50 protein-coding genes and 1 tRNA gene (2 of these 51 running past the window's edge) are annotated in these 57,671 nt (G+C 36.2%); 27 read left to right on the forward strand and 24 right to left on the reverse strand.

Going from position 1 to position 57,671, the window contains the following annotated elements; translation table 11 throughout:
- The 10 genes from G7050_RS13550 to G7050_RS13595 form a co-directional block, all read left to right on the forward strand.
- On the forward strand, nucleotides 1–381 hold the end of the coding sequence (locus G7050_RS13550; protein WP_166116329.1) for a potassium/proton antiporter. Its footprint begins 1,119 nt before the window's first position; only the last 381 of its 1,500 coding nucleotides appear in the window; the start codon falls outside the window, past its left edge; the stop codon is at nucleotides 379–381.
- A gap of 152 nt (nucleotides 382–533) precedes the next feature.
- Complete coding sequence (locus G7050_RS13555; protein WP_166116331.1) at nucleotides 534–1,529, forward strand: M28 family peptidase; 996 nt, start codon at nucleotides 534–536, stop codon at nucleotides 1,527–1,529.
- 47 nt (nucleotides 1,530–1,576) lie between these two features.
- On the forward strand, nucleotides 1,577–2,008 hold the full coding sequence (locus G7050_RS13560; protein ID WP_166116333.1) for a SufE family protein: 432 nt from the start codon (nucleotides 1,577–1,579) through the stop codon (nucleotides 2,006–2,008).
- Nucleotides 2,009–2,014: 6 nt separating this feature from the next.
- On the forward strand, nucleotides 2,015–2,410 hold the full coding sequence (locus G7050_RS13565; protein ID WP_166116335.1) for a rhodanese-like domain-containing protein: 396 nt from the start codon (nucleotides 2,015–2,017) through the stop codon (nucleotides 2,408–2,410).
- A 175-nt stretch (nucleotides 2,411–2,585) separates the two neighbouring features.
- Complete coding sequence (locus G7050_RS13570) at nucleotides 2,586–5,126, forward strand: S9 family peptidase (protein WP_166116337.1); 2,541 nt, start codon at nucleotides 2,586–2,588, stop codon at nucleotides 5,124–5,126.
- A 79-nt stretch (nucleotides 5,127–5,205) separates the two neighbouring features.
- Nucleotides 5,206–6,516 (forward strand): pitrilysin family protein, encoded by a 1,311-nt coding sequence (locus tag G7050_RS13575; protein WP_166116339.1) that lies wholly within the window; start codon nucleotides 5,206–5,208, stop codon nucleotides 6,514–6,516.
- 29 nt (nucleotides 6,517–6,545) lie between these two features.
- The gene (locus G7050_RS13580) at nucleotides 6,546–8,591 is read left to right on the forward strand and encodes a pitrilysin family protein (protein WP_166116341.1); all 2,046 of its coding nucleotides are present in this window, start codon (nucleotides 6,546–6,548) and stop codon (nucleotides 8,589–8,591) included.
- A gap of 115 nt (nucleotides 8,592–8,706) precedes the next feature.
- Nucleotides 8,707–10,722: an AAA family ATPase gene (locus G7050_RS13585; protein WP_166116343.1), complete on the forward strand. Its 2,016-nt coding sequence runs from the start codon at nucleotides 8,707–8,709 to the stop codon at nucleotides 10,720–10,722.
- A gap of 119 nt (nucleotides 10,723–10,841) precedes the next feature.
- The gene (locus tag G7050_RS13590) at nucleotides 10,842–11,267 is read left to right on the forward strand and encodes a GNAT family N-acetyltransferase (protein WP_166116345.1); all 426 of its coding nucleotides are present in this window, start codon (nucleotides 10,842–10,844) and stop codon (nucleotides 11,265–11,267) included.
- Between the two features lie 104 nt (nucleotides 11,268–11,371).
- Nucleotides 11,372–12,154 carry an NUDIX domain-containing protein gene (locus G7050_RS13595; protein ID WP_166116348.1) on the forward strand — a complete coding sequence of 261 codons (783 nt, stop codon included), beginning with the start codon at nucleotides 11,372–11,374 and terminating at the stop codon, nucleotides 12,152–12,154.
- Between the two features lie 68 nt (nucleotides 12,155–12,222).
- Here G7050_RS13595 and G7050_RS13600 read toward each other — a convergent pair whose 3' ends face one another.
- Both G7050_RS13600 and G7050_RS13605 read right to left on the reverse strand, forming a co-directional pair.
- Entirely contained in the window at nucleotides 12,223–13,680 is a 1,458-nt protein-coding gene (locus G7050_RS13600; protein WP_166116350.1) for a sodium:solute symporter, read from the reverse strand.
- Nucleotides 13,681–13,722: 42 nt separating this feature from the next.
- Nucleotides 13,723–14,352 carry an HAD family hydrolase gene (locus tag G7050_RS13605; protein WP_166116352.1) on the reverse strand — a complete coding sequence of 210 codons (630 nt, stop codon included), beginning with the start codon at nucleotides 14,350–14,352 and terminating at the stop codon, nucleotides 13,723–13,725.
- A gap of 256 nt (nucleotides 14,353–14,608) precedes the next feature.
- On the opposite strand from G7050_RS13605, the gene G7050_RS13610 reads away from it, so the two are divergent.
- Entirely contained in the window at nucleotides 14,609–15,490 is an 882-nt protein-coding gene (locus G7050_RS13610) for a helix-turn-helix transcriptional regulator (RefSeq protein WP_166116354.1), read from the forward strand.
- Here the strand turns inward: G7050_RS13610 and purU are convergent.
- The 9 genes from purU to alaS all read right to left on the reverse strand — a co-directional run bounded on the left by purU (nucleotide 15,485) and on the right by alaS (nucleotide 27,327).
- Nucleotides 15,485–16,345, reverse strand: a complete 861-nt coding sequence (purU, locus tag G7050_RS13615; protein WP_166116356.1) for a formyltetrahydrofolate deformylase — start codon at nucleotides 16,343–16,345, stop codon at nucleotides 15,485–15,487. The two genes, G7050_RS13610 and purU, sit on opposite strands and share 6 nt — an antisense overlap.
- A 40-nt stretch (nucleotides 16,346–16,385) precedes the next feature.
- Entirely contained in the window at nucleotides 16,386–17,444 is a 1,059-nt protein-coding gene (locus tag G7050_RS13620; protein WP_166116359.1) for a hypothetical protein, read from the reverse strand.
- On the reverse strand, nucleotides 17,437–19,293 hold the full coding sequence (locus G7050_RS13625) for a DNA topoisomerase IV subunit B (protein WP_166116361.1): 1,857 nt from the start codon (nucleotides 19,291–19,293) through the stop codon (nucleotides 17,437–17,439). The genes G7050_RS13620 and G7050_RS13625 overlap by 8 nt, the downstream gene beginning before the upstream one ends.
- 222 nt (nucleotides 19,294–19,515) lie before the next feature.
- The gene (locus tag G7050_RS13630) at nucleotides 19,516–20,646 is read right to left on the reverse strand and encodes a hypothetical protein (protein ID WP_166116363.1); all 1,131 of its coding nucleotides are present in this window, start codon (nucleotides 20,644–20,646) and stop codon (nucleotides 19,516–19,518) included.
- Between the two features lie 168 nt (nucleotides 20,647–20,814).
- Nucleotides 20,815–21,594 (reverse strand): C40 family peptidase, encoded by a 780-nt coding sequence (locus G7050_RS13635; RefSeq protein ID WP_166116365.1) that lies wholly within the window; start codon nucleotides 21,592–21,594, stop codon nucleotides 20,815–20,817.
- Between the two features lie 81 nt (nucleotides 21,595–21,675).
- The gene (locus tag G7050_RS13640) at nucleotides 21,676–22,263 is read right to left on the reverse strand and encodes a DUF1287 domain-containing protein (protein WP_166116368.1); all 588 of its coding nucleotides are present in this window, start codon (nucleotides 22,261–22,263) and stop codon (nucleotides 21,676–21,678) included.
- A 115-nt stretch (nucleotides 22,264–22,378) separates the two neighbouring features.
- Nucleotides 22,379–23,431 carry an acyltransferase family protein gene (locus tag G7050_RS13645; RefSeq protein WP_166116370.1) on the reverse strand — a complete coding sequence of 351 codons (1,053 nt, stop codon included), beginning with the start codon at nucleotides 23,429–23,431 and terminating at the stop codon, nucleotides 22,379–22,381.
- 47 nt (nucleotides 23,432–23,478) lie between these two features.
- The gene (locus tag G7050_RS13650; RefSeq protein WP_166116372.1) at nucleotides 23,479–24,534 is read right to left on the reverse strand and encodes an acyltransferase family protein; all 1,056 of its coding nucleotides are present in this window, start codon (nucleotides 24,532–24,534) and stop codon (nucleotides 23,479–23,481) included.
- A gap of 180 nt (nucleotides 24,535–24,714) precedes the next feature.
- Nucleotides 24,715–27,327 (reverse strand): alanine--tRNA ligase, encoded by a 2,613-nt coding sequence (gene alaS, locus G7050_RS13655; RefSeq protein ID WP_166117729.1) that lies wholly within the window; start codon nucleotides 27,325–27,327, stop codon nucleotides 24,715–24,717.
- A 122-nt stretch (nucleotides 27,328–27,449) separates the two neighbouring features.
- Here alaS and G7050_RS13660 point away from each other — a divergent pair, with 122 nt between their 5' ends.
- The 5 genes from G7050_RS13660 (at nucleotide 27,450) to creD (ending at nucleotide 31,366) form a co-directional block, all read left to right on the forward strand.
- A complete protein-coding gene (locus G7050_RS13660; RefSeq protein WP_166116375.1) occupies nucleotides 27,450–28,424 on the forward strand; it encodes a M23 family metallopeptidase in 975 nt (324 codons plus the stop codon).
- 80 nt (nucleotides 28,425–28,504) lie between these two features.
- Nucleotides 28,505–28,849, forward strand: coding sequence for a MerR family transcriptional regulator (locus G7050_RS13665; RefSeq protein ID WP_166116377.1), 345 nt, complete (start codon nucleotides 28,505–28,507; stop codon nucleotides 28,847–28,849).
- 228 nt (nucleotides 28,850–29,077) lie between these two features.
- Complete coding sequence (locus G7050_RS13670) at nucleotides 29,078–29,686, forward strand: hypothetical protein (RefSeq protein WP_166116379.1); 609 nt, start codon at nucleotides 29,078–29,080, stop codon at nucleotides 29,684–29,686.
- The gene (locus G7050_RS13675) at nucleotides 29,686–29,985 is read left to right on the forward strand and encodes a transcriptional regulator (RefSeq protein ID WP_166117730.1); all 300 of its coding nucleotides are present in this window, start codon (nucleotides 29,686–29,688) and stop codon (nucleotides 29,983–29,985) included. Before G7050_RS13670 ends, G7050_RS13675 begins: the two co-directional genes overlap by 1 nt.
- Nucleotides 29,986–30,040: 55 nt before the next feature.
- The gene (gene creD, locus G7050_RS13680; RefSeq protein WP_166116382.1) at nucleotides 30,041–31,366 is read left to right on the forward strand and encodes a cell envelope integrity protein CreD; all 1,326 of its coding nucleotides are present in this window, start codon (nucleotides 30,041–30,043) and stop codon (nucleotides 31,364–31,366) included.
- Between the two features lie 81 nt (nucleotides 31,367–31,447).
- Here creD and G7050_RS13685 read toward each other — a convergent pair whose 3' ends face one another.
- From G7050_RS13685 to rbr, 3 genes are all read right to left on the reverse strand, one after another.
- Nucleotides 31,448–33,409: a DUF3857 domain-containing protein gene (locus tag G7050_RS13685; RefSeq protein WP_166116384.1), complete on the reverse strand. Its 1,962-nt coding sequence runs from the start codon at nucleotides 33,407–33,409 to the stop codon at nucleotides 31,448–31,450.
- Nucleotides 33,406–35,244, reverse strand: coding sequence for a DUF3857 domain-containing protein (locus G7050_RS13690; RefSeq protein WP_166116387.1), 1,839 nt, complete (start codon nucleotides 35,242–35,244; stop codon nucleotides 33,406–33,408). Before G7050_RS13690 ends, G7050_RS13685 begins: the two co-directional genes overlap by 4 nt.
- 139 nt (nucleotides 35,245–35,383) lie before the next feature.
- Nucleotides 35,384–35,962 (reverse strand): rubrerythrin, encoded by a 579-nt coding sequence (gene rbr, locus G7050_RS13695; protein ID WP_166116389.1) that lies wholly within the window; start codon nucleotides 35,960–35,962, stop codon nucleotides 35,384–35,386.
- Nucleotides 35,963–36,795: 833 nt separating this feature from the next.
- On the opposite strand from rbr, the gene G7050_RS13700 reads away from it, so the two are divergent.
- Complete coding sequence (locus G7050_RS13700) at nucleotides 36,796–37,791, forward strand: class II fructose-bisphosphate aldolase (RefSeq protein ID WP_166116392.1); 996 nt, start codon at nucleotides 36,796–36,798, stop codon at nucleotides 37,789–37,791.
- Between the two features lie 107 nt (nucleotides 37,792–37,898).
- Here G7050_RS13700 and G7050_RS13705 read toward each other — a convergent pair whose 3' ends face one another.
- The 3 genes from G7050_RS13705 to G7050_RS13715 all read right to left on the reverse strand — a co-directional run bounded on the left by G7050_RS13705 (nucleotide 37,899) and on the right by G7050_RS13715 (nucleotide 41,866).
- Nucleotides 37,899–38,582 carry a S24 family peptidase gene (locus G7050_RS13705; protein WP_166116394.1) on the reverse strand — a complete coding sequence of 228 codons (684 nt, stop codon included), beginning with the start codon at nucleotides 38,580–38,582 and terminating at the stop codon, nucleotides 37,899–37,901.
- Nucleotides 38,583–39,479: 897 nt separating this feature from the next.
- Nucleotides 39,480–40,700, reverse strand: a complete 1,221-nt coding sequence (gene hflX, locus G7050_RS13710) for a GTPase HflX (RefSeq protein ID WP_166116397.1) — start codon at nucleotides 40,698–40,700, stop codon at nucleotides 39,480–39,482.
- A gap of 311 nt (nucleotides 40,701–41,011) precedes the next feature.
- On the reverse strand, nucleotides 41,012–41,866 hold the full coding sequence (locus G7050_RS13715) for a neutral zinc metallopeptidase (RefSeq protein ID WP_166116399.1): 855 nt from the start codon (nucleotides 41,864–41,866) through the stop codon (nucleotides 41,012–41,014).
- A gap of 265 nt (nucleotides 41,867–42,131) precedes the next feature.
- Between G7050_RS13715 and G7050_RS13720 the strand changes: the two genes are divergently transcribed.
- The 7 genes from G7050_RS13720 (at nucleotide 42,132) to G7050_RS13750 (ending at nucleotide 48,184) form a co-directional block, all read left to right on the forward strand.
- Nucleotides 42,132–43,502, forward strand: a complete 1,371-nt coding sequence (locus G7050_RS13720) for an MFS transporter (RefSeq protein ID WP_166116401.1) — start codon at nucleotides 42,132–42,134, stop codon at nucleotides 43,500–43,502.
- Nucleotides 43,503–43,568: 66 nt separating this feature from the next.
- Complete coding sequence (locus G7050_RS13725; protein WP_166116403.1) at nucleotides 43,569–44,537, forward strand: PhoH family protein; 969 nt, start codon at nucleotides 43,569–43,571, stop codon at nucleotides 44,535–44,537.
- Nucleotides 44,538–44,911: 374 nt separating this feature from the next.
- Nucleotides 44,912–45,856, forward strand: a complete 945-nt coding sequence (locus G7050_RS13730) for a phosphoribosylaminoimidazolesuccinocarboxamide synthase (RefSeq protein ID WP_166116405.1) — start codon at nucleotides 44,912–44,914, stop codon at nucleotides 45,854–45,856.
- A 280-nt stretch (nucleotides 45,857–46,136) separates the two neighbouring features.
- Nucleotides 46,137–46,703, forward strand: a complete 567-nt coding sequence (locus G7050_RS13735; protein WP_166116407.1) for a zeta toxin family protein — start codon at nucleotides 46,137–46,139, stop codon at nucleotides 46,701–46,703.
- A complete protein-coding gene (locus tag G7050_RS13740) occupies nucleotides 46,700–46,888 on the forward strand; it encodes a hypothetical protein (protein WP_166116409.1) in 189 nt (62 codons plus the stop codon). The genes G7050_RS13735 and G7050_RS13740 overlap by 4 nt, the downstream gene beginning before the upstream one ends.
- A gap of 90 nt (nucleotides 46,889–46,978) precedes the next feature.
- Entirely contained in the window at nucleotides 46,979–47,716 is a 738-nt protein-coding gene (gene ubiE, locus G7050_RS13745; RefSeq protein WP_166116411.1) for a bifunctional demethylmenaquinone methyltransferase/2-methoxy-6-polyprenyl-1,4-benzoquinol methylase UbiE, read from the forward strand.
- Nucleotides 47,717–47,779: 63 nt separating this feature from the next.
- On the forward strand, nucleotides 47,780–48,184 hold the full coding sequence (locus G7050_RS13750; RefSeq protein WP_166116413.1) for a hypothetical protein: 405 nt from the start codon (nucleotides 47,780–47,782) through the stop codon (nucleotides 48,182–48,184).
- Between the two features lie 81 nt (nucleotides 48,185–48,265).
- Here the strand turns inward: G7050_RS13750 and G7050_RS13755 are convergent, their stop codons facing one another.
- Together G7050_RS13755 and pepT are read right to left on the reverse strand one after the other, a co-directional pair.
- The gene (locus tag G7050_RS13755) at nucleotides 48,266–48,745 is read right to left on the reverse strand and encodes a methylglyoxal synthase (protein ID WP_166116415.1); all 480 of its coding nucleotides are present in this window, start codon (nucleotides 48,743–48,745) and stop codon (nucleotides 48,266–48,268) included.
- A 38-nt stretch (nucleotides 48,746–48,783) separates the two neighbouring features.
- Entirely contained in the window at nucleotides 48,784–50,013 is a 1,230-nt protein-coding gene (gene pepT / locus G7050_RS13760) for a peptidase T (RefSeq protein ID WP_166116417.1), read from the reverse strand.
- A gap of 294 nt (nucleotides 50,014–50,307) precedes the next feature.
- On the opposite strand from pepT, the gene G7050_RS13765 reads away from it, so the two are divergent.
- A tRNA-Thr gene (locus G7050_RS13765) sits at nucleotides 50,308–50,381 on the forward strand.
- A 75-nt stretch (nucleotides 50,382–50,456) separates the two neighbouring features.
- Here the strand turns inward: G7050_RS13765 and G7050_RS13770 are convergent.
- The 4 genes from G7050_RS13770 to pyrB form a co-directional block, all read right to left on the reverse strand.
- Nucleotides 50,457–51,530 carry an adenosylcobinamide amidohydrolase gene (locus tag G7050_RS13770; protein WP_166116419.1) on the reverse strand — a complete coding sequence of 358 codons (1,074 nt, stop codon included), beginning with the start codon at nucleotides 51,528–51,530 and terminating at the stop codon, nucleotides 50,457–50,459.
- A 291-nt stretch (nucleotides 51,531–51,821) separates the two neighbouring features.
- Nucleotides 51,822–52,346, reverse strand: coding sequence for a hypothetical protein (locus G7050_RS13775; RefSeq protein WP_166116421.1), 525 nt, complete (start codon nucleotides 52,344–52,346; stop codon nucleotides 51,822–51,824).
- A 546-nt stretch (nucleotides 52,347–52,892) separates the two neighbouring features.
- The gene (gene pyrI / locus G7050_RS13780; protein ID WP_166116423.1) at nucleotides 52,893–53,354 is read right to left on the reverse strand and encodes an aspartate carbamoyltransferase regulatory subunit; all 462 of its coding nucleotides are present in this window, start codon (nucleotides 53,352–53,354) and stop codon (nucleotides 52,893–52,895) included.
- A gap of 17 nt (nucleotides 53,355–53,371) precedes the next feature.
- Nucleotides 53,372–54,289: an aspartate carbamoyltransferase gene (gene pyrB / locus G7050_RS13785; RefSeq protein WP_166116425.1), complete on the reverse strand. Its 918-nt coding sequence runs from the start codon at nucleotides 54,287–54,289 to the stop codon at nucleotides 53,372–53,374.
- A gap of 397 nt (nucleotides 54,290–54,686) precedes the next feature.
- Here pyrB and tsaB point away from each other — a divergent pair, with 397 nt between their 5' ends.
- Complete coding sequence (gene tsaB / locus G7050_RS13790) at nucleotides 54,687–55,379, forward strand: tRNA (adenosine(37)-N6)-threonylcarbamoyltransferase complex dimerization subunit type 1 TsaB (protein ID WP_166116428.1); 693 nt, start codon at nucleotides 54,687–54,689, stop codon at nucleotides 55,377–55,379.
- A 218-nt stretch (nucleotides 55,380–55,597) separates the two neighbouring features.
- Nucleotides 55,598–56,935 (forward strand): NADP-specific glutamate dehydrogenase, encoded by a 1,338-nt coding sequence (gene gdhA, locus G7050_RS13795; RefSeq protein ID WP_166116430.1) that lies wholly within the window; start codon nucleotides 55,598–55,600, stop codon nucleotides 56,933–56,935.
- A 64-nt stretch (nucleotides 56,936–56,999) separates the two neighbouring features.
- Here the strand turns inward: gdhA and G7050_RS13800 are convergent, their stop codons facing one another.
- A protein-coding gene (locus tag G7050_RS13800) for an N-acetyltransferase (protein ID WP_166116432.1) crosses the window boundary here: on the reverse strand, nucleotides 57,000–57,671 show its 3' portion. 84 nt of this gene lie beyond the right edge of the window; 672 of the gene's 756 nt are visible here — the last part of the coding sequence; its start codon lies beyond the right edge, outside the window — the gene reads right to left on this strand; it ends in the stop codon at nucleotides 57,000–57,002.

Below are 57,671 nucleotides of genomic sequence, written 5' to 3' on the forward strand. Positions count from 1 at the left end.
GTATTTTTTATAACATTGTTATCTATTTTATTACAGGGAACTTTTCTTACTCAGGTTGCTAAATGGTTGGGCTTGCTGGGACCTTCTAAGGTTCATCGTCGACACGATGATTTCGATATGGAGTTACCTGAAGAAATCGGATCCTTTTCTACCGAAATAGTAGTTACCGAACATGCTGTTAAAGATGGAAATAAATTGATGGATATGCCTTTGCCGGATGATGCTCTGGTCGTAATGGTAAAACGGAATGATAAATACTTTGTACCTAAAGGAAAAACCGAACTTCATGTGGGGGATAAGCTTTTGATAATGGTAAATAACGAAGAAACATTATCGCAAACTTATCATAGTATGGGGTTGGCAAGTTCATTCCCTAAATAAATGAACCGTCAAATAATTAGCATTACTTGATTAATGCATATCTTTGTAATAAGAAAACGAAAGTATTTAATAAACTATTTTTGGTTTATAACGCTATATAGTTGTTGTATTCCCTAAGTAATAAATAGGTCTGCGACCTGAAATTAATGAACATGACTTTTAAATATACTGCTTTAGCCTGTTTTATGATGGGTTTATTAGCTTGTTCGTGTGGACAGAAAACCGTAAATAATACGTCGTCTGTGGCACAAGATTATAAGCAAGTTTCACCCGATTTCAATTCGGACAGTGCATATCATTTTGTAGATAAACAAGTGGCTTTCGGACCTCGTGTACCTAACTCTGAGGCTCATAAAGCTTGTGGTGATTATCTGGTAGCAGAACTCGAACGTTTTGGAGCAACAGTTACTCAGCAGAAAGCTGATCTGAAAGCCTTTGATGGAACTATATTACATGCACGCAATATAATCGGAGCATTTAATCCTGAAAAGGCAGACCGCATATTGTTATTTGCACATTGGGATACACGCCCTTTTTCGGATAAAGATCCGGATGAAAAAAACTATCACACTCCGGTACAAGGAGCTAATGATGGAGCAAGCGGAGTAGGGGTATTACTTGAAGTTGCCCGTATATTACAAGAAAAAGCACCCGATTTAGGTGTCGATATTATTTTCTTTGATGCCGAGGATTATGGTACTCCAACTTTTGTTCATGACATTCCTTCGGGAGAAGGATGGTGCTTAGGTTCAGAATATTGGTCTAAAAATCCTCATGTCCCCGGATATAAAGCACGTTTTGGTATTTTACTCGATATGGTGGGTGCTCCTGATGCTACATTTTATAAGGAAGCAATATCAAGACAATATGCTCAAGGTATAGTTGAAAAGGTATGGGGTACAGCTCGTGACTTGGGGTATGGGAAATATTTTATAGATAAAAATGTTGGAGGTATAACAGATGACCACGTACCTGTAAACGAAAATAGAGGTATACCCAGTGTTGATATTATTCATTTAGATTTAAATACCGATTCGAATTTCGGATGGTATCATCACACCACAAAGGATGATATGAATAATGTAAGTAAAGAAACACTTAAGGCTGTAGGACAAACGGTTTTGGAAGTAGTTTATAAAGAAAAATAAATTTGTTGCCTTACAAGGCAGTAATAAATATATATAGATAATAGAAAATGAGTCAGCTAAAAATAAACGATATACAGGACGAAATAATAGAAGAATTTTCAATATTTGAGGATTGGATGGATAAATATGCTTATCTGATCGAATTGGGGAATTCATTAGAACCATTAAATGAGAAATATAAAGTAGAATCGAATCTGATAGAAGGATGCCAAAGCCGTGTATGGCTACAAGCCGATTACGAAGATGGTATTATTACATTTAAGGCCGAAAGTGATGCCGTAATTGTAAAAGGTATTATAGCTTTGTTGATACGAGTATTAACAAACCATACCCCCGACGAAATAATAAATGCCGATCTGTATTTTATTAATAAAATAGGTTTGAATGAACATCTTTCACCAACCCGTTCGAATGGATTGGTTTCGATGGTGAAGCAGATGCGATTTTATGCGATGGCATTTAAAGCAAAAAACTCTTAAATACATATGTTCAGAATAGGTTTCTTGGTTGTAATAGTTTTTCTGGTGAATGGAATACTTTATTCATGTAACCAGATAAAAAAGGAATCAGAATTGCCCCGATTGATAAAAGAAGGAGCGGTACTGATTGATGTTCGCACGAATGAAGAATTTTCAGAAGGAAGTGTGAACGGAGCTATAAATATACCGGTGCATCTTTTACAGTATAATATTGAAAAACTGCCAACTGATAAACACATTATTGTTTTTTGCAAAAGTGGAAACCGTGCCGGAAAAGCGAAGAAAATACTTGAAGAGAATAGCATTACAGATGTGACTAACGGAGGTTCGTGGCAAAATGTCCAAAAAGCTTTGGATAAAACTGAGTCTGAAATGGAACCCGAGAAAGAAATTGTGAAATAAGCTTATTTAGCTTCAATAAAAATGAAAAAGTAAGAGGATGTAGAAATATATCCTCTTACTTTTTTTGTTTTTTTTCTTTTCGAACAAGTTGTTTTATTACCTTTATTACCTTATAGATAGTGTTGAGTATTTACACTCGCCAAAGTAATAATGAGATATAAGCCCTAAAGTATTTATGACAAAGCCCAAATTTTATTTAATTCTATGTTGTGCACTTATTTGCCAGACTATGTTGGCACAACAAACTATTACTTTGAAAAAATTGTATTCGACAGGTCGGTTTTACGATGTCGAAAATCCTGTAATGATTGATTCTGTAAATCTGAAAGGGAATAAATTCGATAATAAAGATATCCTCGAATCTTTTATCTCTTTTCCCGATCAAAAATCGTTTATAGAGGAGTTAAAACCCGACTTGTCTAATTATTTCTTTGTCAGTAAACCTCAAAAAGGAGCACGGTTTCATTTATTATCGTTTCGGTTGAATGCAGACAAGTATGCGAAAACCAATATACGAATTACAGCTCCAAGTATGTTTGAAGCATATATTAATGGAAATAAAGAAGCCTCTAAAACTTCTATCGAAGATACCTTGTTAAGCTCTAAGACAATAAAGTTAAACTTTTCTGCTACCCCAGGCACATATACTGTTCTGATTAAATATATGAGTCTGGCATCGAATAAAAGTCCAGAGGGAATAAAAGTAACCATTGAGCCCGAAGATAAAAAATCGACAGTAAATTACACTTTTGATAATGGAGGTAAAAGAAATATTACGATACAAGATATATTGGACGGTGAGCGTGTAACATCGACCTCAATTTCACCCAACGGACAGTATATTCTGCTAAATTATACTACAACTAAAAGTGATGGAAAAACCTTTTCTTCCAAAGAGCTTTTATATCTGAAAACAAATAAGCGTATAGCTTTGAGTACAGGTAATAAATATGAATGGATGCCTACTTCCAATAAGCTGTATTATACCGATAATGCGAGTGGTGAGGTTAAACTGATAGTTGTAGATCCTGAAACGATGGTAGAGCAAGTGATTGCCTCTAATATTCCGACCGGAGATTTTCAAATAGCACCTAACGAGCAATATTTAATTTATGCAGATCGTGAGGTTGCCGATACTCCCAAAGGTGATCTTATTTTATTGACTACACCCGAAAGCAGGCAGCCTAATAATCAGGATCGTTATTTCTTATCTCGTTATGATCTTTCAACAGGATTGAAACAGCGTTTGACATTCGGGAGACATTCAACCAATTTGAATGATATAAGTCAAGATTCTCGTTATCTGCTTTATTCGGTAACAGAATATACGCCAACAGTGCGTCCGTTTTTTCAAACATCCATGTATAGGCTCGAAGTGCAAACTTTAGCTGTTGATACATTATGGACTAATGAAGGGTTTGCCAATTCGGCATCTTTCTCGCCCGATGGAAATAGTATTCTTATAGTAGGTTCAGCAGAAGCTTTTAATGGAATCGGACAGAATATCAAAGAGGGGCAAACGGCAAACAGTTATAACAATCTGGCTTTTATTATGGACATCGCAAGCCGCAAAGTAGAAGCTTTGGGACGAGACTTTAAACCAAGTATCAACAAATCATATTGGAATGCTGTAGATGGTTTTATTTATTTCTCGGTAACCGATAAAGATTACGAGCGTATCTATAAATACGACCCGAAACAAAAACAATTCAGCTTAGTTCCATTGAATGAAGATGTAATTCGCTCGATTTCTTTTGCAAATAGTAATCCGGCTGCTGCCTATTTCGGAGTAAGTGCATCAAATTCGACACGTGCTTATGCTTTGGATCTGAAAAGTCAGCGTTCGACATTGGTTGCCGATCCGTATAAAGACCGATTAAACTCTTTGAATCTCGGGAAAGTCGAAGACTGGAGCTTTACAGCTTCCGATGGAACAACCATTGATGGTCGGTATTATTTACCGCCTAATTTCGATCCTGCCAAAAAATATCCGATGATTGTTTATTATTATGGCGGAACTATGCCAACGCCACGAACCATGGAGGCTCCTTATCCTTCGAATGTATATGCAGCTTTGGGATATGTAGTGTATGTACTTCAACCAAGCGGAACTACAGGGTACGGTCAAGAATTTGCTGCCCGTCATGTGAATGCATGGGGTAAACGTACGGCTGATGATATTATAGAAGGAACCAAAAAGTTTGTGGCAGAACATTCATTTGTGAATGGAAGTAAAATCGGATGTATAGGTGCTTCTTACGGTGGGTTTATGACCATGTACTTACAGACTCAAACCGACTTATTTGCAGCTGCCATATCTCATGCCGGAATAAGTTCTTTGGCAAGTTATTGGGGCGAAGGTTTTTGGGGATATACCTATAGTTCGGGAGCCAGTGCAAACAGTTATCCTTGGAATAATCCTGAGTTGTATGTGGGACAAAGTCCATTATTTCAGGCTGATAAAGTGAAAACACCGATTCTGTTATTGCATGGAACAGAGGATACTAACGTGCCTATTGGCGAAAGTATTCAAATGTATACAGCTCTCAAAATATTGGGAAAACCGGTTGAGTTTATTCAGGTAAAAGGCGAAAATCACGGAATAAGAGATTATAAAAAGCGTATCGAGTGGAATAACTCCATTTACGCTTGGTTTGCAAAATGGTTACAAGACGATTCGTCGTGGTGGAATAGTATGTATCCTAAGCAAGACTAATATCGAATTTTAAACAAGATTGTGTGATTATTATCGACAAATGTCGACTTATGATATTAATAATAGAAAAATAAAAAGCATGAAGAAGATTTTTATAGCATTCGGACTGTTTCTCATCTCGGGAGTGGCTGTTATGGCACAACATATCGAGTTTGAGGAATTTACTCTGGATAACGGATTACATGTTATTTTACAACAGGACAAATCGGCTCCTGTAGTTACAACATCAGTTATGTATCATGTAGGAGCAAAGGACGAAAACCCTGATCGTACAGGTTTTGCTCACTTTTTTGAGCATTTGTTGTTTGAAGGAACAGAAAATATTCCTCGCGGACAATGGGATAAAATTCTAGGAGCCAATGGTGGGCAAGGTAATGCAAATACGAATGATGACAGAACGTACTATTACGAAACCTTTCCTTCGAACAATCTGCAATTGGCTTTATGGATGGAGTCGGAACGTATGTATCATCCGGTGATCAATCAAATAGGTGTAGATACTCAACGCGAAGTCGTAAAAGAAGAAAAACGATTGAGAATAGATAATTCGCCTTATGGCGGAATATGGGAAGTTATTAAAAAGAATCTTTTCACAAAACATCCATACCGTTGGGCTCCAATCGGTTCGATGGAACATTTAAATGCAGCTACGTTAGATGAATTTAAAGCTTTCTTTAAGAAGTTCTATGTACCCAATAATGCTGTTCTGGTAGTAGCCGGAGATTTCGATACTAAACAAGCAAAAGAGTGGATTACCGAATATTTTGCAACCATCCCAAGAGGTGCAGATGTGGTGAAGAACCAATTTGTGGAAGACCCTATTGCAAAACAAATTAATGATACTTACGAAGATCCTAATATTCAGCTTCCGATGTTGTTGAATGCCTATCGTATGCCTTCGATGAAGGAACGTGATGCAAGGGTTTTGGATATGATATCGTCGGTTTTGAGTGGCGGAAAAAGTTCGAGATTATATAAAAGGCTCGTAGATAAAGACAAGCTGGCCTTAGAGGCAGGATCATTTAATATGGGAGAAGAAGATTACAGTGCCTATGTGGTTTATGCACTGCCGATGACAGGTAAAACATTATCAGAGATTCAGGTAGTTATAGATGAAGAGATTGCTAAAATACGTACAGAACTTATTTCGGAAAGAGAGTATCAAAAACTGCAAAACAAGTTTGAAAATGCTTATGTAAGTCAGAATGCAACAAGTGAAGGGGTCGCAAGCAGCCTTGCCGAATATTATTTATTATATGGCGATGTTAATTTGATAAATAGTGAAATAGATATCTACAGATCGATAACTAGAGAAGAAATCAGGGAGGTGGCTAATAAATATTTACAGCCAAACCAACGATTGGTTCTCGATTATCTTCCTAAAAAATAAAATTTCACACTACTTTAAATAAACAAAAAATGAAGAAAATATTATATATAGCTTTTGCATTTGTAATGTCTCTGTCTGTTCAGGCTCAGGTCGACAGATCGGTGCAACCCCAACCCGGACCGGCACCTAAAATAAATTTGGGAAAACCCCAGACTTTTACTTTACCTAACGGACTGAAAGTTTTGGTAGTTGAGAACCATAAGTTACCCAGAGTAACGTTTTCTTTATCGTTAGATAATCCGCCATCGCTCGAAGGAGACATAAAAGGAGTTGATAACCTGACTAGTTCATTGTTGGGTAATGGTACTTCTAAAATCAGCAAAGACGAGTATAATGAACAACTCGATTTCTTTGGAGCATCTATCGGTTTTAGTGTACACAGTATTGGAGGAACCACTTTATCGAAATATTTCCCGGAGGTGCTTTCTTTAGCATCAAAAGGAGCTCTTGATCCTTTGTTTACACAAGAGGAGTTAGAAAGCGAAAGAGCTAAATTATTGGATGTTATTAAAGTGGATGAGAAAAGTACCAGTGCAATTGCAGGCAGGGTTCAAGATGTTCTGCTGTATGGACGAAATCATCCCAAAGGAGAATATCTGACCGAAGAATCTATCAATAAGATTACAATGGCAGATATAAATAATTATTACCAAAAGTATTTTGTACCTGAAAATGCCTACCTGGTAATAGTGGGAGATGTGAAGTTTGATGAAGTGAAAAAATTGGTGACAGAGAATTTTTCGTCATGGAAAAAAGCTTCTGCACCTAAAAGTGTTTATAACGAACCTGTGAATCTTACAGAGACCAGAATTGGCTTTGTTGATGTGCCTAATGCAGTTCAGTCCGAAATATCGGTAAATAACATAGTCAATCTGAAAATGACTGATCCTGATTATTTTGCTGTTTTATTAGCCAATTATATTTTGGGTGGAGGTAGCGACGGTTATCTGTTTATGAACTTAAGAGAGGGACATGGCTGGACTTATGGGGCTTATTCCGGTATAGCAGCTGATAAATATACGACTGATTTTTCTGCTGCCGCTGCCGTTCGCAATGCTGTAACAGATAGTGCATTGGTCGAAATGTTGAAAGAAGTAAAAAGAATACGCACAACTCTTCCTTCGGCTAAAGAACTGGAATTGGCTAAGGCTAAGTATATTGGTAATTTTGTGATGACTGCCGAAAAACCTCAAACCGTTGCCGGTTTTGCTCTTCGTGAAAAAACACAATCGTTACCTGCCGATTTTTACGAAAACTACATCAAGAATATTGATGCTGTTACTTTAGAGCAAGTTCAGGCTGCTGCTAAGAAGTACTTTTCGGATGATGCAGCACGTATTGTTATAGCCGGTAAAGCTTCCGACGTATTACCCGGACTCGAAAGACTAGGTATTCCTATTGATTTCTTCGATAAGTATGGAAATCCGACTACTAAGCCCGAAACTAAAACGGTAGAAGCAGGTGTAACTGTACAGAATATATTAAATAAATATATAAATGCAATAGGGGGAGAAGCAGCACTAAAGGCTATAAAAACTCTTTCGACTACATCAACAGCAAGTATACAGGGACAGGAAATAACATTGCTGAAAAAAAATACTGCCGATGGAAAATCATTTCAACTGATAACCGGTATGGGAATGACTTTACTAAAGACTGCTTATAATGGTAAAACAGGATTTGTAGAAGTACAAGGACAGCGAAAAGACATGACAAGTGAAGAATTGGCTGACATGAAATATTCGGCTATTTTCCCTGAATTATTAATGATTAATTCGTCAACAATTCAATTAGCCGGAATAGATAATTTGAATGGTGTAGATGTCTATAAATTGGTTGATGGCGATAATGCATTTTATTACGATGTGAATACCGGTTTAAAAGTAGGCGAAGGAGTTAAAAAGGAAGTTGCTCCCGGTCAGCAAGTGGATCAATTAGGATTTTATAGTGATTATAGAGAGATATCGGGCGTGAAAATACCTTATTCTTCGACTATAAATGTAGGTATGGAAGTTGAGTTTAAAGTTATAGATGTAAAGGTCAATGAAGGCGTTGTAGATGCCGATTTCGAATGATTACACTATCGATGATATAAAGGTATGTGACCTTTATTAACAAAGAGAAGCCTTGAATTGGGATGCCGATTCAAGGCTTTTTTTGTATTTTTGTATTTAAGAAAAAAAGGAGATTTTGATACCAACAATAGATACATCCAATCCGGAATTTAAGAATGCACTCGATTTAATAACCCGCACCCGCCAATCTGTTTTCTTGACAGGTAAGGCCGGTACCGGAAAATCGACATTCTTAAAGCATTTGTGCGATATTACGAAAAAGAAATACGTAGTACTTGCACCAACAGGTATTGCAGCTATAAATGCCAATGGGTCAACCATTCACTCATTTTTTAAACTGCCATTTCGACCGATGTTGCTCGATGATCAGGATTTGAGTCTGGTAAACGGACGTATATTCGAATTCTTTAAATATAAAAAAGATCACAGAAAATTAATTCAGGAAGTTGAGCTTATCATCATAGATGAGATTTCGATGGTGCGTGCCGATATGATAGACTGTATCGATCGTATTCTTCGTGTATATTCGAACAATATGCGTACCCCTTTCGGTGGAAAACAATTGGTTTTTGTGGGGGATGTATTTCAGTTAGAGCCTGTAGTAACAAGCGATTCTAAAGATATACTGAGTCGGTTCTATCCGAATCCGTATTTCTTTTCAGCAAAAGTATTTTCGGAAGCTAAACTTGTTCCTATCGAGTTTACCAAGATATACAGGCAGACCGACCGTATTTTTATTTCTATTCTCGATAAAATAAGGACAGGTGTAGTAGGATCGGCAGAAATGCAGACTCTTAATACTCGGTTTCAACCCTCTTTTAATCCATCCGAAGATGAAATGTATATCACCTTAGCAACAAAGCGTGATAATGTCGATTACATCAATGAAAAGAAGATGGCTGAACTCGAAACTCCCGAATTTATCAGTAATGGTACAATTGATGGAGATTTTCCCGAATCGAGTCTTCCAACAGCCAGAAATCTTCTTTTGAAAGAGCATGCACAGGTAATGTTTATCCATAACGATCAGCAATGGCCTCGACGCTGGGTAAACGGATCATTGGGCGTAGTGTCTAACATTGATGAGATGGACAATGTATATGTGCTGCTTGAAGATGGAAAAGAAGTCTTGGTGGATCTTGAAACCTGGAGAAATTACCGTTACAAATACAATGAGGCTGAAAAGAAAATAGAGGAAGAAATTATAGGTACTTTTACTCAGTTACCCCTTAAGGCTGCTTGGGCAATCACTGTACATAAAAGTCAGGGTTTGACATTCAGCAGGGTTATTGTTGACTTCAATGGAGGTGTATTTGCAGGCGGTCAAGCCTATGTTGCTTTGAGCCGATGTACCTCTTTGGAAGGTATGGTTTTACGGAAAATGATTAGTAGATCGGATGTCTTTGTTCGACCCGAAATTATAGAATTCAGCCGTCAGTTCAATAATCAGCAATTGATCGAAAAAGCATTGAAAGAGTCCGATGCCGATTATCTGTATTCTAAAACGATAAAAGACTTTGATGAGGGTAACTTCGAAGATTGTATCGAAACGTTTTTTAAGGCCATACGTGCCCGTTATGATATTGAAAAGCCTTTGTCGAAACGTTTTATACGAAAGAAATTAAATGTAATAAATGAACTAGAACAGCAAAATAAGCTTTTAATCACTAAGATGCTGGAGCAACGCACGGCTCTTCATAAATATGCCGAAGAATACTATTTGCTGGGTAATGAATGTATTGTTTCCTATAAAGATACAAGAGCAGCATTGGCCAATTTTAATAAAGCATTAGATCTGGACCCCATGTATGTAGATGCATGGGTACGCAAAGGCGTAACTTTGTATGATATGAAGGATTATTACGAAGCCGATGTCTGTTTCAATAAAGCCGTAAGTCTTAGTCCTTTGTTATTTAAAGCATTATATAACAGAGGAAAAAACAGAATAGCAATGGAAGAGTATGAATTGGCTATTACGGACTTGGATCGTGCATCTGTCGTAAAACCTGATCATGCTCCATGTCATGAATATTTGGCTCAATGTTATGCCAATATAGGCAATGAAGAACTGGCTCAAAGACATCTGATGATTGCCCGAGAAATAAAAGGGATAGATGCTGACGATGATTAAGGTCTCAGTCCTTTTTTTAGCAAGTTCTCAGAATAGCAATTAGTTATGCTTCTTTAATCTATCATTAAATATTTTCGACTGCTTACTTTGGTGAATTTTGATCATAAAATATATACCTTATGGAATTAACATATCAAAAAGATTGTACTAACATAGATTGGGATAGGGTTCCCGAATTATTAAATAAAGTAGGGATGTCATCTGTGGATGCAGACAAGCATCGTATCTCATTCGAAAATAGTTATGCTGTAGTATTTGTTTTTGATGAGAAAAAAATGATTGGTTTGGGGCGGAGTATTTCTGATGGAGTACGACAAACAGCTTTATATGATATTGCCATTGATCCTACGTATCAAGGTCATGGGATTGGACGTAAAGTTGTTGATATCCTTCTAGATGCTACCCCTGATTGTAATTTTGTTTTATATGCGTCTCCAGGAAAAGAAGACTTTTATCGAAAGTTGGGATTTAAGAAAATGAAGACAGGAATGATGATCTTTGCAGACCCTAAAAGAATGGAAGATGGAGTTTTTGTTGATAAATAAGTTAATTTAATGATGAAAATGCTATCTTTGTAGATATAACACAATAGCATATTCTGATAAAATCAGAATAAATTATTAACTAGTAGACAAAAAACATATCAAAAATGACAAAGCGGTATTCAACAGCAGAAGTTCTTGCACAAGCTAATGATACTTTCTTGGACAGTGTTTCTGTCGACTGTGTGGTCTTGGCTTTTCATCAAGGAAATTTAAAAGTTTTACTCAATAAATTTAAGATAAGTGATAAATGGATGTTGCCTGGTGGCTTTATCCATATTGACGAGCATGTAGACGATGCAGCTGATCGTATCATAAGAGCGAGAGTTGGTCTTGATAATCTTTATTTAAAGCAATTTCATTTATTTGGAAATTGCGACAGAACTCGGAAGGAAGAGAACCTTAAGATGTTAGAGTCTTGGGGAGTAAGTCCTGATGATAATCATTGGTTTCTAAAGCGATTTGTATCGATGGGATACTATGCTTTGGTAGAATATGATAAGGTATCCATTAGTGTAGATGAATCAGTTGAAGAAGTCGGTTGGTACGATTTAAATGATCTGCCGCCTTTGTTTGCTGATCATAACCAGATTGTAGACAAAGCTATCAAAACAATGCGTATACAGGTTGGCATTATTCCTATAGGTTACGAGTTGTTACCTGAAAAGTTCACCATGCCTGAGCTTCGTTTAATTTATGAAGCAATATTAGGTCAGGAGTTAGACCGACGTAATTTTCAGCGTAAGATGTTATCAGTCGGTTTAATAAATAGACTCAACGAAAAGCGTAAGAATGGTGCTCATAAAGCTCCTTACTTGTATTCGTTCAATAAAGAAAAATACGAGGAAGCTAAAGATGGCGGAGTGCATTTAATGCCTTGGACGCATTAAGCAATAGATGATTTGTAAATTTTTATATTATATATGAAGCAGGTGTTATTTGATATAGCATCTGCTTTTTATTTGAACACAGATGATTCACTCTTTTTGCTGATGGCTAGTAGACCAATTACTGTGAGTAATCCATTCAACATAAGTATTTCATACCCTACCTTATAATTAAAGCAAGAGAAAAGCATTTCTTCCAGGAAATAGCATATAATAGGGGCTGTAATACATACAAACGGAGCATGTTTATCCCTGATATTTATCTTAGAAAATAAGCCCAAAGCAAACAAGCCTAAAAGGGGTCCATAAGTATACGAGGCTACTTTATAAATAGTATTCAGTACATTTTCCTGACCGATATGGTGGATAAAAAGAATCACAAGAACAAATACAATACTCATCCCGATATGAACCCTTTTACGGGTTGTATTAGCTTGTTTATCGTCTTTTTTATCTACTCCTAGTATATCGACACAAAAAGACGTTGTAAGCGATGTCAGAGCAGAATCGGCATTGGCAAACGAAGCTCCAATTATTCCAATAGTAAAAAAAATGAGGCAAGGTAATCCCAAATAATTACTAACCAAATAGGGTAGTATCTCATCCGAAACTTCGGGCAATGTTATTCCTTTTTGTGATGCAAATACTAATAAAAGAATACCCAATGCCAAAAAGAGAAGATTTATCGGAGTAAATAAAAACCCGTAAGTAAGCATGTTTTTTTGTGCATCTTTCAGGTTTTTGCAAGTCAGGTTCTTTTGCATATTATCCTGATCGAGTCCGGTCATTACAATAACTATAAATACACCACTGAAAAATTGCTTGAAAAAGTTCATCGGACTTTTCCACTCGAAATGGAATATCTTTGAATGAGGGTTATCAGCTACGGTTGTTACAACTTCTTTCAGATTAAAGTCTAATAGCGAAGATACCTGCCATATAATAAGTATAGCTGCTATGACAAAGCTAAGCGTTTGCAGCATATCGGTCCATACAATTGTTTTAATGCCACTTTTGCGGGTATATATCCATATAAATAAGATAATGCCGCTAACCGTAAGCCAAAAGGGAATATGCCATGCTTCAAAGACCAATGTCTGTAAAATAAGAGCTACAAGATAAAGTTTGGCAGCAGAACCTATGATGCGTGAAAGTATAAAAAATGAAGCTCCTGTTTTGTATGAATAATTGCCGAACCGTTGATCGAGGTAAGTATAAATCGAGGTAAGGTTGAGCTTATAATAGAGCGGTAAAAGAAGATAGGCAACGACGAGATATCCGAAAAAGAATCCGAATACCATTTGCATGTATGACATATTAAAAGCTCCAACCATTCCCGGAACCGAAACAAACGTAACGCCCGATACACTTGTTCCTATCATTCCGATAGCAACAATATACCAGGGCGATTTGCGGTTGGCAACAAAAAATGCATCATTATCGGAGCTTCCCCGGCTGATAAGAACCGATATCAGGTATAATATTCCGAAGTAAGCGGCAAATATGATTAAAATGGTTGTAGCTATCATAGCCTATTGGTAATAAAGAGATCTGAAGTCTTTATGATTAGATTACAGATTCATAAAATATTCGGTTAAATCTTTCATTGTGTCGAACTTATGAGCATAAGAATCTGTTTTTCCAAATCCCCAGGATACGAAGACAAAAGGAACATAAGCCAGATCAGATTGCTTTCTGTCCGAATCGGTGTCACCTATATACATCGGAGCCTTTAGATTATATCGGTCTATCAATGTTTTCATATTGATGTGTTTAGGCTGATGATTAGAGCCATATTCGATATAATCGCAGAAGTATGGTTTTGTTTCGGTATATACCATAAAGTCACGAATGCTTCCTTTCTGACAATTACTCAGCATAAATAATTTATATTTTCGCGATAATTGCTCAATACCTTCCAATACATCAGGATAAATATTACCACCCATTTTAGGTAGCAGTTCGTCTGTTTTGACGATAATATTTCGATATATTTGTTCGATAGTCTCTTCCGGTAATTGAGGAAAAATCTCCTTGTATATCTGTTTTGCTTCCATGCCCATATAGCCTTGGATGTCTTGTTTAGTAAGGGTTTTGTCTATTCCCATTTCCTTCAAAACCTGTGTCCAGCTATAAGCATAAGTATCTACGGCATCCCAAAGAGTACCGTCCATGTCAAAAATCAAACTATCGGGTTTCATCTAATATAAATATGTGGTTAGAATTAGGTTCAAAAGTACTCAACAAAAACGGATTGAACAAACATGATGCTTGTGGTATTAAATTTAACTTCACTAAAAAGAAGATGTCGGAAAATTTGAGTAAATTTGAAGAACAATACTATTTAGATAATGTCCAACTATTTCTCGCTTCATTTTTTTGATAGTTGATAGTTATTTTCATTATTACCAGAGTAATAAAAAAGGTCTGAGACCTTAACATTATATTCTTTAATTTATGGCTTTTCTGACTCCTGCATCTATTTTGTCCGAAATTGTTAGTGTAAATTATTTACTGATACCGGTTATCAACCGTTTCGGTATCAAATTAGGGTTGGAGGATAAATCGGTAAAAACCATCTGCACCGAATATAATCAGAATATTGACTTTTTTCTGACTATTCTGAATACTTATCTCAATGAAGACTATTTTCCTGAAAAAAAATTGCAGGAATTTGAAATTGATTTGGTGACCGATTATTTGAAACGAACTGATATGTATTATATGCATGGTCAGATTCCCAATATAGAAAAACACCTCAATGCTCTCATCGCTACGAGTGATCCCAATAATAAGCAATTGGAGCTTATCCGTAAATTGTTTTTTCGCTTTAAAGATGCATTAATCCACCGGATCAACAACGGTTTGTTGGATGATGATACTTCTCAGGCGTTATTATTGGATTTGAAGAACATTCTGATAAAACATATATCGGGTAGTTTCAATGAGAATCTTTGTTATGCAGTTGTATTTTCGGTTGATAGTTTGTTGAACGATCTAAGCAAGCACAACCGTATAAGAGAAAAGATCCTAAAGCCAATGATTGCCGAATTATCAGAGGCCGGTGTTGATGACTGGCAAAGCTTGATCGGTAAACCCAAAACAAATCTTCTCTTAGAAGAAGATTCTGCCATCTCGGTTCGTGAACTGGATGTCTTAAAACTTGTAGCATTAGGTTTACTCAACAAAGAAATAGCAGATCGCCTTAATATCAGCCTTAATACGGTTCTTTCTCACCGCAAAAATATTACAGCTAAATTAGGTATCAAAACAGTATCGGGGCTAATCTTCTACTGTATCAGCCACGGATATATTTCTGCTGATGAGATAGAGTTATGAGAATAATATAGTTTTATTCTTGTAAACTAACACTCTTCTGTTGATATGGTATTCGATACCATGCGACAATACAATTTTCTCTAAATCCTGTCCTTTACGCACCAAATCGGAGATGCTGTCGCGATGCGATATGCGTGTAATATCTTGTTCGATAATAGGACCTGCATCCAGTTCAGTTGTAACATAATGGCTTGTTGCACCTATAATTTTCACACCTCTTTCGTAAGCTGCATGATATGGCTTTGCTCCAACAAACGCTGGAAGAAATGAATGATGTATATTGATAATCCTGTTTGGGTATTCTTTGATGAATTCGTCTGTCAGAATTTGCATATAACGTGCCAAAACAATAAAATCGATGCCTTTTTCTTTGAGTAGAGCCTTTTGTTTGGCTTCCATCTCTTCTTTATTCTCTTTGGTGATTTTGATTACCTGATATTCTATCCCAAATTTCTCGGCAACCCAGCGTAAATCTTCGTGATTACTTATAATAAGCGGTATCTCAACGTTCCATTCGCCTGCAGTATAACGTGCCAGAATATCGAAAAGGCAATGTGACATTTTAGATACAAATACTGCCATTTTCGGTGTATAATCATTGAAATACAGTCTGAAAGTCATCTCAAACTTATTGGCATACATGGTCTGAAAATATTCTCCAATCTTATCTTTGGGAATCAAAAAATTCTCGATATCCCATTCGACCCGCATAAAGAAAATATCTTCTTGCTTATCTACATGTTGTTCGAGTTGAATGATATTTCCTCTGTTTACACAGATAAAATCAGTAACGGCAGCTACTAAACCCGGCTGATCGGGAGAATAAATCAGAATAATAGCACGAGAATCTTTCATTGTACGAATCGTATTTTATAGTAGATGAACTATTAAATTTTTAGTTGGAATCATTGCCACCGTAGAAATATAGGTCGGTAAATGTTTGACGATCTACCTTCTCCCTGTATTTTTCTACCCATTCTTCATAGAAATATTCCGTATATAAAACACCAGCTTCCATTGTATATTTTGCAAAAGGTTTGCCTAATACGGGGTGTTTTTTTAGACCAAATGTTTGAGAAGTTCCGTTATCAAATTTGCAATCCATATCGTTTGACCATATAAGGATTACCTCTTTGTTGTTGACAACTTGTGTCGGATAGAAATAGACGCACTGCCCGTGGTATTTAAAAGCGATTGTTTTTTCCGAAATAGCTATGTCTACCTCCTCGTTTGACCACGATCCGAAAATTGTATTCTTATTATCGTAATCAATTATATTATCATATTCTTGAGAATACGTTAGTATTTGTCCATTTTCGTCAAAAAGTTCAATCTTTACAATTTTCCACTTGCCTTGCTCCAGTTCGAGAGACACTCTGGCATTACGATCTTTCGAAATTACGGGTGCTACACCGAAGTCGGAGTATATAAATGCTACATCTACGTAAGCCGATAAACCATCGTTGTTTATGTGGGTTTGAATGGCTTTTACATCTTGATACGTGTCTTGGCTTGAGATCCAGTACAGGTACTCAAATTGAGGACAAAAGCCATTGAAGCCGTAAGCGTCGCCACTTTCATATACTTTATAGTGAACCGTCTTCACATAGTCTTCGCACATCGAATTTCTCTGTCTTTCCGATTCTATAAATTTCTCAGAAATGGTTCCTAGCTTTTTAAGTTCATTGAAGTATGGTTCGGAATCCAATTTGCACATACCCTTTTCATCCTCTATAATGCTTACTTCAAAAGGTATTGTAACATCATCGTTATTAATGGCACTCAAATACCATTTGTAAAACGATAAGCCAGCTTTCTCTACTTCTGAAATTTGGTCATTGTTGGATGTTGTCTTCGTCTGCTTTTCCGAGCCTGAAGGGTTTGCTTGTATTGTATTCTTATTGTTACACAATAAAAGCAAGAATACGATAGTGAACTGAATTGTTTTAATCATCTATCTGAACAAGATTGTCAATAATAAATACTTGTCGTTCAGGTGTGTTTTTACCCATATAGAAGTTGAGCATATCTTTTACCAAGTCTTCTTTCTTCATGGTCACTTTATCCAGGCGTATATCTTTTCCTATAAAATGTTGAAACTCATCAGGCGAAATTTCTCCCAATCCTTTAAATCGGGTAATTTCGGGATTAACACCTAGTTTATTGATCGCTGCGACACGCTCTTCTTCACTGTAACAATAGATCGTCTCTTTTTTGTTACGTACACGAAACAGAGGTGTTTGCAATATATATACATGATTTTTTTTCACCAGATCGGGGAAGAATTGCAAGAAAAAAGTAAGCAACAACAGGCGGATGTGCATACCATCGGTATCGGCATCGGTTGCTATAATTACCTTGTTGTATCTTAAACCATCCAAGCCATCTTCTATGTTGAGAGCGGCTTGCAGAAGGTTAAACTCTTCGTTTTCATATACAATCTTTTTGGTCAGTCCGAAACTGTTCAGAGGCTTACCTCTCAAACTGAATACTGCTTGTAGATTGGGGTTACGGCTTTTGGTGATAGATCCACTAGCTGAGTCTCCCTCAGTAATGAAGATAGACGATTCGTCTAAGTTATCACCTTTCGTATCATTGTAATGGATACGGCAGTCACGAAGTTTTTTATTGTGAAGGTTCGATTTTTTAGCACGTTCGCGAGCCAGCTTTGTAACTCCGGCAATTGCTTTACGTTCTTTCTCAGAATCGAGAATCTTCTTCAATAAAGTTTCGGAAGTTTCCGAATCTTTGTGCAGATAATTATCTAGCTCTTTTTTGATGAAGTCACCAATAAATTTCTGAACCGATGGACCATTGGGTCCCATATCCTTAGACCCTAATTTAGTCTTTGTTTGCGACTCAAAAACAGGTTCTTCGACTTTTATGCTGACTGCTGCAACTATACCGCTTCTGATGTCGGCATAGTCGAAGTTTTTTGCATAATATTCTTTGATAACACGTGAGACTGTCTCCCGGAAAGCCGATTGATGTGTTCCTCCCTGTGTTGTATGTTGTCCGTTGACAAACGAATAGTATTCTTCTCCGTACTGATTAGTGTGGGTTATTACAATTTCAATATCGGTATCCTTGAGATGTATGATAGGGTAGAGGGCTTCCGAAGTCATATTTTCATTCAGAAGATCTACTAAACCATTCTTCGATAAGAATTTCTTTCCGTTGTAAATTATTGTTAGCCCCGTATTTAGGTAAACATAGTTTTTGAGTAAGCTTTCGACATACTCATCTCTATATAGATATTCTCCGAATATGGTTGCATCGGGAATAAATTCGACCAGCGTACCATTATTTTGAGTTGTGGGTTCTATGGGAGTTTCTCCGGTAACTATCGCTTTGCTGTATTCGACAGAAACGGTTTGTTTTTCTCTAAATGCCTGTATCTTGAAATAAGATGATAAAGCATTTACAGCTTTTATACCGACACCATTAAGACCTACTGATTTTTTAAATGCTTTGGAGTCATATTTGGCACCTGTATTCATTTTAGATGACACGTCCTTTACTTTACCGAGAGGTACACCTCGACCGTGGTCACGTATAAATACTTCACCGTTTGCTATTGTTACTTCTATTGTTTTTCCAAACCCCATCATGTATTCGTCGATAGAGTTGTCAAGTACTTCTTTCAGAAGGACATATATTCCATCGTCGGGAGAAGTACCGTCGCCAAGTTTTCCGATATACATACCAGGGCGTCGACGTATATGCTCCTGCCAATCAAGAGTTTTAATGTCATCGTCAGAGTAATTTTCTTGAGGTAAATTGATGTCTAATTCTTCTTCCATAAATATTTGCGTATCTAAAATCAGCTTTCAAGCAAAGATAGTGAAATTTTAGAAAATGAATCAAGCGAAATTTATTATTAAGGTCTCAGATCTTTTTATTGCTTTAGAAAGTGAAGGTATTTAAGCGTATTATGATTCTAAAGGGTATTTATTTATATCTAAAATATTTGCACAAAAAAAGTAGCATAATTAATCTTATGCTACTTCCTCTGTTTTTTTCTTTTATATCTTTTTCGTATATGCTCTTCTAGTCTTATGGTGTTCGGCATTAAAACCATCCCAGAGAGCCGAGACTTTATTGTTTTGTTCCAATTCTGGATTACTTTCAGCAAAATGGAAACCGCTTTTGTGTGCAGATGGAATAAAATCATTGAAAATCATTGCATTTACTCCTTTTCCCTGATATTCGGGTGCAATACCGATTAATAAGAGGTCAATTACTTTATTGCTTTTAAATTTCAGAGCCTTAAGCAGGTGATACCAACCTGTCGGGAATAATTTCCCTCCTGATTTTTGTAAAGCCAGTGATAAACTGGGCATTCCGATTCCAAAAGCAACAAGTTCGTCTGTTTCCTCCTTTATGATAAGAGAAACAATATCCCATCGAAGCAGGGGAACATACATCTTTACGTAATAATCAATTTGCTTTTGAGTAAGAGGTACAAATCCGTATAGTGGAGCATATGCTTCGTTCAGTAAGTTGAATACTTTATCAACATAAGGGGTTATCTGCTTTAAATTTTTGAATTTCAGAAGCTTTAATCCATATTTATTGGCAACTATATTGGCTATACGTTGATGTCTTTCGGGAACAGCTTTTGGAACGGGTATATAAAATTCGTGCCAGTCTACATCTTTTTCATATCCTATCCGCTCTATTTGATCTTTATAATATGGGTAACTGTAAGTTGTTGCCATAGTGGTTATTCTATCATAACCGAATACCAAAAGACCTTCGTGATCAAGATCGGTAAATCCCATCGGGCCTTGTATCGCATCCATTCCTTTATTGCGTGCCCATTCTTCTGCCGTATTGAAGAGTGCATCTACAACCTCATTGTCATCGATAAAATCAACAAAACCAAAACGTGCATGTTTTTGTTTCCATATTTCATTTGATCTGTGATTGATGATAGCTGCAATACGCCCAACGATTTTATCGCCTCTGTAGGCTAAAAAGAGTTGTTGCTCACAAAAGTCAAATGCAGGATTTTTACTCGAATCAAGAGTACCCAGTTCATCTAAAACTAAAGATGGTACATAATAGGGGCAATCTTTATACAGATTTATAGGGAATTTGATAAATTTCTTTTTAGATGCTTTATCACTTATAGGGACAATTCTTACCGACATTCTTTTTTTATAAATAATCAATAATTAAGTAAAACTACATAATTTATTATTACATTTTATCATAGTAACTATCTCCATTTGCTATGATTTCCAAGACAATAAAAGGATCCGAGACCTTACTGCTTTTCGACTTTGTGGCAAAGATAAGATTTTTTACTGAAAGTGAGTTTATACTCGTTTTATTGTTGAAAGAGTGTGTGTATAATTGCCAGACTCTTTGTTGTAAATTCCTTGTGAATCAATCGTGTCGATTCTGACTCTTCCCGAGGCATGTATGACTTTATTATTTCCTAAGAAAATTCCGACATGATTGATGCGATTATTCTTTTCGAAAAATAAAAGATCAGTAGGCTGTGCTTCCTCCAATGAATTTACTTTTGTACCTTCCAAAGCTTGCACTCTGGCATCCCGAGGTAGTAAAAAACCATTCAAAGAGAATACAACCTGTGCAAGTCCCGAGCAATCAATTCCCATTATGTTTTTACCTCCCCATAGATAAGGAGCATTAAGAAACAGCATAGCCGTAGCTATTATATTTTCGTTGCTGCTTTGAGGAAGATAAGTGACAAAAGTGGGGTGAATTTGAAAGACTTTTCCTCCAATTTCAAAATTACTTTTATCGATGTTGTAGCGTGGCAGTATACTTCCCGCAGATAGTCTGTATACTGTTTTATCAGTCATGCAGAATACGTCAGCTATAGGTACACATGTTCGAAATACCGGTCCGGTATTGATTTCGTTATAAGTTTCTTCATCTATTTCATACAAAACTTTAAAGTCTACCCAGCCTTGATAACCATCTCTGTAGTTCCTTATTTTGATGAATGAGCCTGCCTCTTCGGTTAATTCACAAGTGTCACCAAAAAGTAATTGACTCACCATTTCAGATGCTTCACTGGCTTCTGAACGAATGGGTAGAGCTGTATTTAAATAAATAGCATATTTCATATTCTGAAAAATATAATGACTGTAATTGTCTGTCTCTGTTTTGCTTACTCAAAGCAAGAAATAATTCTGCTAATTTAGACTTTATTTATACTGATAATGTCCTACGATTTTCCATGCAAAAAGCCTATCTTCTATAACCTGACCGCCTCCGATATTATGCACAATGAGGTGTCTTTTACCGTCTTTCGATTTTCTGTCGACCACTATACCTATATGTGCCAATCCATTATCGAGAGTCCACGATACTATATCTCCCGGCTGATAATCTTCCGCATTGGTGGATATCGGCTTTGCAATACCGTTGCGGGTGAAAAATGTTTCGAGATTATACACTCGGCGATGATCTATATTTGTATCTGTTTTTTTTAGTCCCCATTTTTTCTGGCTAGGGTATTTGCTGAAATTGGCTTTCATATCTTCATGTACCTTTTTCTGAAGATCTATGTTCATTTTACGATATGCCCTTATTACAACATCGGTACATACCCCTTTGTTTGCGGGAACATCTCCATTCGGATAAGGGATCGAGAAATAAGTAGGGTCGTACGTTACTTTTGACCTTGTTAAATCTATTGCTGCATCAGATAATTGATTGTAGAAATCCTTTTCTTGGGAGGATACCACAAAGCAACTGTAAAAGTATATAATTATAAAAAGTAATTTATTCATTATTCAGATATTAAAGTCTTAGACTTTTTTATACTGTGACAAAAATAATTGAAAAGCTTTTCTTGTACAAGAACAAAGATAGTTTCCAACTGCCAATGCAGTATATGTGTGTTATTTATTGTGTGATGCGTTTTAGTTTTACAAATAATGTGGATGCTTTTTGCTCAATAGAATCTAAAATAGGCTTGAATATGATTTGTCTTACTTTTTCTATACATGCACATAGTATAAATATAAGCATTGCCATTCCTATTAATGCCAGGCCAAAAAGTAGAGGGTTTGCTATTACATTATTTACTTGTTCAACAACACCTTTAATCAGTAAACGAGTGTCGGTCGTATCATGGATCATATATACTCCAAAGCATAATGGAGCTATTTTATTTATTATATTACTCTGTATTTTTATTTTTCTAAAAGTGTAAAAAAAGAAAATTGCTCCAAGGATAACCAGAGGGCATCCGTATGATACTAGCCGTTCTGCAGTATTTGTATAATTGATAGAGAGTAGGATATAAACAAGTAATAATGTCAGGAGAAAAGTGCATATATACAGAATCAAAGGTCTTTTAAGGTCTTTAATATATTTACCACAAAAACGGGCGATAATATATATTGACAGAAGGGTGAAAAAACTATGCCCACTACCCGAATAGAAATTATAACCCATTATTGGGTAACTACTATTTATATATACCAGAATAATGACAATAAGACCCGATTGGTATATGTTTAGAGATTCGATACCTTTATTGATGAAAGGCGATAATATATAAACGCCCAGAAAAGCATTTAAGAACCACCATTGTGCGTATGTTACAGGAAAAAAGCTATGAATGAAATCGGGTGTCGAGTAAGCTTCCTTAGCTATAAAACCATGATATATGATATAGGTGGCTACCGAATAGAAAGTTGCCTGTAAGATAAACGAAAGTAGTGTTTTTACCTTAAATTTAATACCATAATAACCGGAAATGAATACAAAACAATTTACTGCAATAATGGTAAAGATATTCAAAGATACAAGCAATGTACTTTTAGAAGGACTGCTATTTTGGCATCCATGTACAATCAGGTGATGTATAATAATCATAATCATCAGAACTATCCGTAACAGTTCTATATTTGATTCACGATTTTTAGTGTTAGTGTTGAGTGTTGAAGCCATAGTGATTTTACAGTTTATTTTCGAGTGTGACAGGCTCTGTTTGTTTATTAGGTGTCTATTTGATATGTTTCTATTTTCTTTGAAATATAATTTAATACTGGTTTGAATATAATTTGCCTTATTTTCTCGATACATGCACATATCGAAAATACAATTAGTGTTGTTAGTAATAGAATACCGATCATGGTAAAATTATTATCTATTTTACTGTTCATGCTCTTAATAAAAGTCATTATTGTAGTTTTTATTATTCCTGAGTCATGAAGTAGATAGATACCAAATGTGAGAGGAGCAATTTTATTTATTAATTTGTTTTTAATTTTAATTTTCTTGAAAAGGTAGAAAAATAAAGCTGCAGCTGCTATAATCCATATGCAGTTATATGCCATTAGTCGCCATGTGAGAAGTTGCCTGTCTTGACTAAAGCATGTGTATATTATGATAAAACTGATGAGGAAGACGGACAGGTATACAGGGAGAATGTTTTTTATTTCTGTAATGTATCTATGGCAATAGCGGGCTATAATATAAACTATTAATAAGTTGAAAAACGAATACCCGTCTTGTGTATAAAAATTATATCCGACCAAAGGATAACCTCCTCCTATAATAAACAGTAGGACTATAAGTATGATAGTTTGTTTTTTACTGATGTTTTCCAGCCCTTTGTTTATTATCGGTGATAGTATAAATAGTGCGATGTAGGCATTAAGAAACCACCAGTTTACATATGTGATGGGGAAGAAGCTTCTTCGGAGTTCTGAATATGATACCGGGCTATCATGTATTACACACTTTAACAAGTACAATGAAACAGAATAAAACAGAGCTTGTAGTACAAATGCAATTAATGTTTTTACTTTGAATTTTATACCATAAAATCCGGAGATAAATACAAAACAGTTAACAGCTATTATTGTAAATGTATTTAAGAATAGAAATAGGGCATCTTTATTTGTTTTCTGATAGTCTCCGGTACTTATAAGGCTTAAATCGCATCCATGCACAATCAGATGATGCATAATGATCATGAGCATAAGAACTATCCGTAGCAGTTCTATATTCGATTCCCGATTTTTAGCGTTAGTTAGTTCCTTCTCCATATTCTTCACCTTGTTGAGTGATGTGCTAACAAAATAAAACGATTCAATACTGGTTTATTTTATATTGAATCGTTTTAGTAATGCCTCCGATTTATTTATTACTTTTAATAGATATAAGTAAATCATTTTATAGTTTATATGCAATTTGAAAATTGCTATAAGACCAATTTCTAGATCGGTTTATTTTAACTTCTCTAAGATTTCATCCACAGCTTTAGCTAAGCCATCAGAATTTTTACCTCCTGCTGTCGCAAAATGTGGTTGTCCACCACCTCCGCCTTGAATGTTTTTTGCTGCTTCGCGTACAATAGTTGACGCATTTAATCCATGTGCAACAAGATCATCCGATAGCATCAGGGTGAGATTGGGTTTTTCGTCTATATCTGTTGCTCCTATGAACGCTGCATGCTCAGGGAATTCGCCTCTGATCTGAAATGCTATGTCTTTTACTATGTCAGCAGGCAAATGTCCTCTCAAAGTGAATATTTCGATGCCATTGACTATTTGTCTGTTCTTGATAGTAGACTCTTTTATCTGAATTGCCTTTTCTTTCATAAACTCTTCAATACGCTTTCGCATTTCAGCACTTTCGCTGAAGAATTTCTGGAATGCCTGAGTTAAGTTGGGGGCATTGTGCATCAAAGCCTTTAATTCGGTGATAATATCTTGTTGTGCATAGAAATATTCTTCGCATGCTTCGGCGGTAATTGCTTCGATACGTCTTACTCCGGCAGCTATAGAACTTTCGTTAATGATGCGAAACGAACCGATTCGCCCTGTTGATGAAATGTGAGTTCCCCCACAAAGCTCTACAGAATCGGCAAAACGAATTACACGAACTTCTTCGCCGTATTTTTCTCCAAACAGAGCCATTGCTCCCATTGCATGGGCTTCCGAAATAGGAATGTTACGAGCCTCATTCAATACAATGTTCTCTCTTATTTTAGCTGTTACAAAACGTTCTACTTTACGAATTTCCTCGTCAGTTAACTTTTGGAAATGCGAAAAGTCGAATCGAAGAACTGCCGGTGAAACAAAAGAGCCTTTTTGTTCAACATGTGTACCTAATACTTCACGTAATCCCTCATGTAATAAGTGAGTTGCCGTGTGATTACATTCTACAGCTGTTCTCCTTTCCGTATTGATACGAGCTACAAAATGTGCTGTAATATCTTTCGGTAATTTTTTTGTGATGTGTTCAGCCAGATTGTTTTCGCGTTTGGTGTCGATAATTTCTATCTTTTCATCATCACTGATTAACCAACCTGTATCACCGACCTGTCCACCCATTTCCGAATAGAAAGGAGTACGGTCGAGTACTATTTGATAAAATTCGTTGTTTTTTTGTTTCACCTGACGGTAACGGAGTATCTCAGCTTCGCATTGCGTGTAATCATATCCGATAAACTCCTGCTCGCCTTCACGTATCACAATCCAGTCGCCGGTTTCTACAGCAGCAGCATTGCGGGCACGGTCTTTTTGCTTTTGCATTTCAGCTTTAAAGCCTTCTTCATCAACACTCATATTATTTTCACGTAATATAAGTTCAGTTAAGTCAAGAGGAAATCCGTATGTATCGTATAAAGTAAAGGCATCAAGACCTTTTAAAACTGTTGAGTTGTTAGCTCTTGTTTCAGCAATTTGTCTATCCAATAACTTTATACCGGTATCCAATGTGCGTAGGAACGATTCTTCTTCTTCCTGAATATCTCTAATAATAAGCGTTTTTTGCTGATATAGTTCAGGGTAAGCCTCGCTCATTGTTTCGATAAGGGTAGGGATCAGCTTATACATAAATGCTTTGTGCTGATTAAGGAAAGTATATCCATAACGAACAGCACGGCGAAGAATACGACGAATTACATATCCGGCTTTGGCATTCGAAGGTAATTGCCCATCGGCAATAGAAAAAGCAATCGTGCGGATATGGTCTGCGATAACTCGCATAGCTATATCTTTCTTCTCGTCCTCACCATATGTACTGTCGGTTAACTCTCCGATAGCTTTGATTAATGGTTGAAATACATCTGTATCGTAGTTTGAAGTTTTACCTTGTACAGCCATGCAAAGACGCTCAAATCCCATACCTGTGTCTATAACTTTAGCAGGAAGTTCTTCAAGAGATTTGTCAGCTTTACGGTTAAATTGCATGAAAACAAGATTCCATATTTCGATAACATCAGGATCTTTGTTCACCAATAATGCACCGTCAACTTTGGCGCGTTCTTCGTCGGAACGTATATCGATGTGTATTTCGGAACAAGGACCGCAAGGACCTGTATCGCCCATCTCCCAGAAGTTATCTTTTTTATTTCCATTTATAATGCGTTCTTTAGGTAGGTATTGTACCCAGAAATCGGCAGCTTCGTCGTCGCGAGAAAGTCCCTCCTCGGGTGATCCCTCAAAAACAGTTACATATAGTCTTTCTTTGTCCAGTTTCAGAACTTCAGTCAGATATTCCCATGCCCAAGCAATAGCTTCTTCTTTGAAGTAATCGCCAAAAGACCAGTTCCCCAACATCTCAAACATAGTGTGGTGATAGGTATCGTGACCTACTTCTTCTAAATCATTGTGCTTTCCACTTACGCGTAAACATTTTTGAGAATCCGCTACTCTAGGATATTTAATAGGTGCATTGCCCAAAATGATGTCTTTAAATTGATTCATACCGGCATTGGTAAACATCAATGTGGGATCGTCTTTAATCACCATAGGAGCTGAAGAAACAATCTGATGTCCTTTAGACCTAAAAAATTCTTTGAATGAATTGCGGATTTCTTTAGAAGTCATGATATTTATAACTATGTATTTTGTTTTACAGATTCTTAATAAATAATAGCTTGCAAAAATAAGCTAAAAACTTTACTTTTGTGCCCATCTCAGCGAATAAAATTGAGGTGACTTTATCTTAAAGAATGGCAAAAAAGGTATTTTATATATATAATTCACAATCGCTGACGTATGAGCGAGTCTATCCGAGCCTGGGAAAAAAAATATTTATAATCATTCGTAATCTTTTAGGGGGCATTATCTTGGGAGCTTTAGGCTTTTGGGCACTAATGTATTATGTACTGGATTCTCCCAAAGAGATGGAATTGAAAAAAGAAAACCGCTTAATACGTACACAATATAATGTATTGTCCAAAAGAATGGATAATATCTCCGAAGTGTTAAAGGATATCCAACAGCGAGATGATAATATGTACAGAGCCATTTTCCATGCCGAGCCTATTGCTTCTGCAATACGTAACTCAACGGCGGGAGGAATCGGAAGATACGATTATCTGATGGAATTATCCAATCCGGATCTGATTGTTCAGACCTCTAAAAAAATAGATCTTATCTCGAAGCAATTATATGTACAGTCTAAATCTTTTGATGAGATACTAGATTTATCGAGACAGCAAAAAGACCGTTTGCAGCACATACCCAGTATACAGCCTGTAGCGAATAAAGATCTTTCGCGTGTAGCTTCGGGTTATGGTACGCGTATCGATCCTGTGTATGGTACTCTAAGATTCCATGCCGGAATGGACTTTACGGCTAAGGAGGGTACCGATATTTATGCAACAGGCGATGGTGTAGTAACTTGGGCTGAATGGCGGCAGGGGTATGGTAATTGTATTATCATCGATCACGGTTATGGTTTTGAAACATTATATGGTCACATGAGTTCGTATATTGCTAAGCGAGGTCAGCAGGTGAAACGTGGCGAGCTTATAGGTAAAATAGGAAGTACAGGTAAATCAACAGGTCCTCACTTGCATTACGAGGTGCACGTGAAGGGTAAACCCGATAATCCTGCGAAGTACTACTTTATGGATCTTACTCCTGAAGAATACGATAAGATGTTGCAGATTGCAGCGAACCATGGTCAGGTAATGGATTAAAGTCGATTGTTGAGATTTAGCTATCATTGTGAGGTTTGATTTTGAATTTATCATTTAACTTTGTCTTTTGACTTAAAAGTATGATAGACTTTAGTAACAATAAGAAATTGTATTTTACCATAAAAGAAGTAGCTAACCACTTTAAAGTGAATGAGTCACTTCTTCGTTTCTGGGAAACCGAGTTTAAAGAAATTAAGCCTCGTAAAACTCCCGGAGGTGTACGTCAGTATACCCGAGAAGATATTGAAGCTATCGAACTGGTTTATTCTTTGGTTAAAAACAAAGGGTTGACTCTCGAAGGGGCAAGGCAGACTCTTAAACTGAAAAAAGATGAGGAAACACGTCGCATTGATTTGATTCACAGATTGGAGGATATCAAAAAAGAGCTTAATGACTTGAAAGAAGGTTTAGAGAGTATATCATAAGCCTTACATCATAATAATTATAGAGCAGTAGAAATGAAAGTTTCTGCTGCTTTTTCTTTTTTAAGCTCACACAACTATTTATCTCTTTGGTAAGGAAAACAGCCATAGAAAATTATCCCCCTTTAATGTATCGTTAAATATTTTCTTTGACTGACTAAAAAAAAGAATCTGATTTTATTGCACAATCCAAATTAAAGTATCTACTTTGTAATTCAAAGTGAAAAATATATGGATAGCAATATTGATGATTTAAGATACATTCGTTCTACAATGGAACGTTCGACTAAATTCCTTTCGTTGAGTGGAATATCAGGAGTCGTTGCAGGTTTAGTTGCTCTCTGTGGTGCTTTTATTGCCTATCTTATAATGACAAGATCGTTTGCTGTAACAGGTATTATCATATATGATCTTCTTATTCTGGCTGCTATTGTTTTGGTTTGTGCATGCTCGGTTGGGATCTATTTTTCAGTACGGAAAGCAAAGAAAATGGGAGCTAAGTTTTGGACTCCGGTTACTTTTCAATTGATAAAAGATGCAGGTGTTCCGCTCGTTGTGGGAGGTCTGTTCAGTTTGATATTGGTATATCAAGGCTATTTCGGAATGACAGCATCTACGATGCTTATCTTTTATGGTATTGCATTGATTAATGCAGGAGCAAGAACGTATCGGGATATTAAAATACTGGGAGCCTGCGAAATCGTGTTGGGTTTGCTGGCAGGTATATTCATCGGAAACGGGCTGATATTGTGGGCAATGGGATTTGGTGTTTTACATATTGTGTATGGCATTGTGATGTACATGAAGTATGATGCAAAATCAGATAAAGCAAATGGATGATGAAAGATATAATATCAGGTCTAAATAAGATATTTGATAGCAGGATACGCTTGGGTATTATGTCGGTATTGGTTGTAAATGATAGTGTCGATTTTAATACTATCAAAGAGTTGCTCGAAGTGACTGACGGTAATTTGGCAAGCCATCTTAAGGCTTTGGAAAAAGAGGAGGTGATTGCTGTGAAAAAACAGTTTGTCGGGCGAAAACCAAATACCTCATATAGTGTTACCGATCACGGGCGGAAGCTATTTCAGGAACATATTGATGCACTCGAAAAATTAATTAATCCTTTAACGTAAATTTTTTTTAATTACACACTTTGAATTTCAAAGTTCTTTTAAATTATAAAGCAATATGGAAACTTCTAAATCATTTTTTCAAAAACATTCAGTAATCGTAAAGATTAGTATGATCGCAGTTTTAACTTTATTGATGCTTATACCTGTAAACATGGTACAATCGTTGATAAGAGAGCGGGAGGAAAATAAAACAATTGTGCAGGAAGAAATCAGCGATAAGTGGGGTGGGCAGCAACGTTTAGTTGGACCTGTACTTGTTTTGCCTTATAAGACAAGAATTGCCGAAGGAAATCCGATAGTTGTGAAATATGCTTACTTTTTGCCCGATGAGTATAGCATAGAGGGTGAGATAAAACCCGAAGAACGTTCTCGGGGAATATATCAGGTTTTATGCTATCAATCGCTTATGCAGGTTAGGGGAAAGTTCAATTTTCCTGATTATGAAAAACTCAATTTGAGTGCCGACCAGATACAATGGGAGGATGCTTTTTTATTAGTCGGAGTTCCGGCATTACAAGGAATCAAAAATAAAATAGATTTCAATGTGAATGGAAAGTCCCTTGATATATTAGCCAGTGTTGCTCCGAATGATTTAATGAACTCGGGTCTGACAGTGAAAATGCCCTTAAATCCTACAGATATCAAGGAGGCTTATAACTTCAATTTCGATTTGGCTTTGAACGGAACTGACGGACTTTATTTTGCGCCTATCGGGAAGCATACAAGCATACATATGAAATCTGAGTATAAAACGGTAACCTTTATAGGTGACTTTTTACCTAATAGTCGAAAAATAGATCAATCGGGATTTGATGCTCAATGGGAGATTTTCGATTATAATAGAAATTACGCTCAAATGTGGATAGGGCAAAATTCGGGTATCAGTGATTCATTATTAGGCATGGATTTATTACTACCTGTCGATCAGTATCAAAAGACTATGCGTTCGGCTAAATATGCCATTATGTTTATAGTGCTCACTTTCGTTGTCTTTTTTATGGTTGAATTACTGAACAGAAAACGCATACACCCCGTTCAATATTTGTTGGTAAGCTTTGCTCTGGTATTGTTCTATAGCTTGCTTCTGGCATTGTCCGAATACATTGGCTTCGAATGGTCATATCTGATATCGGCATTAGCTATTGTATCGCTTATTACCTCTTATTCGTATTCGATATTTAAGTCAAATAAACAAGCATCTTTTATGGGAGTATTCCTGTGTATATTGTATGTTTTCTTATACGTAATTCTTCAACTAGAAGATATGGCTCTGTTATTGGGAAGTACAGGATTATTTATAACACTGGCAATAGTAATGTATGTATCTCGTAAAGTCGATTGGTATAAAGAAGATGATAGGGTAGAGCAGTCTCTAAACTGATACAATATTAAAACAATAGAAAAGAGGCGGATGAATAACATCCGCCTCTTTTTATTCATATAAGCATCGTGTTTGAAATCTTTATTCTTTTACCAACACAATCATATCGGAAAACTGTTTAATAATCTCTGCATACGAATACTTTAAACGTGCGTAATCTTTAGCATCGTATAAGTTTGTATTGAAGAAATATTTCGCAGATACTTCTATCTTATTATCTACCTTCTTTGTGTTGTAATTTATGGTCATTAAGCGACTATCGTGAGTAAGCTCTTTGGGCAGATATTCTACTTTATAACCTTCGGGAATTTCTATTTCTGATTTATATTCTACGTTACGTAAATAGATAAGATCAATAGGAAGTGTTCGTGTGGTTTGCTTGAACATATTATCCGAAACAGACAGATTACAGAAAGGATGAATGAATAACTTACCCGAAGCACTTTCGAAAGAGGTACTTGAATTAAATGAGAAGCTAAAGGGTTTATTCATTTCCGAATAATTGATAACGGTAAGGCTGTCCTCGATATTCACGTTGTTATTTTTCTTAAAATAGTCTACCAGATTATCATTTTTACCATCGTAAGTATTGCGGAATTGATAAGCATCTTGCCCCGAAAGTATATATTCGATATTTACCTTCAATAATTGTTGCTGAGGTAATACTTTAATCTTAAACACCTTTTGAGTCTTTGCAACTTCTTTTTGGGTTGTAACAATCCATTCTTCGGTTTTAGGTTTAACTACTAGTGCTTCAACATTGGTACACCGTATAGGTAACTCGTCAAAATAACGAAGAGGCTCGGTTGCATCAACAAAATATTTTTGTCCGCCTATTTCAATTTGGGCAATTACATAATTTAGAAATTGCTGAAACGGATGGCTTTTACTTACAGCACCATGGTTTCGGGTACTTAAAACAACCGGATTGACCGTTATATTGGCAGCTTTAAGTAATCCGATCAGGTATAAATTGATATCTGCCGAATTACCGCTTTTTGCTTTTAGGAAAGTAGATAAATTATCGGTTGCAAATTTGCCATTCGTTTCATCCCATTTATACATGGTTTTTACGTATTGGGTAATTTCAATTGCTTGTTCCAGTTGCGATTTATTAGCAAGATCAAGTGTCGGCAACAGTTTCTTTCCTTCTTTTTCGCTGTTCTTTATATATTTGCCAAAATCGTCTCTTTTTAAGAAGTCATCGCAAAGAGCAGGCCATGTTGATATATAATTTTGAAAGCCCCCATTTGGAAAATAAATTTTAGAAATCTGGAAATTTATACTTACCATATAGTCTTCCTCTGCACTGATAAATTCTTCATCCCTGAATGCAGGGAGGTTTTTCATACCAAAGGAGTAAATTTTTTCCTGATAAAGCAGAGATCCGAATCTTATATCCTGATTTTTTGTGACAGAATCAAATTCATCGAATTGCTTTACGCCCCGTACTATGTAAGTATATTCGTAATAAGGAATTGCCTTGTAGATAAGCTTGCTGTGTATAACAGGTATTTTTTGTTGGAACTCCCATTTCCGCATATGAAAGAAAAAGGGTGTGACAATGTGGTATTTATATTCTATGACGGAACCTTCTCTAACATCGGGCAGTGCGATTTTGAGGATAGATACATCGTTGTTTATTTTTTCTTCAAAAACCTTTTTAGTATTAAGAACTGTTTTGGTTGGCTTTCCGTTTTCGTTATTGTATACGGTTGCTTCTATATCAATAATAGACTCAACATCTCTGCCATCTTTATAAAAAGGAATTTCTATCTGTGCATATTTTGTTCCCGCAGCCTTTAATATTTTTATTTTGGTTCGGGTCTCCATGTGCAGAAGAAACCCTTTTGTATCGTCTCCTTGAAAATAATTAGTACCGATGTCATATATAACTACCGCCTCTGCTTCGGGGTCGGCTGCATATTCAGTCATAGATGCTTCGTACTGGGTAATTTTGCCATATTCTTCCGAATAGTTTTCCTGAGCCTTGCTAAATAATGGAGCGATAGCCACTAAAACACAAAGGATTATTTTTCTCATAGTACTTCTATATAATAATTTTTAATTTCGAGATTTCTAAGTTGCTGAATAAATTCATAAAACTTGCCATATTCGGCAAGAGGATAGTTACCCGCTTTTATCAGCATCGATTTATAAACCGTCAGTTGATTGTCTTTTGCTTTAAACTGTAAGATATAGTGTCCGTAAGGCGTTATTATCTGTACGTTTGAGGGAACTTTGCTGATAGTTGTATTCGGTATATCATACACAAGGCTGTCTTCGTAATATTGGGGATAGTCAATCTGAACATCCTGTTTCCTTTTATCCGGGATTTCATAAAAAGGAACCTTTAAAGAATAAGGTGTTATTGATATGTTATTTCCGAATTTCTTGGAAACGCTGTGCATCCGGCATTGTACATCCAATTGTATTTGAGCACTATCTCTCGAAGTTTTTATAAAATCGAAGTTTATCAAATCAAATGAGCCTGTAAGTATATTGTTTCGCATGTATTTGTCTACAACGTTTTTGTTGATGTTTTTTGACAGGTAATTAGAGCTCTCATATTCTTCGCCCCGACGGGTTATCAACATCGCTATATTTGCCGAATTGTCGTTGTTCAATGTTGTTTTTATACTACGATTGCATAATACGTCTACTGGCTTTTGGGCAGGAACGGAAATCAGTTTGCTGTTATTTTCCGTTATAAGCAATGCCTTTCTGTTTTGTATCGAAGAATGTATGTATCCAAATGGTAGATTATTGGTTGTACATTCTAAAAAAGTGGTATCCTTACCAAATGGAATGGACAGGATAACGTGATTGAAGTCCTGAGAAGCAAAAACAGGATCGATTTCTTCGACCTCATCAGACATATTGATAAGTGTATAATAGGATGGTATGCCTGCATATTTTAATATCGCTTTCATGTAATTGGTCAGCGCTTTGCAATCTCCATAACGATTGGTCGCGACATATTCGGCGGGGTGGGTTTGAAGCCCACCGACATTTAACGTTACATTGATATAGCGGTTATAGTCTTGAAGATAATGATAAAGTATTGTGGCTTTATCTCTATCATTTGTAACCCCTTCGATAAGCCCGTCTATTTTTTTTGTTTCAGATTCGGGAAGTTGATCTCTGTTTGCATTTAAGCGATATATCCAGTTTCCGAAAGTCTGCCAGTTTTCGAAACTGCCACTTACACCGTAAATAAAGTTTAGGGGAACGATTTCCAATAAAGGAGCATTGCTGTTGTTTACAGAAGCATTCATTTCCCTTAGTAAGGGTTCGTAACCGAATTGCCAGGTGTAACGTATTGTTTGTAAGCTTGTTTCTTTCTGAGGAGCATCTATGTTTTTTTGTTTGTATTTTATCGGCTGGTCTTCGGTCGTTTCGACCGTAATCTTAGCATTTTTTATTTTCAGCCTTTTGTTTCTGTAATCGTATGATGCTATCTGAACAAACTTATTTAAAGTGAGTTTGTATGAATATATAACTCTGTATGGGTATTGATTGTGCTTTAGTTCAAATTCTTTAACAAAATCGTCTTCATAGAGCGATATATCAGAAATAGAACTCCGATCTAATATTTCTTTACTTTTTAGTTTGCGGATAATATTACCCGACATGTCTTCAATCCAAGCATCGCCAACGGATAGTTTGTCTCCTTTCGAATAGGCTATCTGTATTGCTGCGTCATTATCGCCATCCCTGTTATTTATCTGTATGATAATGGTATCATTTATTGTTAACTTATTATCTTTTATTTGTCGATGAGATATTAAACTTACAATTTCGCTCGATGGTAATTCGTCCGATTTGGCAATATTTATCAATAATATTAAACAAAATAAGGTTAGTATTAACCGCATAAAAATAGATATTAAGTTATTTTTGCAAATGTAGTTAATAAAGTAATATTGTGAAGCGGTAATCATGTATTATAAAGGAAAAAGTTTGCCTTCACAGGGTGAGGGCAAACTTTTATATTAATGAAAGGCTCTGCTCAAATTAGAAATTCCATTTAAGAGGCTCAAAGTATGCTTGTGGATGCAAACATGCCGGACATTGTTTAGGTGCAGTTTTGCTTTTGATTACAAAGCCACAATTGATACATTGCCATTCGATAGGTTCTTCGCGCATAAATACTTCTCCGCTTTCAACTCTGGCAAGAAGTGCTTTGTAGCGATCTTCGTGCATGTTTTCGACCTTAGCGATCATGCGATACATTACTGCAATTTGTTTAAAGCCTTCGGCTTCTGCGATATCTGCAAATGCAGGGTAGTCTTGTGCCCATTCTTCGTGTTCTCCGGCAGCAGCTTCTATTAAATTTTCGGCTGTAGTACCGATTCTTCCTGCAGGATAAGAAGCGGTAATTTCTACCATACCACCTTCCAGATACTTGAACATACGTTCAGCATGCTCTTTTTCTTGTTCGGCAGTTTCCATAAAAATGGCTGCAATCTGTTCAAAACCTTCGTTTTTAGCAGCTTTGGCAAACATGGTGTAACGCATTCTTGCTTGAGATTCTCCTGCGAATGATTTTAAAAGACATTTTTCGGTTTCTGTGCCTTTAATACTCTTTTCCATAATAGTTTATAGTTTTAGTTATTTTATTTAGTTGATCAGTTTTTATAATAACTAATGTGATAATCTGTAGATGAATACAGTCTTAAGTCTTTCTGGTTGATAGTGATAAAGTTACCAAATTATGATGGAGGAAAAAAACGAGTTTCTGATTCTGAAAAGTCTGTTTAGATTGTCGTGAAAATAAGTCCTACTAATTCAGATGATTAGCAGGACTTATTTATTTCTGTTTCAGGCCTAATTTATAATTGGTCTAAGTTAAGGTTTGAGACCTTTTTATATTCTTCTTATTAATCTATATCCAAAGATAATAACGTGAACGGTGCTTAATGTTATTGCAAAACCGGCGAAAGTTTGATCTTGGTCGAAACCTATTGCATATTGATGCCAAACTGATATAACAATAAGTATCGTAGATAATGCTATACTTGATAGGTTGATAATATTGTTTTCTCTAGTTCTGAATACCTTTTTATTTTTGCTTGCATTTTTACGACCATACGATGTGTATCGTTTTTATAGTTGAGATTTTAATAAACCTAATAACCCTCTTATCATCTGACGGTTTGCCTTGAAGGGGGGATTCAGACTGAACTTTGTATCTGATTTTCTGTTATAATAACAGATTCGTACAAAGATGAAGATTGTTATATAAAGCGCCAATACCATCAATATGGTATATTCCTCTACTCTAAGAGTGTTTTATTTATGGGTGAACTTGATGGCTGATTCTTTATTTTTGCTATGCCCAAAGCTGTTTTATTCATATTTATTTTTTACTTTTGTAGAAGAGTATTAAATATTCAATCAATAATTATTATAATAAAATTAAAACAATGGTAAGTTACAAAGAATTAGGTCTTGTTAACACAAGAGACATGTTCGCAAAAGCAGTAAAAGGCGGATATGCAATCCCTGCGTTCAATGTTAATAATATGGAGCAGTTGCAGGCTATCGTTCAAGCTGCATCTGAAACAAAATCGCCAGTAATCGTACAGGCTTCTAAAGGAGCACGTCAGTACGCTAACCCAATTTTATTGCGTTATATGCTTCAAGGAGCTGTTGAGTACGCTAAAAGCTTAGGTTGGGAAAAACCTCAAATCGTACTTCACCTTGACCATGGTGATACTTTCGAAACTTGTAAAGACTGTATCGATTCAGGTTTCTCTTCAGTAATGATCGATGGTTCACACCTTCCATACGAAGAAAACGTTGCTCTTACTAAAAAAGTAGTTGAATACGCTCACCAATTTGACGTAACTGTTGAAGGCGAACTAGGTATTTTAGCAGGAGTTGAAGATGATGTTGTTGCAGAACACCACACATATACTAAACCTGAAGAAGTTGTTGATTTTGCTACCAGAACAGGTTGTGATTCTTTAGCTATTTCAATCGGTACTTCTCACGGAGCTAATAAATTTACTCCAGCACAATGTACTAAAGATGCTAATGGCGTGCTAATTCCACCTCCATTGCGTTTCGATGTACTAGAAGCTTGTGAAAAAGAACTTCCAGGTTTCCCTATCGTATTACACGGTGCATCTTCAGTTCCACAAGATCAAGTTGCTATAATTAACAAATACGGTGGTGCATTGAAAGATACTATCGGTATTCCAGAAGAACAACTACGCAAAGCTGCTGCTTCTGCTGTATGTAAAATCAATATCGACTCTGATAGCCGTCTAGCTATGACTGCTGCAGTTCGTGAAGTATTTGCTACTAAACCAGAAGAATTTGATCCACGTAAATATCTTGGACCAGCTCGTGACAATATGAAAAAATTGTACAAACACAAAATCGAAGCTGTGTTAGGTAGTGCAGGTAAAGCATAATTGTATAAATAAGTACAATAAACAGAAAAGGGTTTCAAATTTATTTTGAAACCCTTTTCTATTCTCTTTACTCTCTTGATTTGAGTGCTTACAGTAGCCTGTTTCTATTACACCAGACAGTTGTAGCGTATGCAAACTTTGACGAGCCCCATGCGTCTTATATTTTTTTTCAATATATCTTGTGGCGGATATATCGGGTTATGGCTACGAAGGCTTACATAGTCTTCTCCGAGCTCCGATTGATGTATATACTTTAGAGTTAAATAATTTTCATCTTCTTCGCGGGATATGTCCATAACATACATCTCTCCCCAATATATATTATTTACATCCGCTATTCTTTTATAACAAACAATATCACCCGTTCTTAATATGGGGTACATTGTATCTGTATGAATATATAAGGCAGCATCGCAGTTAGGCATATGAGGAATTAATAATGCTGATTCGGAATCTTTAGCCCCATTGTACACCGGATGGCTTGAGTTCGTAATAGTATCCAATGTGTAAACGGGTATAGGACAAGATTCATATTCAGAACTTGATTTTGAATCAGATTCATAAACGAGTCCTTGTTTTAACATATTTCCTCTTCCTGTTATTAACCAAAGTAGATCAATTTCGGGATAAGTACTTATTATTTTTTCTAACAATAGATCTGAAACACTAGCACTTAGCTTGTCTTTGTCTAAGAATCCTCTTTTGATATTAGTTTCGTTAAGAAAAGTGGTTTTGGTTATTCCCTTAAAATCAATAAAATGTAGAATACGGTCTTTAGTTGTTAAATGCATATGGAAGTTGCGTTTGTTTGTTCTGTTATAAACATCTGTGCAAAAATAGCGAAAAATAATTTAACTATAAAGAGTGCATGTCTATAAATGTTAACTAATATTGTTGTTTTGTTGTTTTGTTTTTCTTCTGTGTTTTTAGATTATTTCCAGTTTTTCAATCTCTTTTGTTTTTCTGGTTTTTTATTTTTACTAATATTGTTGGTTTGTTTTTAATCTATAATACTGTTTTATAGAGGTAAATGTTCTTTTTTGTTTGGTGTTGTATTTTATTTCAGATATTTCACTATGAATCTTGTTATGTTACTATAAAAAGTGTATTTTTGCCAAAGAGAGAATAATTATACATAAGAAATAGTCATTTAGGAGTTTTAGTATATATTTTTTTTACTTTTTTATTTTAATAGAGTATTTGTTATATATAGTTTGACAATAGAACGATATTTTGGATAAATTTCTTCTCCGATTGATACAGTATAAAAAATAGTAGTAAAAAATATAAACTACTGGAAAGGAGAGTTACAAATATCAGTGATTGATATAAGATCTAGTAGTAAATAGAGGGTTGTGTTGGTAAGTAAATCTATAGTCGTTGTTCTGTTAAATCCTAACATTATTTACCAAATCATAACTGTATAGCAGTGAGGTGTAGTGATTACACTTCACTGTTTTCTTGTTAGATTTAGGCCTTATATATTTTTCTTTAAATCCTTCTTTATAAACAGATATCATTATGTTCTTGTTCAATGCAGATTTATTTATTTTTAGTGTGTATAAAAGTAGTGGTTCTGAAAAGTTGTAACAGCGTTTAAGAGAACCGAAAAAAATATTTTGTAAAATATAAAACAGGGCAGTTATTTATAAAATAACTGCCCTGTTTTGCTTTATTTAATTCTGAAATTAAATTTCTTCTTCATCATACTTTTGAAATAAGAAATCATTATACGGATAACGTTCTACATGAATTTCCTTAATTCGGTCATATAGCATTTGTTTCAACTCATCAATATTGGTTTTGTTGGTTGCCGATATAAATATGCAATTGTTGTTTAATTTTGCCATCCATGTTCTGCGTAACTCTTCCAGTGATACATTTGCTCGGGTTGAAGGTGTCAAATCATCTTCGTCCTTTTTAATGTATGTAAATGCATCAATTTTGTTGAATACCAAAATCGTAGCTTTTTCTTCTCCATCTATTTCTAAAAGAGTTTTTTCTACAATTTCTATTTGCTCTTCGAAGTTGGGGTGAGAAATATCTACAACATGAACTAACAGATCGGCTTCACGTACTTCATCCAATGTCGATTTGAATGATTCCACCAGATGGGTTGGCAATTTGCGGATAAACCCAACCGTATCCGATAATAAGAACGGAAGGTTGTCTATGATAACTTTGCGAACGGTAGTATCCAAGGTTGCAAATAATTTATTTTCAGCGAAAACCTCAGACTTGCTAAGCATAGTCATTATGGTCGATTTTCCAACGTTGGTGTATCCGACAAGAGCTACACGCACCATTTTACCTCTGTTCTTTCTCTGAACCATCATTTGCTTGTCAATGGATTTTAATTGCTCTTTCAAATCGGCAATCTTATCCTGGACTATACGACGGTCGCTTTCGAGCTGAGTTTCACCTACACCACGCATCATGGCTCCACCACCTCTTTGTCTGTCTAAGTGAGACCACATACGGGTAAGGCGGGGTAGGAGGTACTGGTATTGTGCTAATTCTACCTGAGTTTTGGCATATGCTGTTTGAGCACGCATTGCAAATATATCAAGTATAAGGCTGGTTCGATCCAGAATCTTAACTTGTAATTCTTGTTCGATATTGCGTATTTGTTTGGCCGAAAGTTCATCATCGAAAATTACTAATCCGATTTCATTTTCTTCCATATATTGCTTGATCTCCTGTAGCTTTCCTGTTCCTACAAAAGTCACCGCATTGGCATGTTCTAGTTTTTGTGTAAATTTCTTTACCGGCTCGGCTCCTGCGGTCTCAGCTAAAAAAGCCAATTCGTCCAAGTATTCGTTTACTTGTTCTTCGGTTTGTTGTTGAGTGATAAGACCTACCAGAATGGCTTTCTGATTCTTTACACTTAATATCATTGAATCGATCATCTATCTTACTTAAATTATGTGGTTAATTGACTGTTTTTTTGTAATCGGTGATACTTTTATATCACGAGCTGTGTAGCGACAAGATTCGCATCTTATCCTTTGTAATCTTTTGGAAAAGAATAGATCTACCAAATCTTAAAATTAAACTTCATGTCAATTATTATTAGTGAATACAGTCTGCAAAGGTAGTAAAAAGAAAATACACCTTAAACTATATATATATGTTTAAATTTGAAAATAGTGTTTGATGATGAGCTATAGAAACGCCTATTTACGGCTCTCCGTATGTTTATTATCGATTGTGCAGTACTTTACAAATCTGAGTAGGCTACCGAAAAGGTGTCACCACCTCTAAGATCACCCGTCTGGATTCCCTTCTTTAGCCAACGGCTACGTTGAGCCGATGTGCCATGATTGAAAGCATCGGGAACTGTATATCCTTGTGACTGCATTTGCAAGCGGTCATCTCCAATCTGCGAAGCAGCATTTAATCCCTCTTCGATATCTCCGTCTTCGAGCGATTTAAATTTCTGATTATCGTGATATATCCATACTCCGGCATAGTAATCTGCCTGAAGTTCGAGCCTTACACTGAGTTGATTGCTTTCTTTTTCGCTCACTTGTTGTTGCATTTGGTGTACTTTGTCCAATGTGCCGAGTAGGTATTGTACATGGTGTCCTACTTCGTGGGCGATTACATAGGCATAAGCAAAATCACCACCAGCTTGGAGCTGTGTTCGCATTTCTTCAAAAAACGAAAGGTCTATGTATAATGTTTGATCTGCCGGACAGTAAAATGGTCCTGTGGATGATGAGGCATTGCCACAACCAGATTGTGTTGCTCCCGAAAATAAAACCATACGGGGTGGACTGTACTTCATACCGTTTTGAGCAAATACTTCGGTCCATATATCTTCGGTTCCTGCGAGAATTGTACTGGCAAATTTAGCAAGCTGTTGATCCTCTTCGGTAGGAGTATAGTTTTGTGTTGAAGTTGTACCCTCTGCAACTTGTTGGGTAATTACGTCCATCGGATTGCCACCCATTAGCCAAATGATTAGCCCGACAATGATGGTGCCACCAATACCCAGAGATACTTTGCCTGCCGATCGTCTTCCTCGGCGATCATCTACATTATCGCTTTCTCTTCTTCCTCCTAATCTCATGGTGTTGTTGTGTTATTTGATTTGTACTAATAGCTCATTTTTATTTTTATAAATATAACAAATCAATAATACTAAAGTTTACAATCTTTATTGTCTATATTACAGATTGAATTGGTACTACGACTTTAAGTATTTATAATGATTGAAGCCTAAGCCTTCTCTGTTCTATAGATACTTAATCGGATATAAATTTCATAAAAGATATAGAAAGAATACTTACATTTACCAAACAATAAAATAGAATGATGAGATAATTATGGGAAATATGCCTCAAAAAATAAGTAGTGTAAATGCTATATTATTTGTTATTTGTTTATCCTCCTCGCTGGTACCTTTTATGGGATCGGCTTTAAATCTGGCATTACCTTATATTAATGAGGATTTTTCGATTAATGCTTCACTATCGGGGTGGATTCCGACGAGTTATATGCTTTCTACAGCTATTTTCCAGATACCATGTGCCAAATTAGCAGATATGATCGGGAGGAGAAGGGTGTTTATATGGGGGCTTATCTTATTTATTCTTTTTACTGTTTTAAGTGGAGTTGCATCCTCAGTAGTAAGCCTGATTATATATCGTTTTTTATCGGGAATAGGTAGTGCTATGATTTTTGGAACCAGTGCTGCAATTCTTATGTCGGCTATTCCTCTACAAAAAAGAGGACAGGCTTTGGGAATAAATGCAGCTACAGTTTATTTTTCTCTGGCGGCAGGTCCTTTCCTAGGAGGGATATTAACGCAATATTGGGGATGGCAAAGTATCTTTTATATATCTGCATTAATCGCATTCTTTGTATTGATAGGGGCTTTATTTGCCATTAAAGAAAACTGGAAGGAAGAGCGAAAGCAAACCTTTGATGTAATAGGTTCCGTATTATATGCTTTAGGCTTGTCGGCTATTATTTACGGATTTACCATTTTGCCTGCTATTCTCGGATTTATATTGCTGGCTGCAGGTGTTCTTATTATGGTAGCGTTTTCTGTTTATGAGAAAAAGCAAACAAATCCGGTGTTCGATATTAAGGTTTTCTTTGAAAATAAGGTGTTTAAATATTCATCATTATCGGCACTGATAAATTATTCTGCAACTTTTGCCATTTCTTTTATGTTGAGTTTGTACCTCCAGTATGTAAGAGGATTATCTCCTCGTGATGCCGGTTTAATACTCATCGTGCAATCCATCATGATGGCTGTAGTATCATTTGCCTCCGGTAAATTGTCGGATAAGATGTCGGCTTCATTTCTCTCTACATTGGGAATGTCTATCATATTTATTGGATTGATAGGGTTATGTTTCATCGGAGAGTCAACTAATTTTTATATTATTATAGCACTTCTTGTTTTAATAGGATTTGGTTTTGGGGTATTTTCTTCTCCCAATATGAATATTTTAATGAGCTCGGTTGATAAACAGCATTACGGCTTTGCTTCAGCTACGGCCGGAACCATGCGGTTAGTAGGGCAATCGCTGAGTATGGGTATTGCTATGATGTCCATCTCGTTGTTAATCGGCGATATTAAATTTTCTGCTGCTGTGCATACCGAACTGATGTATAGTATGCGGATTACTTTTATTATCTGCTCAGTTCTGTGTTTATTTGGAGTATATGCTTCATCTGTAGCAAAGCCCAAATAATAGTATTGATAAATTGCGATATGAAAAGAAAGAATTGTATTTTTGTCAAACTGAATATGAAAATACATGATTGAACAAATAATTGTACTGGATAATGCAGATGCTGCTGTTTTCTTTGGAATCAATAATAGTAATCTGCAATTGCTTAAAACACTCTTTCCTAAACTGCGGATAATAGCTCGTGGCAATATAATAAAGGTAATCGGTAATGCCGAGGAGATTCCTTTCTTTGAAGAAAAGATGAGGGAGCTAGAATTGTTTTGTGTAGATCACAATATGCTTACCGAAGATAATATTATAGATATCGTCAAAGGAAAGTCACCTCAGGCAGTGAAGCAAGATAATTTGATCATCTTCGGAATGAATGGTAAACCCATTTCGGCACGTAACGATAATCAACAAAAACTGGTGAATGCCTTTCAAAAAAATGATCTCGTATTTGCTCTTGGGCCTGCAGGATCGGGCAAAACTTATGTGGCTATTGCTTTAGCCGTAAAAGCCTTGAAGAACAAGGAAGTCAAGCGTATTATATTGAGTCGTCCCGCTGTGGAAGCCGGAGAAAAGCTCGGTTTTCTCCCCGGTGATATGAAGGATAAGATTGATCCCTATTTACAGCCTCTTTATGATGCTTTGGAGGATATGATTACCCCTGCAAAATTGAAGGACTATATCGAAAATAAAGTTATTCAGATAGCACCTCTTGCTTTTATGCGTGGACGTACTTTGAGTGACGCCGTTATTATTCTGGATGAGGCTCAAAATACCACAACACATCAGATTAAGATGTTTCTGACCCGTTTAGGTATGAATGCCAAGATGATAATAACAGGAGATATTACCCAGATTGATTTGCCTCCTTCTCAATTGTCAGGCTTAAAGCATGCTTTAAGAGTATTGGATGGCGTGAAAGGAATGGAAAAGATCGAGTTTCAGAAAGAAGATATTGTTCGTCATAAACTTGTACAGCGTATAGTGGATGCTTACGAAAAAGAGGATGAGAGACGACGCAAAGAATTTTCGGAATCTAAAGAATAGGGGATTATAATATCAATGAGAGCATTTAAGTTTAAGAATAAAATTCAATAATAGAAGGGACTGACGGTTTTTAATTACTCAGTCCCTTTTCTATATCCTTTCTGAATTAATCTTAAATAAGTTCATTAGTTTTTTTCTTGTGCTAAGTTGAATATTATTAGGTTGTTATGAGATTAGAGTGTGTCGGTTAAATGTTGCTTGTTAATTTATATACTTGAATTAATAAGAAATTGTTAAGTGTGAGAACAAAGCTGTAATTAATTTGTTGAAAGAGGTAGAAATTTTAAGAGTCTCTTTCTCGAAAAGATGAAAAAGTAAGATTTTGTTGGTAAATTTGCAGAACCCAATTTATAAAAATAAAATATATCCAAATAATGAAAAATACTTTAGTTACTACAGATTATCATTTTTCAGATCAAACCAATGTTTATCATGGTAAAGTGCGTGATGTTTACTCAATTGGCAACGATACGTTGGTGATGATTGCAACAGATCGTATTTCGGCTTTTGATGTTGTATTGCCTCAAGGGATACCATACAAAGGACAAGTGTTGAATCAGATAGCAGCTAAGTTTTTAGATGCCACTGCCGATATTGTTCCTAACTGGAAACAGGCAACACCTGATCCGATGGTGACGGTAGGCCTGCGTTGTGAGCCTTATAAAGTAGAGATGGTAATTCGTGGTTACTTAACAGGAAGTGCTTGGCGCGAATATAAATCAGGTGTTCGTACACTGTGTGGTTTATCCTTGCCTGACGGAATGAAAGAAAATCAAAAATTCCCAACGCCTCTTATTACTCCTACAACGAAGGCAGATGAAGGACATGACGAAAATATTTCGAGAGAAGAAATAATCGCTCAAGGATTGGTTTCGAGAGAAGAATATGAGCAATTAGAAAAATATACTTTAGCTCTTTTCCAAAGAGGTACAGAAATGGCAGCTCAAAAGGGGTTGATTTTGGTTGATACCAAATATGAGTTCGGGAAAAAGGATGGCGAAATTTATCTGATTGATGAAATACATACACCCGACTCTTCTCGCTATTTCTATGCTGATACCTATCAGGATTTGTATGCAAAAGGAGAAGAACAACGTCAGCTATCCAAAGAATTTGTTCGCAAGTGGTTAATGGATAACGGTTTTCAGGGAAAAGAAGGACAGCAAATCCCGGAAATGACAGAAGAGTATTGCAATTCGGTTTCAGAAAGATACATTGAACTTTATGAGAAAATTGTAGGCGAGCCCTTTGTTAAGGCAGATGTAGCAGATGTTGCTGCACGTATTGATAAAAACGTAACCGCTTATTTGAAGAAGTAAGTAAAGAATAAAATTTATTGGTATATTTATAGTTATAACAATCTATATTTGTTCTACTTGCCAAAGCTATAAAAAGGTTTGTGACTTTAATTGTCATAAATTCTACTAAATACAGATCGCCTGTCAAAGAAAAGCCAAGTCAGTTTGGGTAAATATTTCGACAGGCGATTTTTTAATTTGTTTTTTCTACATAATTTATTACCTTTATTTATAAACAGGCATTATTTTGCTTGGGAGGTATCTAATAAGTGCCTGAAATCAGATAAGAAAACATTGACTTATGCCAAATCTCTATATTATATCGGGTTGTAACGGTGCCGGTAAAACCACGGCTTCATATACTATGTTACCCGAGATGCTCGAGTGTAAAGAATTTATTAATGCCGATGAAATTGCCAAGGGGCTTTCGCCCTTTCAGCCGGAGAAGGCTGCAATCGAAGCCGGACGTATAATGATACGTAGAATGGAGGAGATGTTGAGGCTTCAACAAGATTTTGCGATAGAAACGACTCTCGCAACCAAATCGTATGTATCATTTATTAAAAAAGCACAAAAGGTAGGTTATTTCGTAACATTGTTGTATTTTTGGCTCAGTTCTCCTGAATTAGCGATAAAAAGAGTCGAAGATCGAGTTAAAGCCGGTGGGCATAATGTGCCTCAGGACGTAATTCGTCGGAGATATGCAGCGGGAGCACAAAATTTGTTTACTCTGTATACACCTATTGCCGATTATTGGCTGGTTGTAAATAATTCGGAAAATCCGTTTTGTTTAGTGGCTGAAGGTAAAAGGTCAGAAATGATAGAGAAACATAATGAAGAGATTTTAAACAAAATTAAAAATATATGAATCGTAACGAATTGGCTTTGAGAAGCAAATTATTGGTTGGTCTTAGTCTTTCATATACTCGATTAATTGAAAAAAAACAAATAGAAGATGGTAATCTTATCTTCTCGAAAAACGGAAAAATCGTAAAAGTTAAAGCTCGCAAATTGAGCAATAACATCGAAGCTGTATCAGCAGGTGTTATTTAAGTAACTTGTCTCCCGTTGCTGTATTTCTAACAGCAAATACATTCTACTTCTTATCAAAGAAATAAAAGGGTCTTAGACCCGAATTTTACAATGACATATCAGGCAGAAAAAGTAGTTCCTTATGAGAGTTCCGAGAATAAAGGAGCTCAGGTCGAGCGTATGTTCGATTCTATTGCAGAAAACTACGACACACTGAATCACACGTTATCTATGGGTATTGACCGTGGATGGCGCAAAAAAGGTCTTTTGACTCTAAAAGATCTTAATCCTCAATCTATTTTAGATATAGCTACCGGCACAGGTGATCTCGCGATACAGGCATACCAATTGTTAGGATCGGATAAGATTACAGGTGTTGACATTTCGGAAGGAATGATGGAAGTTGGTCGCCAAAAGGTGGCTAAATTAGGCTTATCAGATAAAATTGTTTTCGAAAGGCAAGACTGTATGGCTTTGAATATTGCTGATAATTCTTATGATGCAGCAATAGTCGCTTTTGGTATACGTAATTTCGAAGATCTGGATAAAGGATTGAAAGAAATACACCGTGTACTTAAGCCGGGAGGGAAATTGATGATACTCGAATTGTCAAGCCCCGAACACTTTCCGATGAAACAAGCATACTGGCTTTATTCCCGTTTATTTATCCCGACAGTAGGTCGGTTTATTTCAAAAGATAAAGCAGCTTATTCGTATCTGCCTAAATCCATTGAGGTTTTTGTACAAGGCAAAGAAATGGTAGGAGTGCTTAATAAAAATGGATTCCGTAACTCGAAGTGTAAAACTTATACCTTCGGAATTTGTTCTATGTATTTAGGTGAGAAGTAAATTGATGTTTGAATCTGTTTAACTTCTTAGTTTTTACCCTATATAACATAATATAATTTTAATATGAAACTTACAGCACTATTAAAGGTTGGTACCGGGTTATCTTTGATTGCATTGACTTTTGGGCAATGTACATCCGGTAGTGACAAACTTCAGCAACAATTAAAAGCAGAGGTTGATGCTCTGAATAAGCAATGTCCTCAAACAATCAGTACAACACTTCGTATTGATAGTTGTGTACTTATGAAAAATAATGATATGCAATATTATTATACATATACTGATACTGCAGCTTTTGATACTCTGCAATTCGAAGATGAGATTGTAGCTACTGCTAAAGAATTGACAAAAAACGATCCGGGTATGGCGGAGATTCGCGATAATGGACTTTCTAACGAGTATATTTATAGAGACTTGAAAGGTAATACTATATATCGTTTTAAGATCACTCCACAGGATTATAGATAAACGATAGGTGAAAATCTACATAAAAAAAGAGAGGCAGTTATCTGTCTCTCTTTTTTTTATGCTAAATAAGGACTGTGACCTTTAGCCTTTTAGTTTACCGTATATTTCATCAAATTTTTCTCGATCGAAACGCTCATAACGCGGTTTGGTCGGAGTATAGTCATCATTATCCCAAAGAGTACTTGTAATCATTAGATCGGCACTATATCGGTTGCAGGCAATGGGTACATTATGTACACGGCATTGACGCAGCAGCATCATAATATCCGCCTCGTGAGGTTGTGGATTCAGGTCATCAATCAGAAAAACAGCCATGTTGATTTCCTGACGAACCACCATTGCCGCTATTTCGGCATCACCGCCCAGAGGTCCAGAATTCATACAGGTTATTTCTGCATCGATACCTTTTTCGCTGAAGGCTTGTCGTATAAGGTGCCCTGTTGTACCTGTGCATACCAAGTGATGTCTCGATAGGAAATCTGAATTGTAGTAGCACCAGTCAACCATATCGGCTTTGCGATGGTCGTGTGCAACTAGAGCTATAGTTAATCGTTTTCTCATATTTTTTGTTTTAAAGCAATAGAGCTTTTGTCTTTTTTTTAGTTGTGATCTTTTGTTACCAGCTCAGCAATTTTTACAATTACTTTCACTGCTTTTTCTAAAGACGGGATAGGAACATATTCGTAACGTCCATGGAAATTTAATCCGCCTGCAAAAATATTAGGGCAGGGTAGTCCCATAAATGAAAGTCTAGCACCATCTGTTCCTCCTCTGATTGGTTTTACCAGAGGTGTTATACCTAATTCTTGCATGGCGTTGAAAGCATAGTCTACAATTTTTATTACAGGCTCTACTTTTTCACGCATATTGTAGTACTGATCTTTTATATCAAGCGTGATTGTACTGTTTGGATATAGTTTCTGCAAGTATTCAACAGCATTTCTCATTATTTGTTTTCTGCTTTCGAATAATGCTCTGTCATGATCGCGAATGATGAATGATACGGAAGCAGCATCAACCGATCCCGACATTCCCATAAGATGGAAAAAGCCTTCGTAATGAGAAGTGTGTTCGGGTCTTTCATTTGCAGGTATTAGCGATACCAGCTTGTTTGCTACAACAAGTGCATTGACCATTTTGTCTTTTGCTGATCCGGGGTGTACACTGCGTCCTTGAATCGCTATTTTTACACCGGCAGCATTGAAGTTTTCATATTCCAGTTCGCCCAACTCTCCGCCATCCATGGTGTAAGCCCATTCGGCTCCGAATTTCTCTACATCAAAATGATCGGCACCTTCACCTATCTCTTCATCGGGAGTGAAGCATATACGTATTTTCCCATGTTCTATTTCAGGATGATCTTTCAGGTATTTCATCGCTGTAATAATTTCGGCTATACCGGCTTTGTCATCGGCTCCTAATAAAGTAGTACCGTCTGTTACAATAATATCCTGATCTTTGAATTTTAATAATTCGGGAAAATCATTTGGAGAGAGTACTATATTAAGATCTTTATTCAGTAAGATATCTTTTCCGTCGTATGATTTTACAATGCGTGGGTTGACATTCTTTCCTGTCAAATCGGGGCTTGTGTCCATATGAGCAACAAATCCTATTGTTGGCACTTTTTTATCTGTATTTGCAGGTAAAGTAGCCATCAAATATCCGTTCCCATCCAGCGATATGTCTTGTAGTCCTATTTCTGTAAGTTCTTTTTTTAGTTCTTCAGCTAATACTCGTTGCCCCGGAGTGCTTGGAGTAGTGCCGGTAGTTGTATTTGATTCGGTATCAAATTTTACATATTTGATAAATCTGTCGACTACATTCATCGTTTTTGTCTAAGTTTTAAATTAAATTCAAAAAAAATATTGGCCTCGGAAAAGTTTTTTTAGAATTATAACTAATTGCTTTTAAAATAATTATTCCATCGGCTGCTTCTTATCAACAAAGATACTAAAATGAAATCAAAGGAAAAAGTGTGCTTAGCATTTTGGAATGTAAAAAAAATATCTACCTTTGTGCCCGGGTAAGCCCTATACGGTCAGCTCCTGATTAATCCCCCAGGGTTTGATCGCAGCAAGGGTAGTCGGTTGAGCGGCGCGATATAGTAAGTTTACCCACCTGCCTCTTTAGCTCAGTTGGCCAGAGCACGTGATTTGTAATCTCGGGGTCGTTGGTTCGAATCCGACAAGAGGCTCAAAAGAAAAGGAACTAGCAATATGTTAGTTCCTTTTCTCATTCCTATAAAGTATATCTGCCAAGGTTTCGTTTATCAGACGAATGATATCAATAAAAATGGATATAAACTATCATTTTTATTGATATCATTGATTTTGGGCAGATCATAATCCACTCTCGCTATATTCAAGTATTTCAAAGCTACTTCCTTTAAAGTATTATCGGTAACTAATCCCCATCTGTTTTGATCAATTAGATGAGTTATAGCGGCTATTTGTCCGGTTAGCCCGTTATGGGATGTTATTTCTTTGATTTGTGGCGAGAGAGCCTCTAAAGATGTTTTTGGACAGTCTGCTAGTTGTTGATAGCATTGGTAAATTATTTTTTCTGTAATTCCATACCGTTTGTTTTGCCAGAGAATGGATGCTTGCCGTGAAGTATTCATGCCTGATTGTTTCTCAAGAGCTTCCTGTACGGCTTTTTTTACTGTCCATCCTATAAGTTCACCTAGAATACAATGTTTGCCGGCATTGTATAGTTGTATCGAAGATTCAAGATTGCCTACTGCTATTATATTATCTGTTCCCGATCCGGTTGCTAACCCTTCGGAATACAAGCTGTTTGCCATTAATTCCTCAAGTGCTGCACTCTTGGCCTCGGTAGCTGTTATCAGTGATCGGGTAAGGGTTCCTGCGTCAAGCTTGGCATCAATAAGAAGGAATATATTAATTGTTCCGGGGCGAATGTCAAGAGGCTCGTTGGTGAATTCATTGAATTGAGCGGGATCTCCTGCCCGTCCTCCGTTAATGTCTATTCCGGCGGTTACCATTGCGGTTACGGTTATCGATTCTTTCGATTTGCTCACTACTGACATGTTTTCCATAAGGGCAGCAGTACACATTCCTGTTGTTGTATTAAGAGGTAAGCCTAATTCTGCTGTGAGGGCTTGGTAGTGTTCCTGCATATTATCGCCTTTCATCATGACTATATCCCCTGCTTCTATTCTCTTTCCACAGCTGTTGTTGTATATGTATTCGAGGTCTTCCCTATATCCTCCGTTGTGATTGCAGGTGCTTACGACATTGCGATGTCCGTTGAAGTGTATAATGATGCTTTCCTGATCGAAGTATACTTGATCATTAGAAAATGTTGTGAACAGTTCTTGCATATTTTGCCTGATTCGGATAAATTTTAAATAGGCAAATATACAAAATTAGGGAGGCTTGTGTTTGGTTAATGTTATAAAGTCTTGACTATGACTGGTAGAAAGCTTACTTTTTCTTCGATTTGTAATATTTCATCAGATAATACGATGATGCAGACAGCAGGATAAATGTACATGCTCTTGCGTAATGGTATCCATTATGTATATCCCTAAATATAAGAATCATATTTATGAAAATACAAATGGTAGATATGGTAAACAGAACTACACAAAGCTTATACATATGATTTCGTTTTACTTTTGAAGTTCGACTATTATGCAATCACTTTCTATTGTGATTATGCTTTTGGGATATACACTGAGTATGTATGCGGATAATCCATTGATGGTCGGATAATCTCTTTCGCCTATAAAGTAGCGGGCATCATCAATCAGCAATACATGTTCAATATCAGAAGAGAGGATTGCTTTTACTTCTTCTGTTATAGGACAATCTTTGTCGCCTCTGGCGGTAATTCCTCCCGAATAATGTCCATCGAGCCAAAATAGTGATTTTTCGGGTAAATCTTTTATTAAAGTAGGCATTAATTTACCACTATCGCCATGAATAAATTCGATGTGCGAACTTTTCCGAAAACGATGTTTGGCTGCTTCCTGTAGAAATTTACTTAATTCAATGGTATAAATCTTTTCGAAATTATCTTGTTGAGCCCATATCATATCTCCCAAGTAGGTACCCGATTCGACGAATGTCGAAATATTATGTTTCTTACCATATCGTGCTACCAGCTCTTGCTTTATGGCATGAGGTGTGGGCATAGGTTTTCCCTTTTTAACCCATCTTGCGATTTGCAATTTATTCTTTCTTGAATGGTATATTCGTTGAATAAAGGTCGGTAATATATTAAATAATTTTTTTGAAGCAGGCATCTTAATCTATATAAAATTATACCCAAGGACTTTTATACAAGAACTTTCAGCAAATATATATTATATGATTCAATATAAATTGATTCCTATATTAATATATACTGCAGAATATCATTTTTTATATACAGTCTACTAATCTTTGCGAGGCTACGAATTTAACCTGTGATTATCTACTTAATAGGTCTGTGTAATATAGTATGTCTAGTATGTCGCTGAGTTCGTTAACACAAAGGTATGCAATTTCTTTTTGTAGTTAAAAGAAAAAGTCTTGAAAATCTCAATTAATGCCATCAAGATTCTTTATTTACGAATAATATGCTTGTTTTTCTGTCTTAATTAAGAAAAAGTATTTAATGACGCATTTTAGTATCACCAATACCAATGAGATTATACTCGGATGGATAATGCATAGGCAGAGATCTTATTTAGGATATCTTACTTCAAAATAACATCCTCTTTCTGTATTTTTATATCACAATAATGACAGTTTAGCACTACTTTATTATTGTCTAAAACTTCAAACCGTGTCAGCATCGGCTCATTGTTGGTTATGCATTTCGGATTGTTGCATTTTACTATTCCTAAAATAGTTTGTGGTAAACTTATTCTCTTTTTTTCGACTACCTGATAATCCTTAATGATGTTTAATACCACGCTGGGAGCAATCAGGGCAATGCGGTTAATTTCTTCTTCTTCAAAGAATTTATCTGAAATTTTAATGATACCCTTGGTACCCATTTTTTTGCTTTCAAGATTATTCCCTATTGTAACCGGATTTTTAAGATCACCCAGATTAAGAAGGGATAGTACTTTGAATACTTGATTGGAGGGTATATGGTCTATAGCAGTTCCGTTGCAAAGTGCTGCTACCTGAAGTTCTTTTCTTTTTTTGCTCATGATTTCTCTTTTTTAATTTATTGAACATTAATACCTAGACTGTCGCAAATGATAGCCTGACGTGCAAAGACTCCGTTGCGGGCTTGCTCAAAATAATATGCTTTAGGGCTATCGTCTACATCCTGTTGTATTTCGTTTACACGAGGCAGCGGATGTAATATTCTGAGGTTGTCACGGGTATTTTCGAGCATATCTTTGCGGAGTATATATACGTTCTTTACTTTTTCGTACTCCATCAAGTCTGTAAAACGTTCCCGTTGTACGCGGGTCATGTATAGAATATCGGATTCGTTAAGTATATCTTCCGAAAAATCAGAAGATTCTTCGTATTTAATATGATGTTCATCGCAAAAGCGTTTGTAAGAATCGGGCAGCTTCAATTCTTCGGGAGCTACAAAGCGGAATGTAGGATTGAAATGTGACATTCCTATGATGAGAGAATGTACCGTTCTTCCATATTTAAGATCTCCTACAATAGTTATGGTCTGATTTTCGAGAGTACCTTGCGTTTTGTATATCGAATACATATCCAGCATGGTTTGTGTAGGGTGCTGGTTGGCTCCATCTCCGGCATTGATGATCGGAACGGTCGATAGTTCCGATGCATATCGGGCGGCTCCTTCGAGGTGATGGCGCATAATGATGAGGTCTGCATAGTTATTAACCATTGCAATGGTATCTTTCAGCGTTTCTCCTTTAGTTGAACTGGTAGTAGAGGCATCCGAAAATCCGATAATGCGTCCGCCTAATCTATGCACTGCAGTTTCGAAACTCAATCGGGTACGTGTCGATGGTTCAAAAAAAAGCGTTGCGCATACTTTTCCTTCCAAAAGACGACGATTGGGGTTTTCGTCAAACTTTTCAGCTAATTGAAGTATTCTGATTATATCTTCTTTTGTATAATCGGTAATCGAAACTAAACTTTTATTTTCCATATGCAGCCGAATTTATAAAATTAGGTCTCAGACCTGTTTGTTATTTCAGTAAGTATTTTGTGTAACTTATTGCTTTCTGAATGTAGTGTTACAATACTTATTGTTGTTTATTCCAAAAAAAACCTCGAAAAATAAAATTTCCGAGGGTGTATTATAAAATAATAAGGGAGCAACTCAATCTAAAGAATGATTCTTGTAAATGCATTACATATAGGTGTGGATGGTCACTTCTCATTACATTTTTTTTCTGATAACAAATATATTAATTTTTACTGTATGATGTTTTATATTCGGTGAAAAAGTTTTCATTCGGATCCTGATTTCTCTTTTTGATTTTATTTCACTCTTAATGTACTCGGAAAATCTTAACTTTGCATCTTCAAAAACAAATAGATATATGTCGTGTATTTTAAATATAGAAACTGCTACGCCCGTATGTTCGGTTGCAGTTTCAAAGAATGGAGAAATAATATTTGAACGCGAGAGTACTGATGGACCTTCGCACGCAAGTTTATTAGGTGTATTTGTAGCAGAAGCTGTAGCAGAGGTCAGGTTAAAGGGATATGTGTTAGATGCTGTTGCTGTTAGTTGTGGACCCGGCTCATATACCGGTCTGAGGATTGGTGTTTCGGAGGCGAAAGGCATTTGCTATGGCTTGGGTATACCTCTTATTGCGATAAAAACTCCTTTGGTGATGGCTCAAAAGATAATCGAAACACACGAAATTGCAGTTGATACACTTTTGTGTCCAATGATAGATGCCCGCCGGATGGAGGTATATGCTGCTTTATATGATAAAGAGCTTAATGTGGTAAGGGATATTGCAGCCGATATTGTAGATGAAGGTTCATATAAGGAATATTTATCTAAGTCGAAAGTGCTATTCTTCGGGAATGGTGCCGATAAATGTAAGGAGGCGATTGTAAATGATAATGCCTGCTTTTTAGAAGGAGTTTATCCATCGGCAAAATATATGGTTCGCCTGTCGGATGCAGCATATGCCGATAAACAATTTGTTGATACTGCTTATTTCGAACCTTTTTATTTGAAAGATTTTGTAGCTACTACCCCTAAAAAGAATATTTTTTAAGGTTGTAGCTTTTTAGTAATAAGAAGAGGGGTATTTCCAAAGGAGATATCCTTCTTTTGCTTTTGTGGATAGCCGTAATTTGTTTTCACGAAGGAACAGGCTAAACGAAATGTATTTTTTTCTTGAAAACCAATCTTTTTTTGTATTGTTATAATGATACTTTATTCTCTTTATTTGTATATTTGGAATAGAAAAATGACTTAAAAAATTGGCGTAATATGGATATTAACAACATTTTGTCATCGCTGGAAGCAAAGCATCCGGGTGAAGCAGAGTATCTACAAGCTGTAAGAGAAGTATTGATCTCTATAAAAGATGTTTATGAACAACACCCTCAGTTCGAGAAGGCTCAGATTATAGAGCGACTTGTTGAGCCCGATCGTGTATTGATGTTTAAGGTTCCATGGGTGGATGATAAAGGAAATATCCATGTGAATACCGGTTATAGGGTTCAGTTTAATAATGCAATAGGTCCCTATAAAGGAGGTTTGCGGTTTCACCCCTCTGTAAATCTTTCCATAATGAAATTTCTGGGTTTTGAGCAAACCTTTAAAAATGCTTTAACTACACTGCCGATGGGTGGAGCCAAAGGTGGTTCAGATTTTAACTGTAAAGGAAAATCAGACGGTGAGGTGATGCGTTTCTGTCAGTCTTTTATGCTCGAATTGTGGCGTAATATTGGTCCTAATACTGATGTGCCGGCCGGAGATATAGGCGTTGGTGCTCGCGAAATTGGTTACTTGTATGGAATGTATAAGAAATTAGCACGTGAAAATACCGGATCTTTTACAGGTAAAGGGCTCGAATATGGCGGTTCGCTTATACGTCCTGAGGCTACGGGTTTTGGAGGTCTTTATTTTGTAAAAGAAATGCTTGCCACTAAAGGAACTACTATTGAAGGTAAAACGGTTGCTATATCGGGCTTTGGCAATGTTGCATGGGGAGCTGCTCTCAAGGCTACGGAATTGGGGGCTAAAGTAGTCACTATATCGGGTCCTGATGGATATATTCATGATCCCGAAGGTCTTTCTCCTGAAAAGATAGACTATATGCTTGAATTGCGTTATACAGGAGAGGATATTGTTGCCCCTTATGCAAAAGCTTTTCCCGAAGCTAAATTTTATGAAGGAAAACGTCCTTGGGAGCAAAAAGTGGATATTGCTCTTACATGTGCTATTCAAAATGAGCTTGGAGAAGATGATGCAAAGCAACTTCTGGCAAATGGAGTACAATGTGTAGCCGAAATATCGAATATGGGATGTACCGAAGAGGCGATTAAATTATTTATAGAGAATAAAATCCTTTTTGCACCCGGTAAAGCTGTAAATGCGGGAGGTGTTGCAACATCGGGCCTGGAGATGACTCAGAACGCTATGCATTACCAATGGACAGCAGACGAGGTCGATCAAAAGCTTCATCAAATAATGTACAGTATACATGATCAATGTGTAAAGCATGGAGCAGAAGCCGATGGTTATGTAAATTATGTAAAAGGTGCGAATATCGCCGGATTTATGAAGGTTGCAAGGGCTACTATCGCTCAGGGTATAATTTGATTAATGGCTCTCAATATATCGTAAGAAGAATCTCTGTATTAAAGATACAGAGATTTTTTTGATTTTATAATTTCGATATCAGTTGCTCTAATTTTTTCGCTGTAAGTATTTCTTGTGTGTAAAACTTTCCATCAACAAAAACACTGTAGGTTGTCACTGGACAAAAATGAGATTGAGCTTCTTCTCTTGATTTTATTTGATGAATCCGTATCGGAATATTCGAAGTTAAGATAGTTGGTTTTAGAAGCTCTATATATGGCGTGGTGAATGGGCATTGTGCTGTATAAAATATATCCACGCCTTTTATCTCCTCAGGAAATCCTTTTTTCGCAGATTGGGTAAACTTAGGTAATTCTGCTTTATTGTCAAAGCGTTTAGCCAATAGTTCGAAGTAGGGTGGGGCTGAGTCAACAACTTCATAACCAGATTTTAAATAGAATGATTTGTCTGATAAAAATGGCTTTTTTTTATTTGAACTTACAAGCAAAACTCCTTTCATTTTAAGCCTTTTTGCTTCGTCTTCGCATTCTTTCAACAATTCCGCACCATAACCTTTTCCTTTATAACTGCCCGATACCCAATGACAATTTATTAGCATATATCCTTTTGCTTCGATAGGCATCCAGCCCATTTCAACGGGAATATATTCAATAAAGACTTTGCCTCTTGCGTTTAATTTTTTTAATTTTAAACCTTCATTTATTCTGTCTTTAAGCCATGATTTTTTGGCTGTTAC

This window comes from Dysgonomonas sp. HDW5A (assembly GCF_011299555.1).
GTDB lineage: Bacteria > Bacteroidota > Bacteroidia > Bacteroidales > Dysgonomonadaceae > Dysgonomonas_A.

Bases quoted from the DNA above. Each gene is read 5' to 3' on its own strand.
- G7050_RS13690 (WP_166116387.1), bottom strand. From the start codon at position 35,244: ATGCGGTTAATACTAACCTTATTTTGTTTAATATTATTGATAAATATT.
- G7050_RS13725 (WP_166116403.1), top strand. From the start codon at position 43,569: ATGATTGAACAAATAATTGTACTGGATAATGCAGATGCTGCTGTTTTC.
- G7050_RS13570 (WP_166116337.1), top strand. From the start codon at position 2,586: ATGACAAAGCCCAAATTTTATTTAATTCTATGTTGTGCACTTATTTGC.
- tsaB (WP_166116428.1), top strand. From the start codon at position 54,687: ATGTCGTGTATTTTAAATATAGAAACTGCTACGCCCGTATGTTCGGTT.
- G7050_RS13675 (WP_166117730.1), top strand. From the start codon at position 29,686: ATGAAAGATATAATATCAGGTCTAAATAAGATATTTGATAGCAGGATA.
- G7050_RS13575 (WP_166116339.1), top strand. From the start codon at position 5,206: ATGAAGAAGATTTTTATAGCATTCGGACTGTTTCTCATCTCGGGAGTG.
- G7050_RS13770 (WP_166116419.1), bottom strand. From the start codon at position 51,530: ATGCAAGAACTGTTCACAACATTTTCTAATGATCAAGTATACTTCGAT.
- G7050_RS13610 (WP_166116354.1), top strand. From the start codon at position 14,609: ATGGCTTTTCTGACTCCTGCATCTATTTTGTCCGAAATTGTTAGTGTA.
- rbr (WP_166116389.1), bottom strand. From the start codon at position 35,962: ATGGAAAAGAGTATTAAAGGCACAGAAACCGAAAAATGTCTTTTAAAA.
- G7050_RS13580 (WP_166116341.1), top strand. From the start codon at position 6,546: ATGAAGAAAATATTATATATAGCTTTTGCATTTGTAATGTCTCTGTCT.
- G7050_RS13730 (WP_166116405.1), top strand. From the start codon at position 44,912: ATGAAAAATACTTTAGTTACTACAGATTATCATTTTTCAGATCAAACC.
- G7050_RS13560 (WP_166116333.1), top strand. From the start codon at position 1,577: ATGAGTCAGCTAAAAATAAACGATATACAGGACGAAATAATAGAAGAA.
- gdhA (WP_166116430.1), top strand. From the start codon at position 55,598: ATGGATATTAACAACATTTTGTCATCGCTGGAAGCAAAGCATCCGGGT.
- G7050_RS13660 (WP_166116375.1), top strand. From the start codon at position 27,450: ATGGCAAAAAAGGTATTTTATATATATAATTCACAATCGCTGACGTAT.
- G7050_RS13635 (WP_166116365.1), bottom strand. From the start codon at position 21,594: ATGAAATATGCTATTTATTTAAATACAGCTCTACCCATTCGTTCAGAA.
- pepT (WP_166116417.1), bottom strand. From the start codon at position 50,013: ATGAATGTAGTCGACAGATTTATCAAATATGTAAAATTTGATACCGAA.
- G7050_RS13565 (WP_166116335.1), top strand. From the start codon at position 2,015: ATGTTCAGAATAGGTTTCTTGGTTGTAATAGTTTTTCTGGTGAATGGA.
- pyrB (WP_166116425.1), bottom strand. From the start codon at position 54,289: ATGGAAAATAAAAGTTTAGTTTCGATTACCGATTATACAAAAGAAGAT.
- G7050_RS13755 (WP_166116415.1), bottom strand. From the start codon at position 48,745: ATGAGAAAACGATTAACTATAGCTCTAGTTGCACACGACCATCGCAAA.
- ubiE (WP_166116411.1), top strand. From the start codon at position 46,979: ATGACATATCAGGCAGAAAAAGTAGTTCCTTATGAGAGTTCCGAGAAT.
- creD (WP_166116382.1), top strand. From the start codon at position 30,041: ATGGAAACTTCTAAATCATTTTTTCAAAAACATTCAGTAATCGTAAAG.
- G7050_RS13670 (WP_166116379.1), top strand. From the start codon at position 29,078: ATGGATAGCAATATTGATGATTTAAGATACATTCGTTCTACAATGGAA.
- G7050_RS13740 (WP_166116409.1), top strand. From the start codon at position 46,700: ATGAATCGTAACGAATTGGCTTTGAGAAGCAAATTATTGGTTGGTCTT.
- G7050_RS13595 (WP_166116348.1), top strand. From the start codon at position 11,372: ATGACAAAGCGGTATTCAACAGCAGAAGTTCTTGCACAAGCTAATGAT.
- G7050_RS13555 (WP_166116331.1), top strand. From the start codon at position 534: ATGACTTTTAAATATACTGCTTTAGCCTGTTTTATGATGGGTTTATTA.
- G7050_RS13605 (WP_166116352.1), bottom strand. From the start codon at position 14,352: ATGAAACCCGATAGTTTGATTTTTGACATGGACGGTACTCTTTGGGAT.
- hflX (WP_166116397.1), bottom strand. From the start codon at position 40,700: ATGATCGATTCAATGATATTAAGTGTAAAGAATCAGAAAGCCATTCTG.
- purU (WP_166116356.1), bottom strand. From the start codon at position 16,345: ATGAAAGATTCTCGTGCTATTATTCTGATTTATTCTCCCGATCAGCCG.
- G7050_RS13645 (WP_166116370.1), bottom strand. From the start codon at position 23,431: ATGGCTTCAACACTCAACACTAACACTAAAAATCGTGAATCAAATATA.
- G7050_RS13700 (WP_166116392.1), top strand. From the start codon at position 36,796: ATGGTAAGTTACAAAGAATTAGGTCTTGTTAACACAAGAGACATGTTC.
- G7050_RS13620 (WP_166116359.1), bottom strand. From the start codon at position 17,444: ATGATTAAAACAATTCAGTTCACTATCGTATTCTTGCTTTTATTGTGT.
- G7050_RS13650 (WP_166116372.1), bottom strand. From the start codon at position 24,534: ATGGAGAAGGAACTAACTAACGCTAAAAATCGGGAATCGAATATAGAA.
- G7050_RS13715 (WP_166116399.1), bottom strand. From the start codon at position 41,866: ATGAGATTAGGAGGAAGAAGAGAAAGCGATAATGTAGATGATCGCCGA.
- G7050_RS13630 (WP_166116363.1), bottom strand. From the start codon at position 20,646: ATGTCGGTAAGAATTGTCCCTATAAGTGATAAAGCATCTAAAAAGAAA.
- G7050_RS13600 (WP_166116350.1), bottom strand. From the start codon at position 13,680: ATGATAGCTACAACCATTTTAATCATATTTGCCGCTTACTTCGGAATA.
- pyrI (WP_166116423.1), bottom strand. From the start codon at position 53,354: ATGAGCAAAAAAAGAAAAGAACTTCAGGTAGCAGCACTTTGCAACGGA.
- G7050_RS13735 (WP_166116407.1), top strand. From the start codon at position 46,137: ATGCCAAATCTCTATATTATATCGGGTTGTAACGGTGCCGGTAAAACC.
- G7050_RS13625 (WP_166116361.1), bottom strand. From the start codon at position 19,293: ATGGAAGAAGAATTAGACATCAATTTACCTCAAGAAAATTACTCTGAC.
- G7050_RS13720 (WP_166116401.1), top strand. From the start codon at position 42,132: ATGCCTCAAAAAATAAGTAGTGTAAATGCTATATTATTTGTTATTTGT.
- G7050_RS13750 (WP_166116413.1), top strand. From the start codon at position 47,780: ATGAAACTTACAGCACTATTAAAGGTTGGTACCGGGTTATCTTTGATT.
- G7050_RS13590 (WP_166116345.1), top strand. From the start codon at position 10,842: ATGGAATTAACATATCAAAAAGATTGTACTAACATAGATTGGGATAGG.
- G7050_RS13775 (WP_166116421.1), bottom strand. From the start codon at position 52,346: ATGCCCACACCTCATGCCATAAAGCAAGAGCTGGTAGCACGATATGGT.
- G7050_RS13640 (WP_166116368.1), bottom strand. From the start codon at position 22,263: ATGAATAAATTACTTTTTATAATTATATACTTTTACAGTTGCTTTGTG.
- G7050_RS13685 (WP_166116384.1), bottom strand. From the start codon at position 33,409: ATGAGAAAAATAATCCTTTGTGTTTTAGTGGCTATCGCTCCATTATTT.
- G7050_RS13705 (WP_166116394.1), bottom strand. From the start codon at position 38,582: ATGCATTTAACAACTAAAGACCGTATTCTACATTTTATTGATTTTAAG.
- G7050_RS13665 (WP_166116377.1), top strand. From the start codon at position 28,505: ATGATAGACTTTAGTAACAATAAGAAATTGTATTTTACCATAAAAGAA.